59 protein-coding genes and 2 pseudogenes (2 of these 61 cut by a window edge) are annotated in these 57,671 nt (G+C 41.5%); 45 read left to right on the top strand and 16 right to left on the bottom strand.

What is annotated here, in order from left to right:
- Positions 1-208 carry the 3' portion of an alpha-glucan family phosphorylase gene (gene glgP, locus PI95_RS01670; protein WP_039748619.1) on the top strand. It extends 2,366 nt beyond the left edge of the window, so 208 of the gene's 2,574 nt are visible here — the last part of the coding sequence; the start codon falls outside the window, past its left edge; its stop codon occupies positions 206-208.
- Positions 209-291: 83 nt separating this feature from the next.
- Here the strand turns inward: glgP and PI95_RS01665 are convergent, their stop codons facing one another.
- A complete protein-coding gene (locus PI95_RS01665) occupies positions 292-1,092 on the bottom strand; it encodes a DUF429 domain-containing protein (protein WP_039748620.1) in 801 nt (266 codons plus the stop codon).
- A gap of 107 nt (positions 1,093-1,199) precedes the next feature.
- On the opposite strand from PI95_RS01665, the gene PI95_RS01660 reads away from it, so the two are divergent.
- From PI95_RS01660 to PI95_RS01640, 4 genes and pseudogenes are all read left to right on the top strand, one after another.
- Complete coding sequence (locus tag PI95_RS01660) at positions 1,200-1,508, top strand: type II toxin-antitoxin system HigB family toxin (protein WP_039748622.1); 309 nt, start codon at positions 1,200-1,202, stop codon at positions 1,506-1,508.
- Positions 1,483-1,896 carry a helix-turn-helix domain-containing protein gene (locus tag PI95_RS01655; protein ID WP_039748623.1) on the top strand — a complete coding sequence of 138 codons (414 nt, stop codon included), beginning with the start codon at positions 1,483-1,485 and terminating at the stop codon, positions 1,894-1,896. The genes PI95_RS01660 and PI95_RS01655 overlap by 26 nt, the downstream gene beginning before the upstream one ends.
- A 178-nt stretch (positions 1,897-2,074) precedes the next feature.
- A pseudogene (locus PI95_RS01645) lies at positions 2,075-2,197 on the top strand (FGGY-family carbohydrate kinase); the annotation flags it as partial.
- A 145-nt stretch (positions 2,198-2,342) separates the two neighbouring features.
- A complete protein-coding gene (locus tag PI95_RS01640) occupies positions 2,343-2,852 on the top strand; it encodes a hypothetical protein (RefSeq protein ID WP_039748624.1) in 510 nt (169 codons plus the stop codon).
- A gap of 97 nt (positions 2,853-2,949) precedes the next feature.
- Here PI95_RS01640 and pip read toward each other — a convergent pair whose 3' ends face one another.
- Both pip and PI95_RS01630 read right to left on the bottom strand, forming a co-directional pair.
- Complete coding sequence (pip, locus tag PI95_RS01635; RefSeq protein WP_039748625.1) at positions 2,950-3,897, bottom strand: prolyl aminopeptidase; 948 nt, start codon at positions 3,895-3,897, stop codon at positions 2,950-2,952.
- A gap of 119 nt (positions 3,898-4,016) precedes the next feature.
- The gene (locus tag PI95_RS01630) at positions 4,017-5,579 is read right to left on the bottom strand and encodes a B12-binding domain-containing radical SAM protein (protein ID WP_039748626.1); all 1,563 of its coding nucleotides are present in this window, start codon (positions 5,577-5,579) and stop codon (positions 4,017-4,019) included.
- A gap of 345 nt (positions 5,580-5,924) precedes the next feature.
- Here PI95_RS01630 and trpS point away from each other — a divergent pair, with 345 nt between their 5' ends.
- Together trpS and PI95_RS01620 are read left to right on the top strand one after the other, a co-directional pair.
- Complete coding sequence (trpS, locus tag PI95_RS01625; RefSeq protein ID WP_039749052.1) at positions 5,925-6,932, top strand: tryptophan--tRNA ligase; 1,008 nt, start codon at positions 5,925-5,927, stop codon at positions 6,930-6,932.
- A gap of 63 nt (positions 6,933-6,995) precedes the next feature.
- Positions 6,996-7,922, top strand: coding sequence for a methylenetetrahydrofolate reductase (locus tag PI95_RS01620; protein WP_039748628.1), 927 nt, complete (start codon positions 6,996-6,998; stop codon positions 7,920-7,922).
- 119 nt (positions 7,923-8,041) lie between these two features.
- Here the strand turns inward: PI95_RS01620 and PI95_RS01615 are convergent, their stop codons facing one another.
- The gene (locus PI95_RS01615) at positions 8,042-8,773 is read right to left on the bottom strand and encodes a Uma2 family endonuclease (RefSeq protein WP_039748629.1); all 732 of its coding nucleotides are present in this window, start codon (positions 8,771-8,773) and stop codon (positions 8,042-8,044) included.
- Positions 8,774-8,894: 121 nt separating this feature from the next.
- Between PI95_RS01615 and PI95_RS01610 the strand changes: the two genes are divergently transcribed.
- The 4 genes from PI95_RS01610 to PI95_RS01595 are packed head-to-tail and all read left to right on the top strand — an operon-like array spanning position 8,895 to position 10,617.
- Positions 8,895-9,659 carry a Uma2 family endonuclease gene (locus PI95_RS01610; RefSeq protein ID WP_039748631.1) on the top strand — a complete coding sequence of 255 codons (765 nt, stop codon included), beginning with the start codon at positions 8,895-8,897 and terminating at the stop codon, positions 9,657-9,659.
- A 30-nt stretch (positions 9,660-9,689) separates the two neighbouring features.
- Complete coding sequence (locus tag PI95_RS01605) at positions 9,690-9,887, top strand: hypothetical protein (protein WP_039748632.1); 198 nt, start codon at positions 9,690-9,692, stop codon at positions 9,885-9,887.
- 24 nt (positions 9,888-9,911) lie between these two features.
- The gene (locus PI95_RS01600; RefSeq protein ID WP_039748635.1) at positions 9,912-10,211 is read left to right on the top strand and encodes a type II toxin-antitoxin system HigB family toxin; all 300 of its coding nucleotides are present in this window, start codon (positions 9,912-9,914) and stop codon (positions 10,209-10,211) included.
- The gene (locus PI95_RS01595; RefSeq protein ID WP_039748637.1) at positions 10,195-10,617 is read left to right on the top strand and encodes a helix-turn-helix domain-containing protein; all 423 of its coding nucleotides are present in this window, start codon (positions 10,195-10,197) and stop codon (positions 10,615-10,617) included. The genes PI95_RS01600 and PI95_RS01595 overlap by 17 nt, the downstream gene beginning before the upstream one ends.
- Here PI95_RS01595 and PI95_RS01590 read toward each other — a convergent pair.
- Positions 10,601-11,947 (bottom strand): serine/threonine protein kinase, encoded by a 1,347-nt coding sequence (locus PI95_RS01590; RefSeq protein ID WP_039748639.1) that lies wholly within the window; start codon positions 11,945-11,947, stop codon positions 10,601-10,603. The genes PI95_RS01595 and PI95_RS01590 overlap by 17 nt on opposite strands.
- Positions 11,948-12,021: 74 nt before the next feature.
- A complete protein-coding gene (locus tag PI95_RS01585; RefSeq protein ID WP_039748642.1) occupies positions 12,022-13,041 on the bottom strand; it encodes a protein kinase domain-containing protein in 1,020 nt (339 codons plus the stop codon).
- Between the two features lie 180 nt (positions 13,042-13,221).
- Here PI95_RS01585 and PI95_RS01580 point away from each other — a divergent pair, with 180 nt between their 5' ends.
- From PI95_RS01580 to PI95_RS01565, 4 genes are all read left to right on the top strand, one after another.
- Positions 13,222-13,476 carry a FitA-like ribbon-helix-helix domain-containing protein gene (locus PI95_RS01580; RefSeq protein WP_039748645.1) on the top strand — a complete coding sequence of 85 codons (255 nt, stop codon included), beginning with the start codon at positions 13,222-13,224 and terminating at the stop codon, positions 13,474-13,476.
- Positions 13,473-13,895 (top strand): PIN domain-containing protein, encoded by a 423-nt coding sequence (locus PI95_RS01575; RefSeq protein ID WP_039748647.1) that lies wholly within the window; start codon positions 13,473-13,475, stop codon positions 13,893-13,895. The genes PI95_RS01580 and PI95_RS01575 overlap by 4 nt, the downstream gene beginning before the upstream one ends.
- A 106-nt stretch (positions 13,896-14,001) precedes the next feature.
- Positions 14,002-14,460, top strand: a complete 459-nt coding sequence (locus PI95_RS01570) for a DUF29 domain-containing protein (RefSeq protein ID WP_052325281.1) — start codon at positions 14,002-14,004, stop codon at positions 14,458-14,460.
- Between the two features lie 124 nt (positions 14,461-14,584).
- A complete protein-coding gene (locus PI95_RS01565; RefSeq protein ID WP_039748652.1) occupies positions 14,585-15,343 on the top strand; it encodes a Uma2 family endonuclease in 759 nt (252 codons plus the stop codon).
- A 35-nt stretch (positions 15,344-15,378) separates the two neighbouring features.
- Here the strand turns inward: PI95_RS01565 and PI95_RS01560 are convergent, their stop codons facing one another.
- The 4 genes from PI95_RS01560 to PI95_RS01545 form a co-directional block, all read right to left on the bottom strand.
- Entirely contained in the window at positions 15,379-16,236 is an 858-nt protein-coding gene (locus tag PI95_RS01560; protein ID WP_039748654.1) for an oxygenase MpaB family protein, read from the bottom strand.
- Between the two features lie 20 nt (positions 16,237-16,256).
- Positions 16,257-17,387 carry a CO2 hydration protein gene (locus PI95_RS01555; protein WP_039749053.1) on the bottom strand — a complete coding sequence of 377 codons (1,131 nt, stop codon included), beginning with the start codon at positions 17,385-17,387 and terminating at the stop codon, positions 16,257-16,259.
- A gap of 182 nt (positions 17,388-17,569) precedes the next feature.
- Positions 17,570-19,066, bottom strand: coding sequence for an NADH-quinone oxidoreductase subunit M (locus PI95_RS01550; protein ID WP_039748656.1), 1,497 nt, complete (start codon positions 19,064-19,066; stop codon positions 17,570-17,572).
- 109 nt (positions 19,067-19,175) lie between these two features.
- On the bottom strand, positions 19,176-21,032 hold the full coding sequence (locus PI95_RS01545) for an NAD(P)H-quinone oxidoreductase subunit F (RefSeq protein ID WP_039748658.1): 1,857 nt from the start codon (positions 21,030-21,032) through the stop codon (positions 19,176-19,178).
- 598 nt (positions 21,033-21,630) lie between these two features.
- Between PI95_RS01545 and PI95_RS01540 the strand changes: the two genes are divergently transcribed.
- The 11 genes and pseudogenes from PI95_RS01540 to PI95_RS01495 all read left to right on the top strand — a co-directional run bounded on the left by PI95_RS01540 (position 21,631) and on the right by PI95_RS01495 (position 32,968).
- On the top strand, positions 21,631-21,939 hold the full coding sequence (locus tag PI95_RS01540; RefSeq protein ID WP_015209255.1) for a carbon dioxide-concentrating mechanism protein CcmK: 309 nt from the start codon (positions 21,631-21,633) through the stop codon (positions 21,937-21,939).
- A gap of 211 nt (positions 21,940-22,150) precedes the next feature.
- On the top strand, positions 22,151-22,495 hold the full coding sequence (locus PI95_RS01535; protein ID WP_039748664.1) for a carbon dioxide-concentrating mechanism protein CcmK: 345 nt from the start codon (positions 22,151-22,153) through the stop codon (positions 22,493-22,495).
- 8 nt (positions 22,496-22,503) lie between these two features.
- The gene (gene ccmL / locus PI95_RS01530; RefSeq protein ID WP_039748667.1) at positions 22,504-22,806 is read left to right on the top strand and encodes a beta-carboxysome shell vertex protein CcmL; all 303 of its coding nucleotides are present in this window, start codon (positions 22,504-22,506) and stop codon (positions 22,804-22,806) included.
- A gap of 100 nt (positions 22,807-22,906) precedes the next feature.
- The gene (gene ccmM, locus PI95_RS01525; protein WP_039748670.1) at positions 22,907-24,892 is read left to right on the top strand and encodes a beta-carboxysome scaffolding protein CcmM; all 1,986 of its coding nucleotides are present in this window, start codon (positions 22,907-22,909) and stop codon (positions 24,890-24,892) included.
- A 252-nt stretch (positions 24,893-25,144) separates the two neighbouring features.
- Positions 25,145-25,849: a beta-carboxysome scaffolding protein CcmN gene (ccmN, locus tag PI95_RS01520; protein ID WP_039748673.1), complete on the top strand. Its 705-nt coding sequence runs from the start codon at positions 25,145-25,147 to the stop codon at positions 25,847-25,849.
- 45 nt (positions 25,850-25,894) lie between these two features.
- Complete coding sequence (gene ccmO, locus PI95_RS01515) at positions 25,895-26,662, top strand: beta-carboxysome assembly protein CcmO (RefSeq protein ID WP_039748675.1); 768 nt, start codon at positions 25,895-25,897, stop codon at positions 26,660-26,662.
- A 600-nt stretch (positions 26,663-27,262) separates the two neighbouring features.
- Entirely contained in the window at positions 27,263-28,201 is a 939-nt protein-coding gene (locus PI95_RS01510; protein WP_039749054.1) for a LysR family transcriptional regulator, read from the top strand.
- A gap of 176 nt (positions 28,202-28,377) precedes the next feature.
- On the top strand, positions 28,378-30,009 hold the full coding sequence (locus PI95_RS01505) for a mucoidy inhibitor MuiA family protein (RefSeq protein WP_039748678.1): 1,632 nt from the start codon (positions 28,378-28,380) through the stop codon (positions 30,007-30,009).
- Positions 30,010-30,077: 68 nt separating this feature from the next.
- Positions 30,078-30,902: pseudogene (locus tag PI95_RS37120) on the top strand (CHAT domain-containing protein); the annotation flags it as partial.
- Between the two features lie 168 nt (positions 30,903-31,070).
- Positions 31,071-32,204: a HetZ-related protein 2 gene (locus tag PI95_RS01500; RefSeq protein WP_052325297.1), complete on the top strand. Its 1,134-nt coding sequence runs from the start codon at positions 31,071-31,073 to the stop codon at positions 32,202-32,204.
- Between the two features lie 74 nt (positions 32,205-32,278).
- On the top strand, positions 32,279-32,968 hold the full coding sequence (locus PI95_RS01495) for a Uma2 family endonuclease (protein ID WP_039748679.1): 690 nt from the start codon (positions 32,279-32,281) through the stop codon (positions 32,966-32,968).
- 84 nt (positions 32,969-33,052) lie between these two features.
- Here the strand turns inward: PI95_RS01495 and PI95_RS01490 are convergent, their stop codons facing one another.
- Entirely contained in the window at positions 33,053-33,244 is a 192-nt protein-coding gene (locus PI95_RS01490; RefSeq protein WP_336507015.1) for a hypothetical protein, read from the bottom strand.
- Positions 33,245-33,478: 234 nt separating this feature from the next.
- Between PI95_RS01490 and mnmE the strand changes: the two genes are divergently transcribed.
- The 5 genes from mnmE (at position 33,479) to PI95_RS01465 (ending at position 38,692) form a co-directional block, all read left to right on the top strand.
- Positions 33,479-34,867 carry a tRNA uridine-5-carboxymethylaminomethyl(34) synthesis GTPase MnmE gene (mnmE, locus tag PI95_RS01485; protein ID WP_039748681.1) on the top strand — a complete coding sequence of 463 codons (1,389 nt, stop codon included), beginning with the start codon at positions 33,479-33,481 and terminating at the stop codon, positions 34,865-34,867.
- Between the two features lie 102 nt (positions 34,868-34,969).
- Entirely contained in the window at positions 34,970-35,740 is a 771-nt protein-coding gene (locus PI95_RS01480; protein WP_039748682.1) for an SDR family NAD(P)-dependent oxidoreductase, read from the top strand.
- 369 nt (positions 35,741-36,109) lie between these two features.
- Positions 36,110-37,696 (top strand): alkaline phosphatase D family protein, encoded by a 1,587-nt coding sequence (locus PI95_RS01475; protein WP_039748685.1) that lies wholly within the window; start codon positions 36,110-36,112, stop codon positions 37,694-37,696.
- A 262-nt stretch (positions 37,697-37,958) separates the two neighbouring features.
- Entirely contained in the window at positions 37,959-38,375 is a 417-nt protein-coding gene (locus tag PI95_RS01470) for a XisH family protein (protein ID WP_039748687.1), read from the top strand.
- Complete coding sequence (locus tag PI95_RS01465; RefSeq protein ID WP_039748689.1) at positions 38,363-38,692, top strand: XisI protein; 330 nt, start codon at positions 38,363-38,365, stop codon at positions 38,690-38,692. The genes PI95_RS01470 and PI95_RS01465 overlap by 13 nt, the downstream gene beginning before the upstream one ends.
- Positions 38,693-38,709: 17 nt before the next feature.
- Here PI95_RS01465 and PI95_RS01460 read toward each other — a convergent pair whose 3' ends face one another.
- Positions 38,710-38,973, bottom strand: coding sequence for an AbrB/MazE/SpoVT family DNA-binding domain-containing protein (locus tag PI95_RS01460; RefSeq protein ID WP_039748694.1), 264 nt, complete (start codon positions 38,971-38,973; stop codon positions 38,710-38,712).
- Between the two features lie 109 nt (positions 38,974-39,082).
- Between PI95_RS01460 and PI95_RS01455 the strand changes: the two genes are divergently transcribed.
- Positions 39,083-40,393 (top strand): glycosyltransferase, encoded by a 1,311-nt coding sequence (locus PI95_RS01455; protein ID WP_039748695.1) that lies wholly within the window; start codon positions 39,083-39,085, stop codon positions 40,391-40,393.
- A gap of 151 nt (positions 40,394-40,544) precedes the next feature.
- Here the strand turns inward: PI95_RS01455 and PI95_RS01450 are convergent, their stop codons facing one another.
- Positions 40,545-41,927 (bottom strand): lysophospholipid acyltransferase family protein, encoded by a 1,383-nt coding sequence (locus PI95_RS01450; protein WP_039748696.1) that lies wholly within the window; start codon positions 41,925-41,927, stop codon positions 40,545-40,547.
- 67 nt (positions 41,928-41,994) lie between these two features.
- On the opposite strand from PI95_RS01450, the gene PI95_RS35500 reads away from it, so the two are divergent.
- The gene (locus PI95_RS35500) at positions 41,995-42,261 is read left to right on the top strand and encodes a hypothetical protein (protein ID WP_236116885.1); all 267 of its coding nucleotides are present in this window, start codon (positions 41,995-41,997) and stop codon (positions 42,259-42,261) included.
- An 84-nt stretch (positions 42,262-42,345) separates the two neighbouring features.
- On the top strand, positions 42,346-42,627 hold the full coding sequence (locus PI95_RS01440) for a DUF6679 family protein (RefSeq protein WP_039748697.1): 282 nt from the start codon (positions 42,346-42,348) through the stop codon (positions 42,625-42,627).
- Between the two features lie 70 nt (positions 42,628-42,697).
- Here the strand turns inward: PI95_RS01440 and PI95_RS01435 are convergent, their stop codons facing one another.
- Complete coding sequence (locus tag PI95_RS01435) at positions 42,698-44,230, bottom strand: SagB/ThcOx family dehydrogenase (protein ID WP_039748700.1); 1,533 nt, start codon at positions 44,228-44,230, stop codon at positions 42,698-42,700.
- A 637-nt stretch (positions 44,231-44,867) separates the two neighbouring features.
- On the opposite strand from PI95_RS01435, the gene PI95_RS01430 reads away from it, so the two are divergent.
- From PI95_RS01430 to PI95_RS01410, 5 genes are all read left to right on the top strand, one after another.
- Positions 44,868-45,572 carry a TauD/TfdA family dioxygenase gene (locus PI95_RS01430; RefSeq protein WP_163518503.1) on the top strand — a complete coding sequence of 235 codons (705 nt, stop codon included), beginning with the start codon at positions 44,868-44,870 and terminating at the stop codon, positions 45,570-45,572.
- 169 nt (positions 45,573-45,741) lie between these two features.
- Entirely contained in the window at positions 45,742-46,800 is a 1,059-nt protein-coding gene (locus PI95_RS01425; RefSeq protein WP_039748711.1) for a methyltransferase, read from the top strand.
- A 237-nt stretch (positions 46,801-47,037) separates the two neighbouring features.
- Positions 47,038-48,207: an MFS transporter gene (locus PI95_RS01420; protein ID WP_039748716.1), complete on the top strand. Its 1,170-nt coding sequence runs from the start codon at positions 47,038-47,040 to the stop codon at positions 48,205-48,207.
- A gap of 113 nt (positions 48,208-48,320) precedes the next feature.
- Positions 48,321-49,349: a glycoside hydrolase family protein gene (locus tag PI95_RS01415; protein WP_039748717.1), complete on the top strand. Its 1,029-nt coding sequence runs from the start codon at positions 48,321-48,323 to the stop codon at positions 49,347-49,349.
- A 15-nt stretch (positions 49,350-49,364) separates the two neighbouring features.
- Complete coding sequence (locus tag PI95_RS01410; protein ID WP_052325282.1) at positions 49,365-50,534, top strand: family 43 glycosylhydrolase; 1,170 nt, start codon at positions 49,365-49,367, stop codon at positions 50,532-50,534.
- 100 nt (positions 50,535-50,634) lie between these two features.
- Here the strand turns inward: PI95_RS01410 and PI95_RS01405 are convergent, their stop codons facing one another.
- Positions 50,635-51,552: a DUF4349 domain-containing protein gene (locus PI95_RS01405; RefSeq protein WP_039748722.1), complete on the bottom strand. Its 918-nt coding sequence runs from the start codon at positions 51,550-51,552 to the stop codon at positions 50,635-50,637.
- 307 nt (positions 51,553-51,859) lie between these two features.
- Between PI95_RS01405 and PI95_RS01400 the strand changes: the two genes are divergently transcribed.
- On the top strand, positions 51,860-52,726 hold the full coding sequence (locus PI95_RS01400; protein ID WP_039748723.1) for an aldo/keto reductase: 867 nt from the start codon (positions 51,860-51,862) through the stop codon (positions 52,724-52,726).
- 209 nt (positions 52,727-52,935) lie between these two features.
- Positions 52,936-53,427, top strand: coding sequence for a hypothetical protein (locus PI95_RS01395; RefSeq protein WP_039748724.1), 492 nt, complete (start codon positions 52,936-52,938; stop codon positions 53,425-53,427).
- A 233-nt stretch (positions 53,428-53,660) separates the two neighbouring features.
- Here PI95_RS01395 and gntT read toward each other — a convergent pair whose 3' ends face one another.
- Positions 53,661-55,016: a guanitoxin biosynthesis MATE family efflux transporter GntT gene (gntT, locus tag PI95_RS01390; protein WP_039748725.1), complete on the bottom strand. Its 1,356-nt coding sequence runs from the start codon at positions 55,014-55,016 to the stop codon at positions 53,661-53,663.
- Positions 55,017-55,337: 321 nt separating this feature from the next.
- Here gntT and ilvC point away from each other — a divergent pair, with 321 nt between their 5' ends.
- The 4 genes from ilvC to PI95_RS01370 all read left to right on the top strand — a co-directional run.
- Positions 55,338-56,333, top strand: coding sequence for a ketol-acid reductoisomerase (gene ilvC, locus PI95_RS01385; protein ID WP_039749062.1), 996 nt, complete (start codon positions 55,338-55,340; stop codon positions 56,331-56,333).
- 168 nt (positions 56,334-56,501) lie between these two features.
- Entirely contained in the window at positions 56,502-56,807 is a 306-nt protein-coding gene (locus tag PI95_RS01380; protein WP_039748731.1) for a type II toxin-antitoxin system Phd/YefM family antitoxin, read from the top strand.
- Entirely contained in the window at positions 56,779-57,096 is a 318-nt protein-coding gene (locus PI95_RS01375) for a Txe/YoeB family addiction module toxin (RefSeq protein ID WP_039748733.1), read from the top strand. Before PI95_RS01380 ends, PI95_RS01375 begins: the two co-directional genes overlap by 29 nt.
- Before the next feature lie 7 nt (positions 57,097-57,103).
- Positions 57,104-57,671, top strand: the 5' portion of a protein-coding gene (locus PI95_RS01370; protein WP_039748736.1) for an EndoU domain-containing protein. Its footprint extends 245 nt past the window's final position; the window shows 568 of its 813 coding nt (coding positions 1-568); it begins with the start codon at positions 57,104-57,106; its stop codon lies off the right edge, out of view.

Here is a 57,671-nt window from a genome sequence, read left to right as displayed (position 1 = left end):
AGGTACAATCGATGCCGATGGTGAGATTGTTGATGCTGTTCCAGTGGTGATGGATTACGAAGGTAATGATACGCAAGACTTGGGTATTTACACTGGGAATATCATCTACACTGCCTCTGGTTTACAAGGCTTATCCTTGCGCGTGTTGCCAAAACACAAGTACCTTGCTACTCCGTATGAGCCAAGATTGATTCTTTGGGCACAGTAAGAGAGGGAGTAGGGAGTAGGGAGTAGGGAGTAGGGAGTAGGGAGTAGGGAGTAGGGAGTAGGGAATTTTCTTACATTCCCCACTCACCACTCACCACTCCCCACTCCCCATTTCTGGGGGATGACAATGTAACCGGTAGTGCGATCGCCTAATACTAGGTTGCGTTGTTCTCCCCAATACCACCAGTGTGCAGCTACATAAGCGCAGATGAGGCTATCTAATTTATCTTCTACTGCTTTGAGTGCTGCACCTGTGGTGGGGATTTCTAGAGGAAAGGAACCGCAGAGGCGCAGAGAAGAGGACACTTCCGTGCGGGGGTGGAGGAGTGAGGAACGTGTCCGTCGCAGAGGAGGATCAAGAGAGGGTAGGATATGAAGGATGTAATTGTGGAGTTTGAGAAGTTCTAAACGGCGATCGCTTAATCGTCCTTTTTTGTATTTGAGGATGCGTTGTAAGTTGAAGAGATGGACGATTGCGGGATGGGGAAAGACTTCTATTTGATATCTACCGAGTTTTTGCGGTTCGATGGTTGGTGCGTGTGTGAAACCACGCGATTCTAGTTGTAAACCGAAGTTGATGGTGCGATCGGCAAAGGGTAAATTTAGGTTTGCTGGGTAGCATCCAGCGTGATATTTGCCAAAGTGTTTGTGACTGAGTTTATCTGGTAAGCGACTCCCGGTAGCGTTGGGGATGAGGGTAGGTGCGTCTACGGCAATAATTGCGCTTTCGTCTGGTTGTACGTGAGTATCAATCCAGGTGAGGATGTCTGCAATCAAATTTTGGCGATCTAAGTCGAGTAGTTCAAGTTGATTATCTGTCCATTGTAAGCAGCATAGTCCGCTTGGTTGCGATTTCCAGCCGAAATCAATACCGATAAATTTCATTATCTACCTAATTTCCAGATTATAATTTAGAGATGAATTGATAAGTTAATCAAGAAGCTATCCAGAGGGCAATTTAGTTGTTTAAGAGGATTTGAAAAAATAATTGAATGCGTGTTATTAGCAAAAGGACACTGAGACAATTTTGGGAGAAACATCCTAATGCCCAACCTGGACTTTTACTATGGTATCAGCGCATCGGTGATTTAGAGTTTCAAAACTTGAATGACTTACGTCAAGTCTTTCCCTCAGCAGATTTAGTTAGCAACTTCATCGTTTTTAATATTAGTGGTAATAATTATCGACTCATTACATACATAGATTATGAATTCCAAATAACATTTGTACGCGCTGTACTGACACATGCCGAATATGACAAGGAGAACTGGAAAAATGACAAGTGGTTTGAAAACTCCTAGTAGTTATTATATCGAGCTAATTACCACCTTTGCGCCGCGTCCGATTACGAATGAGGCTGAGTTAATCGCTACCCAAAATCGAATTAATTCTATCTTAGATAAGGGAAACCTTACACAAGATGATAAAGATTATCTGAAGGTGCTTGGAACTCTGGTTTATGATTATGAAGAAAAACACGAACCAATGCCGATTTTGAAGGGAGTTGCACTACTCAAAGCCTTGTTAGAAGAATCTAATCTTCAACCAAAAGATTTAATTTTTATATGCAAAAGTGAATCTAATATTTTAGATATACTGAATGGCAAAGCTAAACTCACTCTTCATCAAATCAAAGAATTAGCTGCTTTTTTCCAGATATCACCTACATACTTTGTAGAGGAAAATTAAAGCAAGGGTGGAATGCGATCGCGCTTATTTAGCTTGGATATCAGTCAGAAATTTACGAGCGCACTGAATTAATTATTGACGCTTACTTCTCAGCTACAAAGCTGCATTGGCTGTTAGACCATACACCAGATTTTGACATCAACAATGTTTGAGCAGGCATAATTGATACTTGAATCCTATGAAAGCTGTATTAGAAGCGATCGCTTATCAAGTAAAAGAAGTAGTAATTGCAATTAATGCATCTTCTAATGCTGTTATAGAAGAGTTAGCTGTAGATGGTGGGATGAGCGAAAACAATTTTTTCAGTGCTAAATTAATTAGCGATTCTAGAGAGTGATATGATGAAGTAACTTACGCAATTTATGGCTTACTTAGGATCTAAATGAATTTGATAGGCTCTACAATTCAAGGAAGGTAATAGAAGCAACTAACACGCGGATGAAGCGATGCTTGACTTAAGCAAAATCCAATCGATAGCGAAGTCTTATTCTCCTCAAGAACTCTTTGCTGCTTTGGTTTGGCAGCGTCAATTTAATCAGTTCGATGGTCAAGAGGTAATTACTGACCTTTCTGGACGCACGGATTTATGGGCAAGCTTTCTGTTCACAAAACCAATCTTTGCACCAGATGAAAATGGTTTAAGCTTTGGTGGTATGATCGATACCCTCTTGGCAATGGCAAACTATCGTCCCATGCCTGAGACTAGCATCATCCATTTTGTTGCTTATCCTGGGGATGCGTTATACATCCTTACCGAGAACCAAGATACAAAGGTATCTCAGCTTTTAGACTTAGGTAAAAAGTGGCGTGCTGATTCAGTAGAAATAATTGATGGTACGAATGAGGACTACAGTTTTCGGCTGAAGCGCCGACTGAGAACTCGATATTCGGGGGCGTTATGGGATAATGATGTTGAACACCGTGATGCAGTCATTGTTTGTTATTGGTGGGATTGAATACAGAATTGGTGTTAAGTAGGTCAGCCCAAATATTTATACATTGCGACAATCCCAAATTATTGCGTTTAATTTTGCACAACCACTTACCCTGCGTCTACAAATTAGCAAATCTATCTGTTGCCTCAATTAAAGCACTCTTAATTCCAGCTTCACTCATCGAATGTCCCGCATCAGGAACAACAATAAATTCAGCTTCCTGCCAAGCAAGATGTAATTCCCAAGCTGATATCATCGGACAAACTACATCATATCTTCCTTGCACAATTACCGCAGGAATGTTGCGAATGCGGTCAACATTTACAAGTAATTGATTTTCGCTTTCCAAAAATCCCTTATTTATGAAATAATGACATTCAATTCTGGCAAATGCATCGGCAAATTCACTTTCACCAAATATTTGCATTAGCTGTTGATCTAAAAATAGTCTACTTGTGCTAGCTTCCCAAATTGACCAAGCACGCGCTGCTTCTAACCTGATTTGTAAGTCGGGACTTGTCAAGCGTTTGTAATAAGCTGTAAGCATATCGTCACGTTCAGCCAAAGGAATCGGTTTTAAATATTCCTCCCAAGCATCAGGAAAAATGTAGCTAGCACCTTCTTGATAAAACCAGCGCAATTCTTTTTGACGCAGCATAAAAATACCGCGTAAAATTAAACCTTTGCAACGTTCCGGATAAGTTTGACTGTAAGCTAATGACAGGGTACTCCCCCAACTACCACCAAAAACAACCCACTTTTCTATTCCTAAATGTTCTCGAAGTTTTTCAATATCATCTACTAAATCCCAAGTTGTATTTTCTCGCAATTCTGCATGAGGTGTGCTTTGACCGCAACCGCGTTGGTCAAACATTATCAAACGCCATTTTTCAGGATGAAAATATTGTCGATAAAAAGCTGGACATCCACCACCGGGTCCACCATGTAGTAAAACTATTGGCTTTCCTTGCGGGTTTCCTGATTCTTCAAAATGAATTGCGTGCAAGTCGGAAACTTGTAGTTTACCTTGTTTATAAGGTTTTATAGGTGGGTAAAGTTCGCGCATTTTGATATTATAAGTAGATAGGCATTGTTATGAGCGGTAAACCGCTCACTACAATAAAATTAAGAATTTAAAATGGTGCGTTAACTCAGTGTAACGCACCCTATAAAAAGATTTCAAATTTAACTTACAGTCATTAACTGATTATTTGTTTGTTGCTTTGCTTGTTTTATGGCTGCGAGTTTTTCTTGAAGTTGCGATCTTACTTGATAGCGGTAGCTGAAGAAATGTTCGCCAACGCCACATGTGGTTAAATAATCGTATACTAAACGAGGTTTATTAAGAGCGATCGCCAAGAATTGCCACCAAAATCTAAATCTGGTTGAACGTACTATACCTTGTCGCCAACAAATTGCTGCAAATAAACGAATTTCATGCCAAGTAATCGGACGGTTGGTTTTACCCCGCCATCCATTCATCATCATAAAGTGGTAGAATGTACGCTTCAAATAAGGCATTGGTTCATAGATATTCCAAAAGGCATCTATGTATTCTTCAGTAATTTCCTCCACCGCACGAGTTGGAACAAAGTTCATCACCGCACCTTGGTGAATCGTTCCCAAATCATCCAGCAGTCGTTGTTCCTGCTTTAGACGAGTCCACATGGCAGTATTTTGCAATGCTTGCAATAAGCTCAACATGCCTTGGGGAATACCCGTTTCTTCGATAAAATCCTGAATTCGCTTACCTGCTTGCGGACGTTCATTATCAAAGCCCATAATAAACCCAGACATAATCTGCAATCCTGCCCGTGTAATTTTATGGCAAGATTCAATTAAGTCTTGGCGTGTATTCTGGACTTTGTGAATTCCTAAAAGGCTATCTGTATCTGGTGTTTCAATGCCCATGAAAATCATTGTAAAACCAGCTTTCACCATCAATTCAATTAATTCGTCATCCTCTGCCAAATTAAGTGAAGCTTCTGTCAGCAAAATGAAGGGATAATTGCGTTCTTCCATCCAAGGAATGAGCGCTTGTAAAAATATTTTCGCATTGCGTTTGTTGCCAATAAAATTATCATCCACAACAAATACATATCGACGCCATCCCAAATCGTAAAGAACTTGCAATTCCTTAAGCATTTGCTCTGGTGTCTTTGTGCGGGGTTTGCGTCCATACAAATTGATGATGTCGCAAAACTCACATTGAAACGGACATCCGCGAGAAAATTGTACCGTAATTGCTAAGTAAGCATCCAAATCTAATAAATCATACCGCGCAATCGGAGTTTGGGTGACATCCGGTTTTTCTGTAGCCCGGAAAATGCCTTTTTCTTCTCCTCGTGCCAAAGCTTCTAAAAACATGGGGATGGTGCATTCTCCCTCATCTAAAATGAGATAATGCGCTCCCGCTTCTAAGGGAAACTCAGGTACTGATGTTGCAAAAGGACCACCGACTGCAACCTTTTTACCTAACGTTACCCCTTTTTGAATTAATTCTCGAAAATCCTCTTTTTGGATAATCATTGCAGAGATGATTACAATATCGCACCAAGCCCAATCTTCATCTGTCTCATGGCGGATATTGCGATCGCACAATCTAATTTCCCAGTCAGTTGGCAACATTGCCGCTACTGTAATTAAACCCAACGGCGGATTTGTGGAGCGTAAACCTGCCAGATCAAGCGTTTCCTGGTAAGACCAAAAGGAATTAGGCATTATGGGCCAGAGTAGTAAAGCTTTCATGAGCAAATACCCCGGAATTAAAATTGATTTATTACCACATTACTGCTACTTTCTCTAACTAAAGCTTACGTTTTATCGATTTTTGTAACCGTAAATACATATTTTGGGAGATGGGGGAGGGGGGGAGTGGGGGAGTGGGGGAGTGGGGGAGTGGGGAATCAACTACCAACCACTAACAACTAACAACTAACCACTAACAACTAACAACTAACCACTAACAACTAACAACTAACAAACTTCAGAAAATGTCAAAATGAAATGAGTTTTGCGATCGCCTTCGGCGGGCGCTTTGCGCCATCGCACATTTACTATAGTGCTTTCTTTGAGGTAAATAAGTTTAAATTTATGGGCAAGCAGCGCGTTCTGTCGGGAGTTCAACCAACTGGCAATTATCATCTCGGTAACTACTTGGGAGCGATTCGCAACTGGGTAGAAGGACAGAGCGAGTATGAAAATTATCTCTTTGTGGCTGATTTACATGCGATAACTGTACCGCATAATCCAGCGACACTGGCAGCTGATACTTACACCCTCGTGGCTCTTTATCTAGCTTGTGGTCTGGATTTAGAATATTCGACAATCTTTGTTCAATCTCACGTCTCGGCTCACAGTGAGCTTGCTTGGCTGCTAAATTGCATCACACCGATGAACTGGTTGGAAGATATGATCCAGTTTAAGGAAAAAGCTGTCAAACAAGGCGAAAATGTCAATGTCGGTTTGCTGGACTATCCGGTGCTAATGGCAGCAGATATTTTGCTTTACCAAGCTGATAAAGTGCCGGTGGGTGAAGACCAAAAGCAACACTTGGAATTGACGCGGGATATTGCCAATCGATTTAATCATCAATTTGCCAAGCCCGATCAGCCTGTGTTAAAATTACCAGACCCTTTAATCCGCAAAGAGGGCGCAAGGGTAATGAGTTTGACGGATGGAACTAAGAAAATGTCGAAATCCGATCCGTCAGATTTGAGTAGAATCAATTTGCTAGATCCACCAGATTTAATCACCAAAAAGATTAAGAAGTGTAAAACCGATTTGGTTCGCGGTCTAACTTTTGACGATCCAGAGCGTCCGGAATGTCACAATTTATTAACGCTGTATATGCTGCTTTCTGGTAAAACAAAGGAAGAAGTGACCGCTGAGTGTCAAGATATGGGTTGGGGACAATTTAAGCCATTATTGACAGAAACGACGATTAATGCTTTAAAGCCGATTCAAGATAAATATCAAGCGGTGATGGATGACAAAGGCTATCTAGAGTCAGTTTTGCGCTCTGGACGAGAAAAAGCTGGGGCGATCGCACTTTCTACGCTTACACAAGTAAAAGTCGCTTTGGGTTATTCTCTACCTTGATGAGGTTTCGCTTTTTTCTGCGCTGTGGTATAGGTGTACTTAGAGTACATTCATACCATAGTTATGCTTGATACGTCAAAAGCAGCATTAACTTGCTTTCGCCAAGCAGCAAAAGCAGGTGATTTCTTGATAACAGCCGAGGTTACTCCTCCAAAGGGGGGTAATCCAGCGCACATGGTCAGTATGGCGGCGACTCTTAAGGGGAGGGTTCATGCCGTCAATATTACTGATGGTAGCAGAGCAGTTCTGCGGATGTCTTCGTTAGTAGCTTCGGCGATTTTGTTACAAAATGGCATAGAGCCGATTTGTCAGTTAGCTTGTCGCGATCGCAATCGCATTAGTTTGCAAGCTGACTTAATGGGCGCTCATGCTTTGGGGATATATAACATTTTAGCTTTGACTGGCGACCCGGTGAAAGCAGGCGATCACACCGATGCTAAAGGTGTATTTGATTTAGAAGCAGTCCGCTTGCTGCAAGTCATCCAAAAGCTAAATCACGGCTTTGATTGCAACGAGAAACCCTTGACTGACGGATCTACAGATTTATTTGCTGGTGCAGCAGTCGATCCGCAATGTGCGAGTTGGTCGGGTTTGCAAAGTCGATTTGAGCGCAAGTTGCAAGCAGGAGCGCAATTTTTTCAAAGTCAGTTAATTACCGATTTTGAGCGGCTAGAAAAGTTCATGGACAAAATCGCCGCAGGCTGTGACAAACCGATTTTAGCAGGGATTTTCTTGTTAAAGTCGGCGAAAAATGCCCAATTTATTAATAGGTGCGTTCCGGGTGTGAATATTCCCGACCATATTATTGATAGATTAGCGCAAGCAAAAGACCCGCTGGAAGAAGGGGTGAAAATTGCTGCCGAACAAGTGCAAATTGCGCGTCAATTGTGTCAAGGTGTGCATATGATGGCGGTGAAGCGTGAAGACTTGATTGTGCCAATTTTGGATATGGCTGGAGTGGCGCCAGTTAAACAGTTGGTGACTGTTTAAACGGGTCTTCCTTCTTTTTGACCGAAGCAGCTGGTTTAAACCAGCTGCTTTTGTGTTTAGGGGTGCGGGGAAGACGATCAATTTATGTTAATTTTGGATATTTTTTGAATTGGAAGTCGCTAAATACTATTTGGATCAATACCTAATTCTTGCAGTTTTGCCGCCAAGCGATCGCTGCGTTGTTTCTCTTGTTCAGCGCGTTGTTTCTCTTGTTCAGCGCGTTGCTTTTCTTGTTCAGCGCGTTGCGTCTCCTGTTGTGCTACCTCTTCTGGGGTTGGAACTAGTTCTCCTTCATTCGTAAAAAAACGTAACTTGTCTTGATAAATCCCCAAATATAACTCTAACTGTTGGCTCCACAACCAGCCTTGAGCATTAAGTTCCAATGGTTGATACTTACCAGCCACCAAGACAAACCCAGCAAATTCTAAATTATTCGTGTCAAACCAGAAGTATTCTGGTGTGCGAAAGGTGTTTTGGTAAATCTCTTTTTTCAAGCCTTTGTCTGTTGCTGCTGTAGAATTTGATAGCAGTTCGACAATTACGTTGGGATAGTTGCCTCCTTCTTGCCAGACAACCCAACTTTTACGGGCTTTGCGTTCAGTCCCCAACACGACAAAAAAATCTGGACCTCGAAAATCTTCTGACTTGCGCTGGCGGGGGCTGTAGTAAATTGTAATATTACCGGATGCATAAAAATCATTACGACTGCGCCACAACCACTCAAGGCATTGGATTAACAGCGTCATTTGTAGCCGATGTAAATCACTTTCCAAAGGCGGTTCGTCACTATATAAATCCCCTGGGGGAAATATAACATCTTCTGGGGTTGCTAAATCTTGGGCGACAGACATGGCTACAAGTGACAAGAGTGCTATAAGTTTAGCGTTTTCTGTGAGGAGCGATCGCATTCTTTATTTCTTCCCTTTCATTGCTAAACTAAAAAACAACCCTTACTCCTGCAAAGGTAGTCTTATGACCTCTGCAACTGACCCATCCACTGCGCTCACTCCTTTCCCCGACCATACGCAGCTACCAGAGTCTAATGGCACGTTTGTGAAAAATTGGCAAGAGCATCCCCAAAGCATTTTACTGACTGACTCGATTACACCCGTCCTCAAACAATTACATCCTGAAGGTCAATATTGTATAGGTCAGGACTTAGGTATTTACTGGCGTTTGACAGACCCCCCAGAAAAAGGCGCAGAAGCACCTGATTGGTTTTATGTCGGAAATGTACCGCCCTTGCTCGATGGACTAACGCGGAGGTCTTATGTACTGTGGCGAGAGCATATTGCCCCATCAATTGCATTAGAATTTGTCTCTGGGGATGGTAGCGAAGAACGAGACAAAACCCCTTGGACGGGTAAATTCTGGATTTATGAGCAAGTAATTCATCCGGCTTTTTACGGCATTTATGAAGTGAAGAAAGCCAGTGTAGAAGTTTATAAATTAATTGGTGGACAATATCAGTTATTAACAGCAAATGAACGGGGACATTATCCTATTGCTCCCTTGGGAGTTGAGTTAGGTATTTGGCAGGGAGAATATCAAAATGCAGAATTACCCTGGTTGCGTTGGTGGGATTTGCAAGGTAATTTGTTGTTAAGTGGCGAGGAAAGAGCTGAACAGGAAAGCCAAAGAGCTGAACAGGAATCCCAACGGGCTGAACAGGAAAGACAAAGAGCCGATCGCCTAACTGCCCAATTGCGATCGCTCGGTATTGAACCAGAAACCTAATATTTTTGGCTATTAAGGGACTTATTAGTCGTGAATTTTTCTCCTAAAGCAATTCGATTTATTGTTGAAGCGCTGGAATATAGGATTGAAGCTTATCAAAAGCAATTAGAAACAGAGAATTTGAATGATGATGAGGTTTCAGATATCACTAATGACATGATGTTTTTGGAATCGTTGTCGCAAGAGTTAAAGAAGGCACTCCCTACAATTGCGCCACCCGTTTTTTAATAGTTTTTATCAGAGTAAATTTAAATGCACGTTATTAGTCGCAGAATTCTCCGGGAATTTTGTGAAGCACACGCAGATGTCTGTGATGCACTTTATGATTGGTATAGGGTGGCAACTAAAGCTGAATGGAAAAATCTGCTTGAAGTTCAGGCTATTTATCCAAAAGCAGAAGCCGTTGGCAACTTCACCGTGTTTAATATCAAAGGAAACAACTACCGTTTGATTGTTGATATTGTTTACGAAACTCAAAGAATCTATATTAAATATGTCCTAACTCACGCTGAATATGATAAGGATAAATGGAAAAATGACCCGTACTTTTAATCCGGAATCTTATGGTAAATTGCTAGCCGAGTATCAGCCAAAAATAATTACCACGGAGGAAGAAAACGAACAAGCGATCGCACTCGCATTAACCTTAGAACATCGTTCTAATCGTACACCAGAAGAAGAGATGCTGTTGCAACTATTGGTGACATTAATTGAGCAGTTTGAAGAAACCCATTACCCAATCCTCCAAGGTACACCCCATTCGATGTTAGTGCATCTGATGGACGCACGCGATACTACAACCGAAGCATTAGCTGAGGTAATTGGTTCATTGGAAATTGCCTTGCAAATTGTTAATGGCGATCGCACCATTAATAAAACTCAGGCAGAAGCGCTGGCGGATTACTTCCATGTAGATGTCAGTTTATTTACTTATGATAAAGCTATGAACCTGGATTAAAAATCCTATGTCCTAACGATCCCAAACCCAAGCCTAGACTACAAGTGCCAGCCAAAATTAGAAAAGTATGAACCTTGCTAAAAGATTTTTGTAATTCATCTCCACCCATAGCCCCAGCCCAAATCACAGCCACAGCCCCAGCCACAGCCCCAGCCCCAGCCACAGCCACAACCCAAACCCAAGTCACAGCCACAACCCAAACCCCAGCCACAGCCACAACCGAAGCCACAACCACAGCCCCAGCCCCAGCCCCAGCCCAAGCCACAGCCCAAGCCACAGCCACAGCCCAAGCCACAGCCACAGCCCAAGCTATGTACGGAGCGTTAGACGCGCCTAACAAGTAGCCTATCAATAGGTAGCTTAATAATACACCAACTAACCCGACCCAGGGAATAATTCTAGGTAATTTAGTATCTGATTTACCTGGAATTGCCTCTGACTCTGGCTTGGCTTTGGGGTGAACAACTTCTCTTTTATAACCTGGCTCAACTAAAGGTGGAGGCACTGGTTTTGGTGCTTCTAACATTGCCAACCATGCCTGCATTGACTGAGGACGGTCTTTTGCCTCTAGCGCCATACCCTTGAGAATTGCCTGATTTAAACGGTCACTGATGCCTGTAATAATTGATTTGGGTGGAGTCAGAAAAACATTATCAAGCTTGCGAGTCAAAGAAGTTGTGGGGTTTTGACCTGTCAGCGCATAATAAAGTGTAGCAGCCAGACAGTAAACATCGACCGTTGGCTCCCGACTGCCCCTAGTTATCTGCTCATAAGGCGCAAACCCATGATTACCCGCATTACCTGTTGAACTCAAAGTTGCAGGTAAAAGTTCTTTAGCGATACCAAAGTCAATCAGAACCGCTTTGCCATTACTTCGCAGCATAATGTTTCCGGGGTGAGCATCTCGGTGTACTAGCTGTGCTTCATGCACTACCATCAAGGCTTCCCCAATCTGGCGAATACAAGGCACAATCTCTGCTTCAGGTAACGCCCCTCTGCGTCTAACTGCCTCAAACAAATTTTCTCCCTCAACAAAGTCCATTACTAGACAGTGAATACTACCTTCCTGAAACTTGTCAATCACCCCTACAATGTGAGGATGAGGGTCTTGAGATAGACGTGTTAATGTCTGCCCTTCTCGCTGAAATCGATCTATGTATTTGTGATACTCCGGGTCATGGCTAAGATATTCATTGGGTGTCTTGATGACAACTTGCCGACCTAGCTTAACATCCAATGCTTTGTAAGTAATCCCAAATCCTCCCTGTCCCAGGACTTCCTTAATTACATATTTGCCACCTTGCAATTTTTGTCCTGCTGTCCAAGGCATGAATACCTCTAAATCAAAGAAAATACTTAAAAAATTACTTTAATGCCAGCATCCTAATGAAAGTTTAGCTAATTCTACGGTGTTTTGGTAGATGACGGACTGGGAGACAGTGACGGTGGGGGAGGAGGCGGAGGTGGTTTTAAAATAGGAATCAAAGCAGCAATACCTGAGAGTAAGGCTCCAATAGCTGCGATCGCTGTCCAATTGATTTTTTTCTCTTGATTTGAGTTGGTGTTAGGAACTACAGTAGATTCAGGCTGGGGAGTTTCTCCAGTTAACCCCAGAGAATCGAGCCATTCCCGCATCGATTTTGATCGCTCCTTCGGATTTAGCTTCATACCAGTTAAAATTGCGCGGTTTGTGCGATCGCTAACCAGATTATTCAAGTCTTTCGGTTCCACTAAACCAGCGTTGTCAATCTTACGTTTCAACGCACTGACAGGTGTTTTTCCAGTTAAAAGCACATATAAAGTAGCTGCCAAAGAATAAATATCGCTATAAGCCCCACTCGGTATACTTTGAGCGTAAAGCTCAGGGGGTGTAAATCCCTCAGAAGTTTCCTTCGTTCGGTTTGTCGTTAAAATATGGTCAAAATCCAGAGCTAAACCAAAGTCGATCAGCACCGCTTCAGCTTGTCCATTTCGCACCCGCAAAAAGATATTTACTGGATGCACATCCCGATGAATCAACCGATTCTCATGCACAACTATCAAAGCTTCCCCGATTTGCTGAATGTAGCGTAGTGCTTCTTGTTCTGAAAGGATTTGTTGACGACGGTCAGCCAAACTTACCCCATCGACATATTCCATTACCAGACACCAATGCTCTCCTTCCTTAAAGGGTTCTGCAACCTGTACAATATGCTTATGCTTACATCGAGTAAGTTTTACCGCCTCTTGCCAAAACATCGTCTCTAAACGTTCGCGTTCCTGCTGGGTAAGGGATCTGAGCAGGTCATCATTTAAGATTTTAACGACTAGGCGATCGCCATTCCTATTTCTTACCAAATAGGTAATGCCAAAGCGTCCCCGTCCCAACTCTCTTTCAATAGTGTATTTTCCACCTTGCAAGCGATCGCCTGTTACCCAAACCACGTTTGCAACTCCCAAAATACATAAATAAATTAATTCTCACACAACAGAGGCTTCACAACTTGAACCTAGCTTTGCGGAAAAACTGCGATGTTTCACGATAAGCCTTCGGTTGGTGTCTACGCTTGCTAAACTAATTTAAAATCTCGAATAGAAGCAGCGAAAAGATAGAATGTAAAAACTATGGCTCAAATCTTAGTTGAAAATTTAGACCCTATCATCTTGCAAAAGCTAGAAACTCTTGCCAAACAGCACGGTAGGTCTTTGCAAGAAGAATTAAAATATATCCTACAACAAGCGGCTGAAAAAGCGACACATTACCACAGTGGCGGCGATATGGAAAAAGTTAGAGAAGCAGTAGCACGCGCTCAACTAAGGTATGCAGGAAAAACTTTCAGTGACAGTACTGAACTCATCCGCGAGGACAGAGAACGGTGAGTCAGTATGTTTTAGATGCTAGCATTGCCATAAAATGGTTTGTACCTGAAGTGTACTCTGATGCAGCTAGGCGTTTACTGGCAAGTAACCATACTTTTTTAGCTCCAGATTTTTTTTACCCAGAAGTCGGAAATGTCTTGTGGAAACGAGTGCGTCGCAAAGAAGATACTGCTGACAATGCAAGACAAACCTTAGCTGATTTAAATGCATTTCCTATAGAAGTGTATTTATCTCAACCCTTGATGCCACTAGCTTTAGATATTGCCCTTGAGACAGATCGAGCAGTGTATGACTGTTTATACTTAGCACTTGCCATTACGCAACGATGCCAGATGGTGACAGCAGATGAAAAATTTTACAATGCGCTCTCGACCAGTACTTACGTAAATAATCTTCTATGGGTGGAGAATATAAGATAAGCGATCGCCTGACCCACACCCGAAAATTGACAAAATAAACTCTCAAATAAACTTTAGGCTTTCACACTTTTTTGTTACCCTATTTCTAGCAACACAGGCAATTAAAATGCCTAACCTCTACGAAACAGACTTCTATGGCTGGACGCAAGAACAAGCTAAGTTACTGCGCCAAAAAGAGTGGGGCAAAATTGACTTACCAAATTTGCTTGAGGAAATAGAATCATTGGGGAAACAACAACGCCAGGAATTGAGAAATCGCCTGAGCGTGTTATTAGGGCATTTACTTAAATGGCAGTATCAGCCAGAACGCCGTAGTCGTAGTTGGTTAGCAAGTATTCGTTTGCAGCGACGTGAAATTATCAAATTATTAGTAGATAATCCTAGTCTCAAATCTTACCTGCCAGATGCTTTACAGTCAGCTTATGAAAACGGTAAGGATTTGGCAATGGGAGAAACTAATTTACCCTTGAAAACCTTTCCGTCAGAATGTACTTATAGCTTTGAGCAAATTGTGAATAATGAGTTTTATCCAGGTGAACCAAGTTTCGAGATTGAAGAATTATAACTCGATTTTGACTTGACTGATAGAAGTGCGATGCCTGCGGCGGACGCATTGCGATCGCTCTTTTCCTCCCTCTATTGCTAAACTAAAAAACAAACCTCACGAAGAACGCGAGGGTAGTAGCCCTATGACTGCAATTAATCTAGCCACTGACCTCACTCCTTTCCCCGACCATACGCAGCTACCAGAGTCTAATGGTACTTTCGTGAAAAACTGGCAAGAGCATCCCCAAAGCATTTTACTGACTGACTCAATTACACCCATCCTCAAGCAATTACATCCTGATGGTCAATATTGTATTGGTCAAGACTTAGGCATTTACTGGCGTTTAACCGACCCCCCAGAGCGCGGTGCAGAGGCTCCTGATTGGTTTTATGTAGGAAATGTACCACCTTTGCTGGATGGGATAACGCGCCGCTCTTATGTGTTCTGGCGAGAATTTATCGCCCCATTGATTGTGTTAGAATTTGTCTCTGGTAATGGGAATGAAGAAAGAGACAAAACCCCTTGGACGGGCAAATTTTGGATTTATGAGCAGGTGATTCGTCCTCCTTTCTATGCTATTTACGAAGTCAAAAAAGCTAGTGTAGAAGTATATGAATTCATTGGCGGACAGTATCAGTTATTAGCAGCAAATGAACGAGGACATTATCCTATTGCTCCTTTACGAGTTGAGCTAGGCATTTGGCAAGGAGAATATCAAAATGTAGAATTACCTTGGCTGCGCTGGTGGGATTTGCAAGGTAATTTGTTGTTAAGTGGTGATGAAAGAGCCGAAAACGAACGTCAAAGAGCCGAACAAGAATGTCAAAGAGCCGAACAAGAACGCCAAAGAGCCGATCGCTTGGCTGCACAGTTGCGTAGACGCGAAGCGGCTTGTCGTTAGACATCGCTTGGCATTGAACCGGATGCTTAATTTTTTTAATTCTTCGGGTTTTCTGATGGTCCTAAATTAGCTATCTCATAGCCAGTGGGATAGCTACGGGTGGGAGAGTCAATAAAGAAGTTAGGCTGATTCCGGGGTGGGAAGAAACGCAATACTTTACCCCGAAGTTTCAAGCTATTTGCAAGACTCAAACGCAACCATTGAGGGGAATGTTCAAAACCAAAGGCTGAGAGCATTGTATTATCAAGTAAAGCGTAGATTACAGGTTTGAGTGGCGATCGCATCCAAGACGGATACCAACTCAAAAATAAATCGCGCGTTGATTCACCAACTCGGCGATTAGCATCGGAATAACGAAAGTGTTCGCGTTCGTAGTCTAGGTTATAGCGTTCAAATTGATCGTAAGTTTCGGGGATATTTTGAATATGCATTCTTAACCCTACTTCTCGCCAAAAATAAAACGCAGCTAATTTTTCTTTTTCGCACATCAAACGCCAACCAAAACGGGCATTCCAGCGGATTGGTTCATAAATAAAAGTCGAAAGAACATAGAGAAAATCGGCATTGTCAATTTTAAAGCGTGAGTGGATAGCATTCATGCGTTGGATTGCTTCCTGACCGCGATCGCTTTCATAACCCCACTTGCTAATTTCGACAACAATGATTGAGGTATCATCGTAGCGTTTTTGAGGACGCTTGTTAAATTCTCCAGTTTTATCCAGTAATTTAGAAATATTGGGAACGCAATAAGTTCGCATTAAAGCAACTTCGAGCGATCGCGTCATGTCCCAAGGAAACTCGTAGCCAATCATCAAATGATAAATCTGACAATGGTCTTGTAGTGGATCGAGTTTTTCAATTGCCAGGAGATTGTCGTAGCGATTGATATACACTTTGTCCTCTTCAAAAATATTTACTCATTAACATCCAACAACCGCGAATTTTCTAGCCTATCCATCCACTTTGCTAAATACACTTGATTAGCATTTTGCTCATCTGGATTTTGGCTATCCAAAGGATGAGGCATTAATCCTAAAATCGTTGCTGTGGTAACACAAAACATCGATTTTTGGAAACTCATGCAAATTTGTACCCGCAAATCATCTTCACCTCTGCGACTGCGACGATAAACTTCGTGCAAATATTCTGGCAGAAAGTGGCGCATATCCTGCATTAACAAGGTAGGAGGAATACCCGCACCACCAATCGGCAAAGGATCGGCATACAAAGCACCATATTGAAATCTTGCTTGATCTGCCGGAATTTGATAAGCTTGGGCATTATATGAAACTGTCCCGTGAAAAGGCGTTCCTCGAAAGAAAACAGCCTCGACATAAGGAATTGCCGTATCTGCAAGAAAGGTTAAACCAACGCTTTGGGGAATAATTTCATAAACTTTATCCCGCACTTTAACAGCATAGGTAATTGGCTTACTTGCATTTGCTACCAACTCCCCTTTAATATGATCTACAACTTGGAGAATTGATTTGATTTTGCCTTGGTCGTAGAGGTCTGATAAACTGAGAAACATATCAGCCATGACTCGCCAAAATTGACCCAAACCAGTATAGTAAGAACTTACGCGCAACTGTTCTGTTAAGAAATCAGGAAATAGTTGGTTAACTGCGCTAATAAAGGGGTTATTTTTAAATTTGGCATCAATAACAACTTTGGCTCTTTCTTCAAATTCTGCTGAATTTAAATATTCATCTAACCCACCCCCACCATGCCAAAGCATAGCTTTCATGCAATATTCAGCATATTCAAAGTTGATTCTGTCATGCGACCAATGACGTAGTAATTTCTTTAGAGTAATTTCACCATTAAAGTATTTAAAAAAGGGAAAAAATACTAAGTATTGATTTTCGGCAATGTAAATGAGATTTTTGGAGTAAGCATCTAAAACTACGCCATAACTTTTGAGAATGCCAACTACTTCTAATACGTTTTCGGGATTGTCAGGAAGTAATGCTTCTCCTTTTTGGAGAAGTTGAATATAGTTAGAAAGAGGATGGTTGGCAAGCTTCTTTGTAATAGTTACCATTGCTGTTTCTCCTGGGGATTTCAAATACAGATTGTTGGTTGATAGTTGATAGTTGATAGTTGATAGTTGATAGTTGATAGTTGTTGGTTGGAGCGTTGTTAGTTGGAGCGTTGTTGGTTGTTGGTTAAATTTCCGACTAACCACTAACCACTATCAACTAACCACTAACAATTATCCATTTCTCAATTACCTTTGATTTTGTCTGGAGATATTGCGACTACGTTTTGGGCATTAACCATTGCGGTGATGGTTGGTTCAGTCCAGTGTATTAACCAAGCAGGTTGAATACCCAAAATCACAATTAAGATTGCTAATACCACAGATGGAAGGCGATCGCTCCAATATACGCGAGGCAAATTCATCACTTGCACAGATAAGCGTCCAAAAAAGGCGCGGTTTAGCAAATGTAAGAAGTATACTGCGGTTAAGCCTGTACCAATCATTGACAGCAGGGTTTGCACCGGAAAAACCGGGAAACTGCCACGAAAGATAATGAATTCGGAAATAAACCCGACCATTCCCGGTATACCTGCGCTAGCCATTACGCCCAAAACCATCAAGCTACCAATTACAGGCATTCCTCGTTCTGGGTTGAGGAGTCCTTTAAGTACGTCTAAATCGCGGCTTCCGGCTTTTTTATACACAATGCCCACCAGCAAAAACAGCAGTGCAGAAATCAAGCCGTGGCTGACCATTTGCATAACTGTTCCCAATACGCTTAAAGGTGTAGCGGCAGCAGCAGCTAATAGGACATAGCCCATGTGACCAATAGAACTGTATGCTACCATTTTTTTCATATCTTTTTGGGCGATCGCGCACGATGCACCATAAAGCACGCTCACCACTGCCCAAATCGCCAACCAAGGAGCCAAATAACTCCAAGCTTCTGGTAACAAGTTCATCCCAAACCGCAGTAAGCCGTAAGTTCCCAACTTCAACAACACACCCGCTAACAATACAGATATCGGTGTGGAAGCTTCGACGTGAGCATCTGGCAACCAAGTATGAAAAGGAACTAGAGGAATTTTAATCCCAAAACCTACCAAAATCCCGGCTAGCAATAAAATTTGTGTTCCCAACGGTAAAGCTTTGGAATTCAAGCTTGCCAAAGCAAAGCTAGGTGCATGACTCAACCAAACCAAACCCAGGAAACTTGCTAAAATCAAAATTCCCGATAAAGCTGTATAAATTAAGAATTTTGTCGCTGCATAACCCCGTCGTTGTCCACCCCAAATCGCAATTAGCAAATACAGGGGAATCAATTCTAATTCGTAAAACAGGAAAAATAGCAATAAATCCTGTGCTAAAAATGCTCCAGTCACCCCAGCATTTAACAGCAGTAGCAAACTGTAATAAAACCGAGGACGATGCAAAGATTCATCGCTGCTGTAAATGGCTATACAAGTCAAAAGTCCATTTAACAGCAACAGAGGCATAGACAAACCGTCTATTCCCAGGTTATAGTTCAAGCCTAAAACATCTACCCAAGGGATGAACTCTGCAAACTGTTGCGTCACTTGTCCGGGATTAAACTGAATAGCTAGTACAATTGTCCACAAAAAAGCGATCGCACTAAAAACCAAAGTTATCCCACGGGAAATTTTCCCATTCATGGCTATGGGCAAAAACCCAATTAAAGCCGCACCGAATAACGGCAGCAAAATTAAAGCACTGAGCATAGACACAAACCAGTTAAGGGGAAGGGGGTAATGGGTAATGGGTAATGGGTAATGGGTAATAAAAATAATTACCAATTACCTATTACCTATTACCAATGACTGTTAACTTTTAAAACGGCAATTTGTCTAATAGACCTAATGACCAGCTGATGAAAAACCCTAGCACGCTGACGACCGCAAGGATAGTTAACATATATCCTTGCGATTGACCGGAAATGCTGTATTTTAAGGTTTGTCCGCTAAAAATTGTGGCAATGCCGACTAGGTTAACTAAACCATCAACTATGTAGCGATCGCTCCAAGCAGAAATCCTTGAAAGTAGCGCTACTGCACCGACTACTGTCAATCGGTAAACTCGGTCAATATAAAAGTCATAACCTAATAAATCTTGCACCAATCTCCAAGCGAGTACTGTTGATCTTGACCAACCTTTGTGCAGATAAATCGTACATCCTGTACCTACCCCTATTAAGGTAGATGAAACTAATAGCAACACTACATACCAGTTGACACTTTCCCAAGTTGGTAGCAGATACCATTGCTGTAGCATCACGGGCACTAACAGTGTGACTATGGTCAAGGATACCATTGGAAATGCCATTGTCCAACCGACTTCTGGGGTGCGACGGGTCTTTTGTTGCGCTTCACCCCAAAACACCAATCGAAAGACTCGTGTCAAATTTAATGCTGTTAAGCCGTTAACTAATAACAATACACCAATCACCCAAGGGTTAATTGCTACAAAGCCATCAGCCCATGACAGCATTGCCCAAAAACTACCTAATGGCAGTAGCGATACCAATCCGGCAGAACCGACGACGTAAGCTGTAGTGGTTGCCGGCATCCGCGACCACAAACCACCCATTTCTGTCAAGTCTTGGCTCTGGGTGGTGAATATGACCGAACCCGAACTCATGAATAATAGTGCTTTAGCGATCGCATGAGTCAACAGCAACATTAACGCGACACCTCCTTGCTGCAAACCTACCGCCAAAAATACTAATCCCATGTAGGCACTAGTAGAATGGGATAATGCCCGCTTAATATCTGTTTGGGCAAGGGACACTAAGCTTGCGCCTATTGCTGTAACTGTACCCATAATTATCAAAGCGTTTAAAGCAATTGGCGAAAGCGCTAAAATCGGCTGAAGTTTAAATAGTAGATACGCACCACCCGCTACTACCAATGAGTTCCGCATTACTGAAGCTGGGTTGGGACCTTCCATCGCTTCGTCTAACCACAGATGCAAGGGAAATTGAGCGCATTTACCAGCTGGTCCTGCTATCAATGCTAAACCGAGTAAAGTTGATGTCAGGGGATTTAAGTTTGCCGTTTGCGCCCATTCATATAAATCGGAAAAGTTCAAACTCCCGGCTAAGGTGGAAAGCGTCACTACTCCCATCAACAGCAATAAATCTCCTACCCGTTTGGTGAGAAACGCATCTCGCGCTGCTGTCACTACCAAAGGTTGAGCATACCAAAATCCTACCAGCAAGTAAGTGCAAAGGGTTAAGACTTCTAACAATGCATAGCTGATAAACAACGAGTCACTGATGGCTAAACCACTCAACGCTGCTTCAAAAAATCCCATCATGGCAAAGAAACGAGCGATCGCCCAATCCTTTTCCATGTAACCTAAGGCATAAATCTGTGCTAACAGACTTAATCCCGTGATTAAAACTGATGTCCCAATACTTATTGGTGAAATGTCCAAGGCAAAGGATAAGTCAAAATCTGCTGCTTTTAACCAGGCGATCGTAAAAGTTTCCGGTTCTCTATTCCAGATATCTATAAATACAAATAGACTGTGGATAAAAGCCAATACAGTCGTCAATATGTTTAAATATGCTGCTGGTCTTGGTCCTGTACGCCGAATTATTCCCATTGCCCACGGCAAAGTTAAAATCGCGCCTACTAAGCCATAAATAGGCAAGCACCAACTTGTTGAGAAGAGAATCTGATTCATTTAAATTTCCTTTGACGAATTATTATTCATTATTTTTTACATTCAAAATATTTCATGTAAATCTAATATTTTTATTTCCTTGTACTTTACATTTACCTAAATAAAAATCTATTATTTAATAATCTAAATCTGGAACTACATCATTTTAATTTATTTCTATATTCCTAGATTTTAATTTTATATCGCCTCTTTATATTATATATTAAATAATTTTATCTATTTTTATCGCCGGACTTAAATATACAACAAAATTGGACAAAACACAGCCGTAGCAAAAGCTCAAACAATGCAAGTCATTCTTAAGCACAAGGAATAGCAGTCTTTATGAACTGATATTGAACAAATGTAATTAAAAAATTATAAAACATAAGTGGTTGCTCTAGCAATCTGTGTAATTTAATTGCTGAGATCGCCACATAAATTTATATTAAGAATTTTAAAACTATCTTATCATAAACTATTATAGTAATTTATATTGCCAGAAACGCAAAGCTTTTCTATGCTTAATAACGGAAATGCTTTTACAGCTCAAACTGAGCATTCCCGTAAATATTTTCCACAAGACAAGTAATTGCATTAATTTTTGAGGAGTTCTGCGATGCCAATTGCAGTTGGGATGATTGAAACAAAAGGCTTTCCGGCAGTAGTAGAAGCTGCGGACGCGATGGTTAAAGCCGCTCGTGTCACCTTGGTAGGCTATGAGAAAATCGGTAGCGCTCGCGTCACCGTAATTGTGAGAGGAGATGTGTCTGAAGTACAAGCTTCGGTTGCAGCTGGGGTTGAAGCAGCCAGAAGAGTAAATGGCGGTGAAGTGTTATCAACTCACATCATTGCTCGTCCCCACGAGAACCTAGAATATGTATTGCCGATTCGATACACCGAGGCTGTAGAACAGTTTCGCACTTAAAAGCTAGAAGGCAGCGATTGCTCAAGGCAGAAGTCGGAAAGCAGAAGGCAGAAATGCTTATAAAAACTACTTTTTTGTCTGTTTATGACTGTCTAATTATTTTTGTAGTGCTGCACTAGTTAAACAGGCATCACGCATCTATTGACGAGTTGTCAGCAAGCGTAGCTGTTTGTGTTCATCGAAGTGAAACTTAATTAAGGATTAAAAAAGCATGTCAATCGCAGTAGGAATGGTAGAAACGCTAGGTTTTCCAGCAGTAGTGGAAGCTGCTGACGCAATGGTGAAAGCCGCCCGCGTCACCCTAGTAGGTTATGAGAAAATCGGTAGTGGTCGCGTTACCGTGATTGTCCGGGGAGATGTATCAGAAGTGCAAGCTTCGGTAGGAGCTGGAGTTGAATCAGTCAAGCGAGTTAATGGGGGACAAGTTCTGTCTACTCACATCATTGCTCGTCCACACGAGAACCTGGAATATGTCCTACCAATTCGTTATACAGAAGACGTAGAGCAATTCCGGGAGAATGTTAACGCCATTCGTCCCTTCGGCAGAAGACCGTAACGAGTACAATGCAACTTGCCAAAGTTCGCGGCACAGTAGTTAGTACACAAAAAGACCCAAGTCTTAGAGGTGTCAAACTACTGTTGTTGCAGTTAATAAATGAAGAAGGGCAAATTTTGCCAGAATATGAGGTGGCAGCTGATAGTGTCGGTGCTGGATTCGATGAGTGGGTGCTTATCAGTCGTGGCAGTGCGGCACGTCAAGTTTTGGGGAACGAACAGCGTCCGGTAGATGCAGCGGTAGTGGCGATAATTGATACAGTTTACGTTGAAGATCGCCTTGTTTACGGCAAAAAAGACCAATATCGGTAGTTAAGGTAACGCAAGTGAGGAGTTAGGAGTTAAGAGTTAGAAATTACAACTGATAACTCATAACTCATAACTCATAACTTAAATAGAGGAGGAATCTAGAATGGCAGTCCGCAGCACAGCGGCTCCCCCAACCCCGTGGTCAAGAAATTTGGCAGAGCCAAATATAGATGCAACAGCGTATATCCATCCATTTTCTAACGTTATTGGGGACGTGCGGATTGGTGCAAATGTAATTGTCGCTCCCGGAACTTCAATTAGAGCTGATGAAGGTACGCCTTTCAATATCAGTGAGAACACCAATCTTCAAGATGGTGTTGTGATTCACGGGTTAGAGCAAGGCAGAGTAATTGGTGATGATGACAATCAATACTCGGTATGGATTGGCAAGAATGCTTCCATTACCCACATGGCTTTAATTCACGGACCTGCATACGTAGGGGACGATTGCTTTATTGGTTTTCGTTCCACGGTGTTTAACGCCAGGGTAGGAAATGGTTGCATCGTTATGATGCACGCTTTGATTCAAGATGTAGAAATTCCACCGGGAAAATATGTCCCTTCGGGAGCGATAATTACTAACCAGCAACAAGCCGATCGCTTACCAGATGTGCAAGTTCAGGATAGGGAATTTTCTCATCATGTGGTAGGTATAAATCAAGCACTGAGATCGGGTTATCTCTGTGCTGCGGATAACAAATGTATTAAAAACATTCGGAATGAAATGACTAGTTCATATAAAACCAACGGCAGTAATGGCTACAGCGGCAACGGGTCTGTATCTTCTAACTTGAGTTCTGAAACGGTGCAACAAGTGCGGCATCTGTTAGAACAAGGGTATCAAATTGGGACAGAACACGTAGATCAAAGGCGGTTCCGTACTGGTTCGTGGGCTAGCTGTAGTCCGATCGCAACTAATTCTACCAGTGAAGCGATCGCTGCCTTAGAAAGCTGTCTAGCCGAACACAGTGGTGAGTTTGTTCGCCTATTTGGTATTGACCCCAAAGGCAAGCGCCGCGTATTAGAAACTATTATCCAAAGACCAGATGGTGTTGTTCAAAATGGTACAACACCTAAATTAGGTGTAAAAAGTGCTAGTTATTCTGGTGGTAATAGCTACAGTGGCAGTTCTACATTAAGTGGTGAAGCGATCGAGCAAGTACGCCAACTTTTAGCTGGTGGTTACAAAATTGGCATGGAACACGTAGATAAAAGACGGTTCCGTACCGGTTCTTGGCAAAGTTGCACTCCCATTGCTTCGAGTAATGAAAAAGAAGTAATTTCCGCTTTGGAAGCTTGTGTAGCTTCACACACCGGCGAGTACGTCCGGTTAGTGGGAATTGAACCAAAAGCCAGGAAGCGGGTTTTGGAAAGCATCATCCAAAGACCGGATGGTAATGTAGCTGAAGGTAGCAGTAATAAGTTTGTCGCAAGTAGCTCTTCGGAGAGCAGGACTTCGACTAACGCAAGCACTCGGTTAAGTCCAGAGGTGATAGACCAACTGCGGCAACTAATCAATCAAGGTAGCAAAATCAGCGCAGAACACGTAGACAAGCGCCGCTTCCGTACAGGTTCTTGGGCTAGCTGCGGTCAAATTCAGGGTAATTCTGAAAGAGAAGCGATCGCCGCTTTGGAAGGATACCTTAGAGAATACCAAGGGGAATATGTGCGCTTAATTGGTATTGAACCAAAAGCGAAAAAACGAGTTTTAGAAAGCATTATCCAAAGACCGGATGACAGTGTAGCACAGTCTAGCCGTAGCGATAACCAGGTCGTAGCAAGTAGCTCAAGTAGCACTTCTAAAACGTCAAATACAGCGACCAGCACCCGGTTAAGCTCAGAAGTGGTAGACCAACTGCGGCAGTTGAGAAATCAAGGTAGCAAAATCAGCGTCGAACACGTAGACCAGCGCCGATTCCGCACCGGTTCTTGGACAAGCGGTGGTCAAATTCAGGGTAATTCTGAAAGAGAAGCGATCGCCGCTTTAGAAGGATACCTTAGAGAATACGAAGGGGAATATGTACGCTTAATTGGCATTAACCCCAAAGACAAGCGTCGGGTATTAGAAACAATAATTCAACGCCCGTAAGGAGTGAGGAGTTATGAGTTATGAGTTATAAATTATCAGTTATGAGTTATGAGTTATGAGTTATGAGTTTCGATTATTAACTTGTAACTTGTAACTTGTAACTGTACTGACGTTCCGGTGGAACGTCTCTACAACTTCTAACTCTGTACAGACGTTCCGGTGGAACGTCTCTACAACTCCTAACTTATAGTACAGACGTTCCGGTGGAACGTCTCTACGGTGACTCCTAACTTTTCAAAGGTTACAACTGTTATGTCTGTGCCGCCACTGCGCCTTGATACCAACTTTGATTCTCATATTAGTGGCGAGGTGATTGTTCATCCGAGTGCGGTAATCGCACCAGGGGTCATACTCCAAGCGGCTACAAACAGCAAAATCGTCATCGGTCCTGGTGTCTGTATTGGCATGGGATCAATTCTTCAAGTCAGTACAGGAATAATAGAAATAGAAGCAGGAGTAAGCCTCGGAGCCGGTTTTTTAATGGTTGGTGCAGGTAGAATAGGAGTAAATACTTGCATTGGTTCAGCAACAACAGTTTTTAACTGTTCGGTGGAGCCAGGACAAGTAGTTGCACCCGGTTCAGTTTTGGGAGACACCACTGTGCGTGCTGCCTTACCTTCGCCAACTGAGATTGACACAAAAGAATTAGAACCATCCACAACTAAACCTGCTTCTGCTAATGTAGAGTCTCAAAATGGGACTGGGAAAGATAAAAATAATTCCCAAAGTCAGATTCCTTCGCCGATAAATTCGGGGAAAATAGAGTCAAATTCTCAAGAGCATCCCATCACTGAGGAATCAGCACTTACCAATCAGGACTCAGAAACCTCTTCCACTGACCCGAACATTTTCGGTACACAAATTTATGGGCAAGGGAGTATACAAAGGCTGTTGATCACATTGTTTCCACATAGGCAATCATTAAGTGAACCGAAGTCTGACGATCGCTCTGAGTAAGTGTTAATTGTAAGTTGTCAGAATACGCGATTATCTAGAAATCATATGGAAACATATAATCAACGTGCTAGCACCAGCCAATCCCGTCGAGATAATTTTCAAGACACCGCGTTGGGTTTAGTATCAACCCTCAGCTTTCCAGCGATAGTGGGAACGGCAGATATGATGCTCAAATCGGCTGGAGTGTACTTAGTTGGGTATGAAAAAATCGGTGGCGGTCACTGTACTGCGATCGTTCGAGGTAACATCGCTGATGTACGTCTTGCCGTAGAAGCAGGTGTGCAAACCGCTGAACAATTTGGTCAGCTAGTTTCTAGCTTAGTAATTGCTCGACCTTTCCCCAACTTAGATATAGTGCTTCCCATCGCTAGCCGTCTGAGTCAATTTACCGGAGACGGCTACAGCCGCTTGAGTAATACAGCAATTGGTTTGGTGGAAACGCGGGGATTTCCGGCATTGGTGGGAGCTGCTGATGCCATGTTGAAAGCCGCTGATGTTCAGTTGGCAGCATATGAAAAAATCGGTGGGGGTTTGTGTACAGCGATTATTCGCGGCACTGTAGCAAATGTTGCCGTGGCAGTGGAAGCTGGGATGTTCGAGGCAGAACGGATTGGTGAGTTAAACGCTGTGATGGTGATTCCTCGACCACTGGATGAATTAGAGCAAACCTTGCCAGTAGCAAGTTGCTGGATAGAAGAACGTCAACCTTTAAGGTTGCCAGTGAATATCAAGGAAAAAGAACAAGTTGCCGAAGTAGAAATGGTAGGCTTGCCGGATTTAGCTAAACTGCCTGTAAAAATTGTGGAAGAGTAGTTATTAGTTAGGAGTTAGGAGAACGGAGTAGGAGTTAGGAGTTAGTGGATAGTGGAATTTGGATAGTGGAATTTGGATAGTGAAAGTGGTTAGTGGAAGTGGTTAGTAGGAGCGTGGTTAGTAGGAGCGTGGATAACTGTTGAGTGTTGACTGTTAACCGTCAACCAACAACTAACAACCAACAACTAACAACCAACAACTAACAAACAACAACTAACAAACAACAACTAACAACTAACAACTAACAAACAACAACTAACAACTAACAACTAACAATTAACAACTAATAATAAATGCCTCAAGTTAAAAAAAACGTTGTACACACCTATGGTGATGATGTTAATAGAACATAAGTTACTACCCCTCGAAACATACCTTTAAGGTGTGCAACGTTGGCTGAAAGGCATCTTACGCTTTGCTTGTTGTTCTGATAATAACTTGGAACTTACATAAAGAAAATACAAATATTCTAATCGCAATAATAGATAATCATCTATATACTATCGTTGATAACTTTTTGGTGGGCGACACTCTATCATTTATGAGTGTTACGTGATACTAAATTTATATCGACAAATTGCTATTACAGGAGAATTACCCTTGAACCAAGCGACGCTGCACCAGTTAAAGGTGTTTGAGGCGGCGGCACGGCATGGTAGCTTTACTCGCGCCGCAGAAGAACTTTTTCTCACTCAACCGACTGTCTCAATGCAAATCAAACAACTGACAAAATCGGTGGGTTTGCCATTATTTGAGCAAGTAGGTAAGCGCTTATTTCTAACAGAAGCGGGAAGAGAATTATTTGCAACTTGCCGCCAAATTTTTGAGACAATAGCCCAATTTGAAATGAAAGTTGCAAATTTAAAAGGGCTAAAACAAGGACAATTACGTTTAGCAGCAATTACAACAGCAAAATATTTTGTACCGCGTTTGTTGGGTCCATTTTGCCAACTTTATCCTGGCATAGAGATATCTTTGCAAGTAACTAATCACGAACGTATTTTAGAAAGGATGATTAACAATTTGGACGACTTGTATATTATAAGTCAAGTGCCAGAACATCTTGATGTGAATTGCCAGCCCTTTTTAGATAATCCTTTAGTAGTTCTTGCACCAGCAAATCATCCGCTAGCTAAGGAAAAAAATATTCCTATAGAACGTCTTGCGAATGAACCTTTTATTATGCGAGAACCAGGTTCGGGAACGCGACGTGCTGTGCAAAGTCTTTTTGATGAACATGACATAAAGGTGAAAGTCAAGCTGGAATTGGGAAGTAATGAGGCAATTAAGCAAGCGATCGCCGGTGGTTTAGGTATTTCCGTTTTATCTCGCCATACCTTAATGCCAAACACAGCAGAATTAACTATTTTGGATGTAGAACACTTCCCCATTAAGCGAACTTGGTACATGGTCTATCCGAATGGCAAACAGCTATCTATCGTTGCTCGTACTTACTTTGAGTATCTATTAGACGCAGCGAATAAGATGGTACAAAACAGCATTTCTCCGGTTTATAGCAGTGTTGAGGGAGGTAATTAACTTATAAAATATGGGGGTATTGTAGTTTTGGGTGTAAGAGGACTTAAAACCCTTACACCTAACTTCATTTTCCACACTTGTCAATTCCATTGACCAAATTGCCAAATAACTTGACGGTTAGACTGTTAATCATTAAAAATTAACCTGCACAAACATTAACTTGGGGAAAACTGACTGTGGTTAACCCGGAAACGAACTATGAAACGAAAATAGTAGACACCCAGATTAAAGCTGTGACGGTGTACGCTGACAAAGCTTTAGTGTCACGACGCGGTATAGTGTCTTTAACAGGACAAGAACGCTCATTAGTAATTACCGCATTACCGATGATAGAAACTGAGTCTGTCAGGGTTAGCGGGAATGGTTCAGTAGCGGTGCGGTTGTTGGGAGTGAGTAGCGATCGCATTTTCACTACCGAACCCGTGGCTGAACGAGTAGCACAATATCATCGGCAAATTCAGCAAATAGAAGCCGAAAAGCGTAACCTCCAAGCGCAAGTGGATGCTTTCGCCTTACAATCTAGTTTTATCGCCGGTTTGCGCGAAAAGACAGAAGATCCATTCGCACAGAGTTTGGCACGGAAAAATCTCAGCTTGAGCGAAACATTGGATTTCCTCAACTTTTTGGGTAGCCAATATAGCGAATATGCGATCGCTTCTGGGGAATGCAAAAGCCAACAACAAGAATTAGACAAGCAGCTACAAGTACTTTACGCTTCTTTACAAAAAATCCAAACACCATTACCTAAAGAAAGTGTTAGCTTGATTGTGGCAATAGAGCCTGTCGGTGCAGGAGAATTTGAGCTAGAGGTTTCCTACCTAGTTAATAGCGCTAGTTGGAATCCACTTTATGACTTGCGGGTTAGCAGTACCAGCGATACTGTGCATCTTGGCTACTTAGCAGAAATCACCCAAAACACTGGCGAAGATTGGATAAACGTTGATATCACTTGTTCTACCGCCAAACCCGGACTAGGTACACTACCGCCTAAACTGCAACCGTGGTATATAGACGTACCACATCCTGCCGCGCAATTAATGACGACACGACGAGTACGACAAAGACCGATGTCCATACCTGCGGCTCCGATGGCGATCGCGGGTGCGGCTGAAGATAGTTACAATGAATCCGACGAGACAGAAGAAACTTTAATTGCTGCGGAAACTGTTGTTGCTGAAGTATCAAAACAAGGAAGCGTAGTTACCTTTAAATTAAGCGTTGGCGGTAACATTCCCAGTGATGGTTCACCTCATAAAACAACAATATTCAATGACGATTATCCTTGTAATTTTGATTATATAGCAATGCCGCGCTTGGTAAGCTTTGCTTATTTGCAAGCTAATGTGAAAAATAGCGTTAACGGTGCAACTTTGCTACCAGGTAAAGCGAATATTTTCCGCGACAATATTTTTGTGGGAACAACACAATTAGATAATATTGTAGCAGGGCAAGAATTCAAACTTAACTTAGGAATTGAAGAAAATTTGAAAATTGTGCGGGAGTTAGTTGAGCGTCAGGTAGACAAAAAATTAATTGGCAATCAGCGGCGGATTACTTATAGTTATCGCTTGATAATTACTAACTTACTTAACTCAGAAGTTAATTTAAAATTAACCGAACAATTGCCAGTTAGTCGCAACGAGCAAATTAAAGTGCGTCTGATTCGCAGTAACCCACAAATTCAACTTGGAGAAATGGGAATTTTGGAATGGTTGTTAACTCTTGCACCCGAAGAGCGAAGAGAGGTGTATTATCAGTTTACGGTTGAACATCCACCTGAGCTAACAGTTGTGGGGTTGGATATTTAGTGATATGAATGGTGAGGGCGCCTTTGAAGCTATATTAGTAACCAATTACACTTGTGCAACGCTTCTGGATGAATAGCGATCGCCCGATTAAAATTTTGTTTTTAGCATCAGATCCCAGTGATGCTTCTCGGTTGCGTTTGGGGCAAGAGTTGCGAGATATTCAACAAAGGCTGCAACTAGCTAAATACCGAGAGAAATTCTCGTTAGAGCAACGGTGGAGCGTGCGTCCTGGAGATATCAGTGATGCAATACTGGATGTAGAACCTCATATTGTACATTTTTCCGGTCATGGCACAAATACTGGGGAGCTTTATTTTGAGAATGGATCGGGAAAAATTCAGCCTGTGACACCTGATGCTTTGGCTGCATTGTTTGAACTTGTAAATGAACAAGTTTATTGTGTAGTCTTGAATGCTTGTTATTCAGAAACTCAGGCAAAAGCAATTTCTCAGCATATAGATTTCGTTATTGGTATGAACCAAGCAATTGGTGATAAAGCAGCAAGTGAATTTGCTGTTGGGTTTTATAAAGCGCTTGGTGCAAACCGTTCAATTGAAAAAGCATTCAAGTTTGGCTGTGCGGAAATTCAAATACATAATATTCCAGAGCATTTAACCCCTGTTCTTTACGAAAAAACAAAGCCTATAAAAAATAACCTAGAGCCAGCTAAATATATACTTGTATTAAGCGCCACTATTGATGAAGTTAACAAACCATTAGCAGAAGCTATTATTGCCCATTTGCGTCAAATTTCCGGAGATGCATCCTTGACACTACAGAAAATTGAAGCAGGCAGTGTAAAGCTAGTTTTAGAAGGTTCTCAAGAGGGGCTTGAGAAAATTTTGGCTCTGTATAGAGAAGGCAAGCTGACTGAAATATTAGGTATTCCTGTCGAGAATGTGCAAGTTGTAGCTTCTCAGGAAGAGAGAATCCCCACTGCACAGCCCAGAGCGCATACCACAAAATCGGCGGAAGTAGAAGCCATCTATGGACTTTATGCGGCTTCTGGGAAACGGCGGATCGTAACTCTAGAACAGGGTTTCGAGGAGCGCAATCTCGCTATGGCTTCAGAGTCAGAAAAACTGACGCTATATTGGCGCCAACGTTTGGCAGCAGAGTGTCCAGAACAAAGCGAAGCAAACAGGGAAAGTATTATTCTCTGGCTTTTGGGAAGTAACTCAAAACGGTTTGACTTGCTTAATCCTAAGGAACTGGATATCGCCAAGCAAGCGATGGAATATCGCTATCGGATTTTATGCCAGCGCTACTTGGGTATAGCGCGAGAACGTGGTTATCGCAACTTGATAACTCGGCTGGGGAGTTTAGTGACATTACGTAATAAAATCCAGACTTGGATTTCTCTGAGTCGCGATCGCCAACGCAGTGTCGTGGATGTATTGCAAGAAGTACTTCAAGAATTACTGCAAAGCGATAACTACATGCAGCAGCAAATGGCTGACATCGCCGAGTTTACAACCGATGCCAGACTACAGAATTCTTTGCTGTTTGCCAGCATGGAAGAATATTGCTTGCGACCAGTACGCAATCAACCGTTATTGGCTTACCGTTTCGTAAATTACTTGCGACGTACCCAGCGTGGTGGTTTAACCCAAGTGCCTGGTAGCGATTTAATTAAACTAGTTTCTGAAGAAATTCTCACAGACGACAACAACAACCGCGTTAACTTAGCCGATAATCAGGCGATCGCCGAATATCTTGAAGCACAACAACTAGAAGAACAGCAAGTACTGCGTCACTCAGTACTGCAAGAATTTGAAACTTATCTACAAGAAAATCTCGGACAAGACGCAGTAGAGTGGTTGCGACTGTATCTGCAAGGCAAATCCCAAGATGAAATCGCCAAAAAACTAAATAAGCCAATTAAAGAAGTTTATCGACTGCGGGAGAAAATTAGCTACCATGCCGTGCGTGTCTTTGCCGTCAAAGGCAAACCGGAGCTAGTAGATAACTGGCTAGAAATTTCTCTAGACGAACACAACTTAGGATTAACACCGCAGCAATGGCAGCAATTACATCAACAAATAACTCCTATCGAGCGGCAGGTATTGTCTCTTAGAAAAGCAGGCAAATCCATCGAAGAAATCGCTCAACAGTTAAAACTCAAAACCCATCAGGTAATGGGCGAATGGAGTAAAATCTATCTCGCGGCTCAAAGTCTCAGAGTTAAAGAGTAAAATTACACTCCTTCCCTAACAGCAATTCCGCCTCACAACTACGCTAAACTTATACCAGTTAGACACTAGCTACTATGTCTGTCGCCAAAGATTTAGAAACGCCAGAAAATGTTATATTTCCACCAGGGGATTTATATAGTCAAGAACCGCCTTTGGAATCTGACTTACATCGCCAGCAAATGATGCTGCTAATCCAGTCTATTGACTGGTTGTGGCAAAACCGCAACGATTTCTATGCATCGGGTAATCTCACCGTTTACTATAGTTCACGCCAGCCCAAATCAGAAGACTTCAAAGGACCAGATTTTTTTGTCGTGCTGGGAAGCTACCGCGCTGCACGCAAAAGTTGGGTTGTCTGGCAAGAAGATGGCAAATATCCCAATGTGATTGTAGAGCTTCTTTCCGATTTAACAGCGGCGACTGATAAAAATTTAAAAAAACAAATTTATCAAGATATTTTTCGCACACCAGATTACTTTTGGTTCGATCCAAATAATTTAGAATTTGCGGGATTTATTTTGGAAGGTGGTGAATATCAACCATTGCAACCCAACCCCCTAGGCTGGTTGTGGAGTAAACAGCTTGGGTTATATTTGGGAGTGCATGAAGAAAAGTTACGCTTTTTCACTTCTGAAGGACAACTGGTTACAACACCAGAAGAACAAGTGCAGTCAGAACGTCAGCAGAAAGAATTGGCTCAACAAAAAGTTGAACGCTTGGCGGCAAAGCTGCGAGAATTAAATATCGATCCAGACTCTATTTAGCAAAGGCAATATCCTGGCTATTCGTACAGACGTTCCAACGGAACGTCTCTACACTACAGACGTTCCAACGGAACGTCTCTACTTTTAAATATCTTCAGGTAAAATCCATTTAGGCGGTTCCATGAGTTTTTTCATTCTCGCTGCTTCCGCTATTTCATGCATTTTGTCTAACGAAGTTTCTTGAATGAACTTTGACGTTGATTCTACATGAGATTTTTCTGAGTCAACTTGATTGTTGTCGCTGGTTTGGGGATTATTTACTTTACCCTCTTCCACGCTGACCTCCTTTACTATAGATTTTGAGAACGCTAATCTAGAGTAATTCCTACTTATAAGCAGAAATACTGGTATTTTTCTGTATTCTTCAAAATAAATATTAACGTTATGGCTGTGCTGTGAGACATTCAATGTAACATTTCTAAAATTTCAAATCTAAAATTCTCACTGCACTTGTACAGCAACGTTTCTAAAATCGAAAATAGATAAAGTATCTGGGTTGAAAAAGCGCTCATGTCGGAATTTGCTACAATTGGCACGATCGCGGCGATCGCTACTGCTGTTGTTCCGCAACAGGGTAGTGTGGGAATTGTGCGCTTATCTGGTAATAAAGCTTTGCAAATCGCCGAAACTCTTTTTCATGCACCTGGTAATCAAGTTTGGGAATCTCACCGCATTCTCTACGGTTACATTCGCCATCCGCTTTCCGCAGCACTGGTGGATGAAGCACTTTTGTTGATTATGAAAGCACCCCGCTCTTACACTCGTGAAGATGTGGTAGAATTTCATTGCCACGGAGGAATTATCGCCGTGCAGCAAGTGTTGCAACTGTGTTTGGAAAGTGGCGCAAGACTGGCTCAACCGGGAGAATTTACCCTCCGCGCTTTTTTGAATGGGCGACTAGATTTAACTCAAGCTGAGAGTATTGCTGATTTGGTGGGTGCAAAATCTCCTCAAGCAGCACAAGCAGCATTAGCTGGTTTGCAGGGGAAATTAGCTCATCCGATCCGTCAGTTACGCGCTAACTGCTTGGATATTTTAGCGGAAATCGAAGCTCGCATCGACTTTGAGGAAGACTTACCTCCGCTGGATGATAAAGCGATCATATCAGAAATTGAGAGAATTACCGCAGAAATAATTAAGTTATTAGCAACATCAGAAAAAGGCGAACTGTTACGCACAGGTTTAAAAGTGGCGATTGTCGGGCGTCCGAACGTGGGAAAATCGAGTTTGTTGAATGCATGGAGCCAAAGCGATCGCGCTATTGTTACCGACTTGCCCGGAACCACCCGCGATGTAGTTGAATCGCAGCTAGTTGTTGGTGGAATACCCGTGCAAGTGCTGGATACGGCTGGTATTCGCGATACCGTTGACCAAGTAGAGAAGATTGGCGTCGAGCGATCGCGTCGTGCTGCAAGTGCGGCTGATTTAGTATTACTTACCATCGACGCTTCCGCCGGTTGGACTCAAAGCGATGCGGAAATTTACTTGCAAGTGCAACACCGTCCGTTAATTTTGGTTCTCAATAAAATCGACCTCGTAGAGACGCATTATATTGCATCTATTCAATATCCGACAAATATTAGCCAAGTTGTTCAAACCGCAGCCGCTAATAATCAAGGAATTGATGCTTTAGAAAAAGCTATTTTAGAAATAGTTAAAACTGGAAAAGTTCAAGCTGCTGATATGGATTTAGCAATTAATCAAAGACAAGCAGCCGCGTTAACACAAGCTAAAATATCATTAGAACAAGTGCAAGCAACAATTGCCCAACAATTACCATTCGATTTTTGGACAATTGACTTACGAAGTGCAATTTATGCATTAGGGCAAATCACAGGTGAGGAAGTTACAGAATCAGTTCTCGACCGGATTTTTCATAAGTTTTGCATTGGTAAGTAGTGACGACTTTAGTCGTCCTCCGAGTATAATAAGAGGACTAAAGTCCTCACTACGGTATAATAAGAGGACTAAAGTCCTCACTACGAATACTATTTTAATTGAATGGCTTTTATTAATCAAATTAGCAATGCCAACGTATTAATTGTAGGAGCCAGCCAAGGTATTGGTCTAGGTTTTGTACAAAAATTATTACAAGATGACAAAATAGCCAAAATTTATGCAACTTATCGCCAACAAGAATTAGCTGATGAATTAATCACTCTCGAAAGCGAAAACTCTGAAAAACTAACTTGTTTACAGATAGATATTACCGACGAATCGCAAATTATCGAAGCCGTTCAAAAGATACGCGCACAAGTCAATAAACTCCACTTTGTTATCAATTGTGTCGGGTTACTGCATGATGAAACATTGCAACCAGAAAAAAGCTTAAGACAAATAAATGCAGATAATCTGCTGCGTTACTTCCAAGTTAATAGTATTGCATCTGTGCTACTTGCTAAACATTTATTACCGCTATTTCGTCATCAAGAACGCAGCATTTTTGCGAGTATATCTGCTAAAGTTGGTAGTATTGGCGATAACCAACTTGGTGGATGGTATGGCTACCGAGCATCCAAAGCTGCACTCAATATGTTTATGCGAACAGTAGCGATTGAGTATGGTAGAAACAGCCCGAAAACTATAGTAGTGACATTGCACCCAGGTACAACTGATACCCGTCTTTCTCGTCCATTTCAAGGTAATGTACCAGCAGAAAAATTATTCTCAGTCGAGCGAACTGTTAGTCAATTACTAGCAGTTATCGAACAGCTTCAACAAGAAGATAGCGGGCAGTTTTTTTCCTGGGATGGTAGCCGATTACCTTGGTAAAAATAGGAAATAAAGTAGTTATTATTTAATGATTAAGATTTAAATAAATTTAATTAAGGTTAATTTCAGATAAAAATAAGGTTAAGAAAAGGTTAGTTATTTATCAACGAAAAACTGTTACCATGAGCAGTAAGCGATTCTATTGATGTCAATATGAATTGCTCGTATTCTTGACAAATTAACGCACCGTTAGTATTGTTCTAGGTGTTACTAAAGATAATCATTTTTTTGATTGGATTGCTATTTAAATCAGCAATCTGGGAATTTAACGTGTCTACCCTTTGGAATTTCCATAGGGCAGTTTCGTGGTTCGTTGTGGTTCGGTTTATGAAAGTCCGTGTAGGATTTTAACTACGGTTCTGAAATTTTATGAAATCCAATCCACTCAAGCTAAACCGGCGCCAGTTTTTGCTAAATTCAGCTATGACCAGCGGTGGAATAATTGCTACAAATTTTTTAGCAAAATCAGGTTTCGCTCAAGCACCTGGTATCATCACATCAGACAAAGAGCGTCCTAGCATACCTTATGGAGTAGCTAGTGGTGACATTGACGGTAATAGAGCTGTCATTTGGAGTCGTAGCGATCGCCCAGCGCAAATGATTGTAGAATATTCTCTAGATGAATCTTTCCGTAGCGTGCAGCGTATTAAAGGTGCAAACGCCTTAGAAATCAGCGACTACACGGCACGAGTTTATCTGAGAAATCTGCCATCACAGCAGCAGATATTCTATCGAGTTATTTTTCAAGATTTAGCTGATAAAAGAAAGTATAGCGTCCCCGTTGCTGGTACTTTCCGAACTGCCCCTGCATATCGTCGAGATATATTGTTTGCTTGGTCGGGGGATACTGCCGGTCAGGGATGGGGTATTAATCCTGATTTTGGGGGAATGAAAATTTACGAAAGTATCCGCAAACTCAACCCAGACTTTTTCATCCATTCCGGCGACAATATTTATGCTGATGGTCCGATTCAAGCAGAAGTAAAGCTTGATGACGGTAGCATCTGGAAAAACATTACCACAGAGGAAAAATCAAAAGTTGCCGAAACCTTAAAAGAATATCGCGGTAACTACATTTACAACTTATTAGATGAAAATGTTCGTCGCTTCAATGCCCAAGTTCCCCAACTCGTACAATGGGACGACCACGAGGTAACAAACAACTGGTATCCTGGCGAGATACTAGACGATAATCGCTACACAGTCAAGGACGTTTCCTTACTAGCAGAGCGGGGAAATCAAGCGTTTTTGGAATACGTACCGATTAGATTGGATAACAACGATCCTACTAGAATTTACCGCTCTTTTAAGCATGGTCAATTACTAGAAATTTTCATGTTGGATGAGCGCAGTTACCGGGGACCAAACACAACTAATCGTCAGACAGAACAAAGTCAAGAAACGGCATTTTTAGGTAATACGCAGGTGCGTTGGTTGAAAAACCAATTGCGAAAATCAACAGCAACGTGGAAAGTTATTGCCAGCGATATGCCTATTGGATTGGTAGTCCCAGATGGTTCGACTAACTTTGAAAACCTCGCTAACGGAGATGGTCCCGCATTGGGACGAGAACTAGAAATTGCCGATTTACTACAATTCATCAACCGCAACAATATTAAGAATGTTGTTTGGTTAACTGCTGACGTACATTACGCAGCAGCTCATTATTACGACCCCAACAAAGCACAATTTCAAGACTTTAAACCCTTCTGGGAATTTGTTGCAGGTCCTCTCAACTCTGGCACATTTGGACCTAATAAACTCGATAATACCTTTGGTCCTGAGGTAAAGTTTCTCGCTATACCTCCAGATTTGAAAGCAAATCGACCTCCAAGTGAGGGTTTTCAATTCTTTGGCACAGTCAAAATTGATAGCAATACAGAAGTGATGACAGTCGCATTGCTTAACTTAGAAGGGGAAACTCTGTACAGTCTAGATTTGCCGCCAGAAAAATAAACTGCATCTTATGCAGTGCGATCGATTATAGATAGACGATAAAGTGCGAAGAATTTCTATGTTATTCGCGCTTTATTTGCAGGTATCAAATAATTTCAAAAAGACGATCGCGGGTAGTTTTTTCTGGGATGGTAGGCGATCGCCTTAGTATGTTAAATAAATTAAAAATATACAAATCAGATCAAATAAAATCTTTCTTATGACAGATTTACTCAAACTTTTGCCAACAAAACTCGCCATAGAGTATATTTATAATTAAACTATGTCAGCTAGAGACATTTTTCACAATGCTGTTCGCGTTGCTTTAGAGAAGGATGGGTGGATAATTACCCACGATCCTCTATCAATTAAAGTTGATGAAATTGACTTTTATATAGACTTAGGAGCAGAAAGGATCTTAGCTGCTCAAAAAGCTGGTCAACAAATTGCAGTTGAGATTAAATCTTTCTTAAGCGCATCGGAAGTTAGTGATTTTTATGTAGCTCTTGGTCAGACGCTCACCTACCGTTCAGCATTACGGAAAAAGTACCCCAACCGAATATTGTACTTGGCAATTTCTGAGGATATTTATCAAGATTTTTTTGTTAGACCTTTTATTCAAGAAGTAATAGTTGAATATCAACTTAAGCTTCTTATTTTTTCTCCAATTAAAGAAGAGGTTTTGCTATGGAAGGAATAAACTACCGTGAATTAGTGCAGTCAATACTTAAAAATCATTCAATTCACCACTCAAATGACGATACAGAAATACAGCTAATTTTTGATACAACGCACGACCATTATCAAATGCTTCATTTGGGATGGGAAGAACTGAGACGCGTTTACGGTTGCATCATTCATATTGATATTAAAGATGGCAAGATTTGGATTCAGCGCGATGGAACTGAGGTAGGGGTGGCTAATGAGTTAGTGGCTGCTGGAGTTCCTAAACAAGATATTGTTTTGGGTTTTCAGGCTCCATATAAGCGGAAGTTTACTGAGTTTGCTATTGGATAAAAAAGTCTATATTAGTATCAACCGCGACCATGCCATGATTCCTCTATACCTTGGCGTATCGCATTATCCATATCCTCAATACTTTGCGATTTACCTTGATATTTTAAGCAACCAGCTACATCATCCAATGTGGTTTCTGGAAAAGGTTTTTTAGGTTTGAGAAGAATACCATCACCCATATCAATAGCGATGAGTTCTTGACCAACTTCCCAATGATGCGCTTCCCGCAAAGACTTGGGAATAATAACTTGTCCTTCACTAGATAATTTTGTGATTTCCATGAGTTCATAAAGCTAAAAAAGTAAGAATGATGCCAGAATTGTATCATTGACATCGATAACTCAGTGTTTCATGCTGAGATTTATGAAATAAATTTTTAATTCATAAATTATGACTCGTTTTCTCATTGGTACAATTGCTGCTGCTGGACACGTCAATCCGGCTTTACCGATCGCCCGCAAACTTGTAGAATGCGGACACGAAGTATGGTGGTATACCGGGAAAGGATTTAAAGATAAGATAGAAGCAACTGGCGCACATCATATCCCGATTCGCACAGGCATAGATTTAACTGACATCAATAGTATTCCCCAATCTTGGTTGAAGCAAAAAGATGCGTTGAAGGGAGTAGCCCAGTTTAAGTTTTACCTGAAGCACGGCTTTATTGATTCGGCAGTCACACAACTCGAAGACTTAACGGAAATTCTGCGCGAATATCCAGCAGATGTTTTACTGTGTGATGTCTTCTTCTTGGGTATGTCTTGGCTGCATGAAAAAACTAACTTACCTTGGGCAGCATTTGGGTTGTCAGCATTACCATTTACTAGTTGCGATACAGCACCCTTTGGACTGGGAATAAAACCGAATTATTCAGTTTTAGGGCGATCGCGAAATTCATTTCTCAATTGGCTATCGCAAAATATCATCATGCGTGATGTGACGGTTCATCTTGACCGCGTTCGAGTCACCGTTGGGCTACCACCTAAGTCACAGGATTTTTTCACTGCTGCGTTATCCCCGTTTCTCTATTTACAAGGTACTACACCATCCTTTGAATATCCTCGCAGTGATTTGCCGCCTCAAGTCCATTTCATTGGAACATTTTTACCTCCCGCACCAACAGACTTTACCCCTCCTGCATGGTGGGATGACCTTAAATGTGGCAAACCGATTATTCATGTTACACAAGGTACAGTCGCAACCGAAGCAACAGATTTAATTTTCCCAACAATTCAAGCACTTGCAAATGAAGATGTTTTAGTGGTTGCTACAACAGGAGGACAACCAGTAGAAAATCTGCAACTCAATTTAATTCCACCAAATATCAGGCTAGAAAAGTTTATTCCCCACGCTTATCTGCTGCCTTATACAGATGTCATGGTAACAAACGGTGGATTCAACGGTGTGCAGATTGCTTTGGCAAATGGTGTACCAATGGTTACTGCTGGTCAGACTGAAGAAAAGCCAGAAATTTGCGCTAGAGTGCAATGGGCTGGCGTAGGAATTGACCTCAAAACAAGTACACCTACATCTAAGCAGATTCGAGATGCTGTCATGAAAATTATTAATTCATCGCAATATCGGCAAAGGGCAGAAAGCTTTAAAGCTGAGATTAATAATTATGATGCTTCCACACTTGCTATAAAACTACTGGAGCAATTAGCATCCACTAAAGAACCTGTTTTCAGAGCTAATAAGTAGTATCTGTTATTGCGATATATTTAAACAACAATCACTTTTTCCTTTCAATTTATTAGTGATTTTACGAAATTATATTATGTTTGGCGTTGGAACACATATTGTAGAGACGTTCGGTTCGTAACGTCTCTACGACTATTAATAAACGCGGACATTAAATCATCTTCTCTAACGCTGTTTGCAAATCTCGCTTCAAATCATCAACTGCTTGTCTGGCACCAACGCGATTTTTCTGATAATTTGAAAAACGTTCTGTAACTGAAATTGGCTCACCGATTGTTACCCGCGTTTTTCGCCAACCTAAGCGAGGTCTTGCCGGATTTTTATCTCCTTTAATGCGGGAAATTAAATCAAACAAAATTAACGATGTTTCCGCAAATCTTTCAAAAGTAGGCTTTTCTTTGACATAATTTTCTGTAACCGCGACAAAACTCTCGGCTAAACGCATGTGTAACATCCGCAGAGATGCTTCTTCGGCAATCCAATCTGCCAAGCCGCGATGCAAAGGCGATAAACTATTAAAATCTGGTAAATCTCCTCGGTAAATATCTTCCCAGCCGGCGGACTCGATGCGGCGACAGCGTTCAATTACTGTTCCTTCACTTTCCAAATTAAAATATTGTTCGGCTGCTTGCAAGCCTTTATTTAATATTGCCTGTAACCGAGTATCAATATCTTGGTTAGAGTTCGTAGATGGTGGTTGATGATAAAAGCGATCGCTAAATTTTTCCATCTGCGAAAGCACATGTTCACCAAGTCGCAAAATTCGCTCTGAAAATAGCTTTTCTCTCTCAATTGATTCACCAATAGGCTGTACCGATAAACCGCTATCAGCTTCTAACTTACTTAAAAGTGAATTCAGTTTTTTCCAACTTGGATTGATGTAAAAATATTGAATAGCGATCGGCACAATTAAAACTGACTCAGACCGATTAGCTTTCGCCAAATCTTCTGCACACCAAAAGCCTAACTGAGGAACTCCAGGTTCTAAAGCACTGACAATTTCACTATGTCCGTTAGTGCCTCCTTCTGGCGCTACACTAATAGGCAACTTGCCATTAGCAAACAAATCCCGCGCTGTTCGCAGACCAACTCTATCGAGTCGCTTACCTCGATAAATCGATAACCCTCCCAAGCCAGACAACATCCAACCCAGCCATTCTCCAGCCCATAAAGTCATTCCCCGGTCATAGAGAAAATAAGAATGAGCCGGGTATTGTAATGAAATATTCTCTTGACGCGCTACCCTCGGTACAGCCTTGGAAAGTAAATACATCATCGAGAGCGGATCGTCAACTTCAGCGTGACGAAACGCCATTAAAAAGCGAATTTTACCGTTTTGAAATTCTTGGTAGAGATTGACTAACTTCTCTACATTCACAGTTTCAATTTGCGCGATACCCGCAGGCAGCCACGGTCGAAGCCGAAAGCGCCGCAACACTGGCAAAAGCGCTTTTACTGCATAGTATACAAGCAAATTAAAGCGCTGCGGAATAAATTCTAGACGTGGTTGAGCGCGTTCAATCGGATGTGGCAAGGTGAATCTCCAGGTTGTATTCCTTCAATATGGGGAATCTCTAACTTAGCGAAAAATCAGAAGGAAAATGGGCATAGGGCATGGGACAAGGAGACAAGGAGACAAGGAGACAAGGAGACAAGGGGACAAGGGGACAAGGAGACAAGGGGGACAAGGGGGACAAGGGGGACAATTACCAATGCCCATTACCCATTACCAATTACCCATTACCAATTACCCATTACCAATTACCCATTACCAATTACCCATTACCAATTACCAATTACCAATTACCAATGCCCACTTAATAACATCTATCGGTAGAAATATTTTGTTAAAAAGCTTTTCAAAATAAAAATAATGTAGTAAAAATAAGACTTAAGCTAGATTGACAGTCTTTATTCAGCGTAGTAGTGTCTTTTATCCCAAGAATTATTGTATGGAGAATAAACTTCGAGAACTTATTGGTCAGCCGAATGTTTGGCTTTTTGTCAAAAGCAGTAACGGCTGGTTAAAAAACGTGGAAATTTTAGATGTAAGTCAAGAAACTGTAACATTTCGTTATGAGAATGAATCTGACAAAGAAAGAAGGCTTTGGGAAAAGACTACTCGGATTAAAAATGTCACGGAAATTGAAGTTCGTCTGTTAGCAATACCTAAGAGTGATGGGGAAGTGCAAGAAATGAAAAATAGACTTTCCCAGATTTTTGAGAAGGAATAAATTATTGATACTCAGAAGCGATCGCCGCGCTTTATGTGAAAATTTTCATGCGATCGCCTCACTTAATGTTTTACCTCGGTCTTCCCAAAGTTGTGATGTAAACAACTGCCTCATCAGCGGGAATACCTAAGACTTCATTTACATGGTCGTCGAAGAAGCCACCGATACCGCTGACGCCCAAATTGAGGCGAATAGCGGCTAAATTCAGCCTTTGCCCCAAATGACCGGCATCCATATGTAAATAACGGTAAACGCGATCGCCATATTGAACCACGGCGTTTTTCAAATCTGCCGTATGGAAAAGCACCGCAGCCGCATCTCGTCCTAATTCTTGTCCCAAGCAGAGATAGTGTAATTCTCGCTGGAAGTTTTTAAAGCGAATTTGTCTTAATTCTTGCGCTAGTGGTGCGTAATAATAACAGCCTGCGTCAAGTCCTTTCACTCCAGAAACAGCAATAAATGTTTCGATGAGATTCAAATCAAAGTAGTCTGGTTGTGGATCTAAACCTTGGTCGATGTAACTTTTCGGCTGGTAAGTAAAATTGAGTAAAGCTTTCAGTTCATCAAAAGTTAAATTGCTACCGCTGTAAGCGCGGGTAGAACGTCGCTTCAGGATGTTGACTTCCAGTTCGTCTAGCTTGTTTCCCCAGTCGATGGGTGTGGTAGCGGTGGAAATTTTTTGACAAAAAGGAAAGTTGTATTTATCTTCTAAAGATTTTTCTTGTTTCACCTCTGGTAAGTTGAGCTTGCCAGTGGTGCCTGGTAAGATTTTTGTGGAGGTATGGAAATATCTCAACAGTTCGCCATCGGGTATTTGCGGATAATCAATTTCAGTGGAAGATGGTAAAGCGGTTCGTCCTAAAGGCAGATTTTGTTTGACATCCAATAAGTCAGCCAAAGGCAGAACAGCTACTGCCCCTTCTTGTTGGGAATCGATATAAAGTAGTTCGTTCACCGCATCATCGACAAAACCGCCGATTAAATGAGGGCGATAATCTGTAATTGCACCAGCTAACTCAATATTGCCTAAAAGATGTCCGGAATCGAGAAAAATCCGGCGATAAGCGCGATCTTCATAGCGCCATTGCGAACGATAGAAAACCGCAGTGATGACAATCGCCAATTGGGTATTTTCTAATGTCGGATGCCACAAACAAGCTGATTGCAAAGCTTGCCAAACATCACTTTCCCAATAATGCATCAGCGAATGATTGCGACACTGATAATTGTATAATCCAGGTGGTAACAACGGCGTACCGCGAGAAACTACATACACCTCAGCCGGATACAATCCACCTGCACTCGGCGCGGATCTCAGATAAACTGTGCTTCCCATCGAAGGCATTTTCGCCGTCAGCCCATAACTACAAAATAGCAACCGCGAAAGTCTTTGCCACCATTGAGCATCTGGGTTATCGGCAAATACCTCTGGTTTTTCATGGATGTAGGGTTTGAGATCGAAGTCAGAGCCAATTTTGTAGTCTTTAAAAGGCACAGGCTGCTTTGCCCAGTCAATGCTGTGACTTTTCGAGGCAAGTGTTTGCGGATCGTATTTAGTGCGATCGTGGTAGTGCTGGGCAATTGATTGGCGTAGTTCTGGCATACGAGCTTTAATATCCTTCTACTACCTATCTTGGCACTTGGGAGCCTATAAGTTTCGTCTTTATTAGTACAAATGCTGAGTGGGAAAGTGAATGCTTAAGGCATGTTTTCAAACCCCAGTGGTAAAAAAGCGCTAATCGCTTTGTTATCAATGCTGAAGTTGTGGTTATGAAAACATCACCTTTTATAAGTAAAGCGATTAGCTGTGAAAAATAACGCTGAAGATGTGCTAATGAATGCAGAAGCTGTGGTTATGAAAACACCACCTGTCATAAGTAACGCTAATTTTTTTGTGATGAATGCAGAAGCTGTAGTTATTTATAAGCTTCAGCTCCTCGACTTCAAGTGAAGATACACAAGCGCGATTTAGAGTGTCGGGCAAAAGCAAAGCAACACGCTAGGAACTCTAAGAAATAAATTATCCAATCTTGTGGGATGGGCATCTTGCCCGTCCTTTAGTATTAGCGGGCAAGATGCCCGCACCACAAAAAAATTTGGAATATTTATTTGGAAGTCTTATATAGCACAGAACGAGTGCGATCGCCTCTAGAAATCGGAGTGTGTATTTAATTAAGAATGCCGGTATAATGCTCTTCACCAGCCAAACAGGGATTTTTAGCATACGGAAGTTATTGCTCATGGTTATAAATTCTTTTTCAGCCACTGACAACATCATGAGTGATGTCGCCATTGGTAACTTTCAACGTGTTATTCAAGAGCAGGGCTATCTATATCTTGAGGAATTACCCGATAATTTCGATCACCTCGCATTCGCAGAAAAATTTGGCTCTCTGATTCCACACAAATACAACAACGAATATATATTCTCAATTAAAGTCGAGCCGAAGCTGGGAGAGCGATATCCGGCTTTCACGACAAATGAGGTTGAACCTCACACCGAAAGCTATGAGTATGACCACCCGCTACATTATCAATCTCTGTGGTGCGTCACTCCGGCAAAATGTGGGGGTGGACATACACTTTTAGCCGATGGTTACGCTTTTGTCAACTCGCTTAGTGATGAAGAGCGCGAATACATTACAAAAAACAAGTTTGATTTTATTACTCCTTGGGGCAGCATCGTCAAACATCCGCTTTACGATGTTGAATCGTATTCTCAACCGATAGTTAGGTTTAACTTCAGCAACCTTAAACGTGAGGACGATGCATATTTGGACGACATCGCAAAGCGTTTTTTACGGTTCTTCGATGATGAAAAAATCTCGATTAAGTGGTCGAAGAACGCTTTTTTAATTTGGGATAACTTTCGGATGCTGCACTCACGAACGCAATATCAGGATCGCGATCGCGAACTGAAGCGAGTTTACATGAATGATAAGTAGCACTCTCTCAAACTGCCTTTTTTCTTTTAGGACTTACGCTTTTAAGATTAAAAAACGAACCGCAGAGAACGCTGAGAACGCAGAGGAGTAAGAGGAGCGAGAGAGTTTTTGCGCTCATTCGTGTCCTTTTTTAAGTAAGGTCAAACTGACAGAACATAAATCTAAATAAATGACAACCACACCAGTTAGCACGTCTTCAATCGAAGCTAAGAAAAAGCTTTTTGATATGGTTTTGGCTTTTGTAAAAAGCCAATGTATTTATACTGCTGCTCGTTTAGGGATATTTAACCTGCTTCAAGATGAGGGAGAGCAAAGTCTGGAAAGTATAGCCGAAAAGACAAATACTAAACCTGAAAGGCTTTATTTTGTCCTTCGTGCTTTAGCTCATTTAGATGTGTTAAAGCAAAAGCCAGGGAGAGTTTTTGCTTCTACTGAACTCTCAGATTTGCTTGTAACTAACAAAGGTCCTTCAATGGGTCATTTTGCCATGCACATCATCGAACCCGCTCAGTGGGATGCTTGGAAAGTGCTGGAAGATGCTTTGCATACTGGTGAAGTGCCATTTGAAAGAGCAAACGGTAAGGGTGTTTATCAGTTTTGCCAAGACAACGAATGGAGTGGTGATGTTTTCATCAATGCCATGAGTTTCTTGACAAATCACGCCGTTGATGCGTTGATGGATGTTTATGATTTTAGCCGCTTTGAGACGGTAATGGACGTTGGCGGCGGACAGGGTGGACTAATTGCGCGAATTGTCAAGCGGTTTGGCTGTAAAGGAATATTATTTGAAGTGCCTTATGTAGCCGAAACAGCCGCAGCTTATTTGCAACAGCAAGGAGTTGACAAAGATGCGGTGCAAATCATCACCGGGGATGTGTTTGTAGAAATTCCCAAAGGTGCGGATGCGATCGTCATGAAGTATTTTATCTCGGCGTGGAATGACGAAGACGCGATGAAAATACTGCACAACTGCAAGCAAGCGCTACCACCGCACGGAAAAATAATTCTTTTGCAAGCTTTTGTCCCCGATTTAGATGAGCCGAAAGTTGCTCCCGACGGTGTAATGCCGGGAGTATTTGCCGTACAAGTTAATGTAGCAGTACCGGGGGGCGGATGGCGCACGCGGCAACATTTTCAAGAGTTGTTTGAGAAGTCTGGTTTTGTGTTAGAAAAAGTGGTTGACACGCAAACTAACCTTTCAGCAATGGAATTTGGTAGGAAGTCTTAATTAAGGAAGGAATGAGCGCAACTGGCACATAATCTTACTCGTAGTAGGCACTTTAGTGCCTAAAATAAGCGCTCTTTGCGCTTACTACGAGTTTATATTTATGTTTTTTGTGTGACAGTTGCGTAAGTTCTAAAGAGAAAGAAGAAGATAGGTATTCTTTTAGCACAAAAAAGTAAGACGCGCTTTTACTACAACAATATTAAGGGATAGAAGGTAATGCGGCGAGTTATCTGCATCATGGTTCTGTTTTATTTAATTCAAACTTACGGAAGTCTTCCAGGACTTTTCGGACTTCCGCTTACCATCTATCTCAAAGAAAACCTTCAACTTTCACCCGCACAGTTGGCAAGTTTTAGCAGTTTAGTTTTTACTCCTTGGATGATTAGACCACTTTACGGAATTATTGGTGATGCGATTCCGATATTTGGCTATCAGTTCAAAAGCTATTTCTTTATTTGTTATACGCTAGCGCTGGGAATCTTTTTAGGATTAGCTGGCTTGAAATCTTACACGATTAATTTGCTGGCGATCGCTATAATTTTAGTCAATCTCTCCATAGCCTTTAGCGACGTACTTACAGATAAAATTATGGTCGTTCAAGGCAGGATTTTTAACAATACTGCTGGTTTACAAGCAGCTCAATGGACTGCTCTTGGTTTTGGGAAAGCGCTGCTGTATTATATTAGCGGCTGGCTGGCTCAAAATTCTACTTTAGCGATCGCTTTTGGCATTAATGCAATTGTGCCGTTGATTGGTTTAATCGGAACTTTCGTCTTACTTGGAGATGAAAAAAAGCAGAAAGAAAAAGTTTTAGTCAAAACTAGTCTAAAATCCCTTTGGTCAGCAGTTAAGTCACGGCAGTTTCTAGCTGTTGTTGGCTTTATTGCTTGCCTTGAATTTACTCTCGTGCCGCCGCTGGTCAATTACATCATATATTACTATCAAGATGCTTTAAACTTTGACAAACAATCTTTAGGTATTTTGGGTACATACGAAGCTATTGCCAATGCTTTAGGTGCAATTGTTTTTGGTATCTTTTCCTTAAAGATTTCCCGACAGTTCCTGCTAAATATGGCGATTGGATTAACTATTATTTCCACACTCGGTTTGTTGTTTATATCTAATATCCAAACCGCTAGCTTGGTGAGTATCTTTTTTGGCTTTTTCGCCATGATAGCCATGCTGGGTGTATTAGAAATCGCCGCGAGAGCTTGTCCTGTTGGTGCCGAAGGTTCAGCTTACGCATTGCTAATGTCTGTATATATCTTTGCTAAACAACCAGGTCCAATTTTAGGCGGTTACTTATATAATTTGGGAGTTGCACCTTCAATTCTTGTTATTATTAGTGCAGCATTTACAGCACTATGCTGGTTTCTAATTCCTCTACTTAAATTAGAGCAAGAGTAACTGAACGCCAACAGCATAACTTACATTCCTCTGCGTCCCTTAGCGCTAACCTCAGCTATCTATTGCGTTTCAATTTCACCCCTCAATTCACCACAATTTAAATACAAAAATCTATGACTTGGTATCCTCGTAACAAATATTGCTGGGATTTCTGGTTTGCTTGGGAAGGGCAAACACTACACGTTTTCTACCTGCAAGCCTCACAACTAATGTGTGCCTATAATGCCGAAAGAAGACACGGTTTAGCATCAGTTGGTCATGCTGTCCTCACTGATTTTGGTTGGAAAGAAATTGATTCAGACAAACCAGTGTTAGAAAAAAGAGAGGGAGATTTCTGGGATAATTTGGCGATTTGGACGGGAAGCATTATTCAAGAAGATAATCTTTACTATCTGTTCTATACAGCGCGACGTAGAGAAGATTTGTTGGTGGAAACACCTCACGAACGCCGTTTACCCCAAAACATTGGTGTTGCCACTTCAAAAGATTTAAGAAATTGGACAAGAACACCTGCCACTTTAAAAAAACCTGTTATTCCCAATCCGGGAATAAAGAGTGAATTTGATGGCAGTAACTGGCGCGATCCTCATGTGATTAAAGATGATATTGACGGAAAATATTATGCTTTTATCTGTGCGCGTCCTAGAGAGTCGGCTGCGGATGTAGGGGGTGTTATAGCATTTGCGACTTCATCCAATTTGTCGGATTGGCAAGATGAACCCTATAAAATTTTGTATCAGAGCGATCAATTTTATTTGATGGAAGTGCCGCAAGTTTTTTGGCGCAAAACGAATGATGGTAAATACTGGCGCTTTTACCTTTTGTTCGGTCCTCATTGGAGTCCTTTCTTTATAAGTAAAGTGCCAATCGGCGTAACTTACTACGTTTGTTCTCAGCCGATAGAAGATAGGAGCAAGGTTAGTTACGATCGCATTCCTTGGGAAAATGAACCGGCAAATATACTTTGCAAAAATTTCTATGTTGGCAAGTTTGTCAACCCAGAAACCGAAACTTACCCGGCGTTCTTTGGTTTCCGAAAACAAGATGAAGGGGGACACTTTGTCGGCGGAATATCCGATCCGCAGTGGGCGACTTTTGCTGATGATGGCACTATTAGTTTATCCGACTTTAAACCCAATTAATAAATTCGTATTCAAATGAAATTAAATAGGTTACAACAAAGAATTGTCAGTATTCTTGAGCCTTTACCTATGGAAAACAAGCATTTGGCTCCAACAGGTATAATTGAGCCTCTGCAAATTAGGATAGGCGAAACTGTCACAGGTTGGTTGCGATCGCTTCGTCGAGGTCAACCGATGCTTTGGGACCCTTGGATACTCAAAGATGGTGATATTTATCGTATGTATTACTTACAAGCGCTAGAAAGAGTAGACCCTTGGTGGAAAAATAGTAACATCGGCGCTGCGGTTTCTACTGATATGAACCACTGGGAAGATTTAGGAATTATTTTAGAACCAGAACCAGCTAATTATTGGGAATCAGGAAGAGTATGTGCTGGTTGTACCTATAAAGAAGATAATATCTATTATTTATTTTATTCAGCAGGTGGCAAAGAACCACCACACCTGAGGAATGAAGCAATAGGTTTAGCAACATCAACTGATGGCGTACACTTTTCACGTTATAGCGATCGCCCTTTGTTAGCTCCAGAAACTGACGATCCTTGGTACGGACGCAGTAGCTGGACAGAGCATTTACACTGGCGCGATCCTTATATTTTTAAAGATGAGCAAACTAATAGTTATTATATGTTCATTTGTGCCGGCTCTAGAGTAACGGGTAATTTTCAAGGATGTGTTGGTTTAGCAGTAGCAGACAAAATTACTGGACCTTACAAATTACTACCACCTGCTGTAGAAGCACCTGTAGATGCTGTTGATTGGCCCTATTACCATTTAGAACGTCCTCAAGTCATTTATAAAAACGGTAAATATAATTTATTCTTTTCTTGCTTTAAGCAGTTTTTCAATCCAGATTGGCTGAAAAATTTAAAGCATAAAAGAGTAACGAATTCTTCACTCTATTGGTATATTTCTGATAGTCTTGCCGGACCTTATCACCCAGTAGACGATGATGATTTTATCGTTAAAGGAAGCGAAAAAACTGGAATGTATGGAACTAATTTTCTGAAAATATCAGATAATCCCGAAGAATTTATAGCCTATGGCTGGTATCACAGACTTCACGCTTTACAAGTTTCCCAAGCATTTCGAGTTAACTGGAAAAACACCAGCTTAGACGAAAGCAGTTATCAACACCATGACATTCTGGAAATTTTGCTGACTTCAGGTAAAACTGCTAGGTGAATCAGTAGAGACGTTCCACTGGAACGTCTCTACGAGGTTGCGGTGTTTTTATTACTATTAATTCAACCGACATTATATCGGATAAAAGCGAAAATTTATCCTAATCAGAATTAGTATCTGGTGTTCGTGTCAAACGTGGTGACTGTCCTCTCCGCCAACGATTAAACCCATAACCAACCGCAGCCAAAGCCAAGAAATAAGGACTGTAAACCATCAACCAAATACCCAACTTCAACAAGCCAACAGTAAAATCACCAAAAGAATTAGTAGATTTATTCCAACTTTCTTGAAGTTGTGAACTTAAAGCGCGTTGTGTTCCGTTGCTAGAAACTGCGGCTTCTAATTTCAAAGTAATAGTTGAGTAAGTAACTTGATTAGTTAAGTTTTTTAATTGAGCAGCAATTTGTTCTATAGATTGTCGCACCTGACTAAGTTCTTGAGCAACACTTAGCACATCCCTAACCGAACCAGCACGATCCATAATTTTCTGTAAATTCGCTTCTGTTTTCCGCAAATTAGTTAATCTCGCTTGAATATCCACTAAGCGATCGCCTACATCTTCAGCGCTAATATTGCGACTTTGTACGGTTCCCAATTTCGCTAATTCATCTAAAGTAGGTTGCAGCAAGTTTTGCGGTACTCGCAACTGTATTGATGCAGTGTGACGAGCGTTTGTTTTTGTCGGTTGTTGTTCTTGTAAACTAATTAAATCCCCTTGCTGTTTATTGATGATTTGGGAAACAGTATTAACACTTTTATCTACAGAATCAACAATCAAACTCATTGCCGCTTTTTTGATTAATTGCGGACGAGAACGAGGTACTTGTGCAACCTCAGCAGTTTGAGATGTTGCAGTATCACCTGCGAGTGATGCTGCGGATTGACTTGCTGTTGTCTGATTATTCAGTGCAGCTTCAGGTAGGTTAGGTGCAGAAGCACAACTTGTAAAAATTACCCCTCCCATCAGCAAAGTCAAAAATAAAGTCGGTTTTCGTGTAGCATCAGTCAAGCTGTTCATAACCTACCCTCGGATAGTTGAAGTTAAAGCTAGTATGGCTGACTCGAAGATAGGTTTCTGGCTTTGTTGCAGTTTATGTAACGGAGGTAGGAATGAGCGCAAAAACTCTCTCAAACTCTCCTAAACTCTGTGTTCTCTGTGTCCTCTGCGGTTCGTTTTTCCATAATTTTGCGCTCATTCCTGAGAGGATAAATTTGTAGTTGGGGTTAAAGCGCTGAAGCGCTTACTACGAAGAGATAAGCCTAACGACGGATGAATTAGCGAAAACGCTATGACTAGCTGGTACATAAGTAAATGAACCAGAAACATGGAAACGAAACAGCTAGGAAAATCGGGTGTATATGTAAGCGCGATCGCTTTGGGTGGTATGCCAATGTCGTTAAGTTCGCGACCTCCCGAATCCGAATCTCTCCAAGTCATTCATCGCGCTTTAGATTTAGGCGTTACTTTCATTGACACCGCCGATTCTTACTGCAAAGATGAATCAGATAAGCACCACAACGAGAAACTAATTCACAAAGCTTTGCAAACATACAATGGTGATGCCAGCAATGTAGTTGTCGCTACCAAAGGCGGTTTGATGCGTCCCAATGGAAACTGGACGCGCAACGGCAATCCAGAACATTTACGCAAAACGATCAAAGAAAGCTTTCAAGCTTTAGGCGGTAATAAACCCATCGATGTTTGGCAATACCACTCGCCAGACCCGGATTATACCATAGAAGAAGCTCTAACACCTGCGAAAGAAGCAGTAAAAGAAGGTTTGATTCGCTTTGTGGGAGTTTCTAACTTTTCTGTCGAACAAATCAAGCAAGCGCAAGATGTCGTAGAAATTGTCTCAGTGCAAAATCAATATAGCCCTTGGTATCGACAGCCAGAGAAAGACGGGGTGTTGAAATATTGCGAACAGCAACAATTAACCTTTTTACCTTGGAGTCCCTTCGGTGGTAGCCGACGCCATAGTGACTTGCAAGATATTAAAGCGATCGCCCAACTAGCCTCATATAAAGGCGTATCAGTGTATTGTATAGTACTGGCATGGCTGCGTTCCAAATCGCCCTGCATCCTTCCCATACCCGGTGCGAGCAAAGTTTCCAGCATCGAAGACTCAGTACGTGCTGCTGATGTGAAACTCTCAGATGACGAAGTGCAAAGAATTGACCGGGAAACTTAATTGTCTGGTAGTTAGTTGATGGACATTTTTTGCAAACGCATCTAAATCAGCACTTACGCACGGACTAGGATTTTACGTCATTATTCGCACTCGTGTTATTTCTCGGCACGAGTGCCTAAGTCCTATATAATACGCATAATTTTCATATATCAACCGACTATGAATAACTTTGTTTTGAAAGTAGTGGAATACAGTTTCAAAGAGATACGATGAAAAAATTTGTTATTGAACTAGTGGAACACAGTTTCATAATTCAACGATGGGACGAAATCGAAGCCCTGATCGTAAATGCGTTCAACGAGTCAAGCTTTAATGACGGATATACGGTAGAGAGTCTACTGAGAGAAATATTAGATGCGGATACCAAGCAATTTATAGAAGGGCTAAAGCATGTGATTGCTTTAAGTGAAGAAAATAAAATCTTAGGCTCTTGTTTTTGTGTGCCAACCAGTAAAATGGATAACGAAACAGGTGCGGATGTTGGTTGGTTTTTTACATCCTCCGAACTATCTCAATTGAAAAAATTAAAAGTTGCGGATGCAATCATGACCAAGGTACATGAAGAAATGAGGAAGGCAGGATTTCAACAAGTTATTACAGATATGGGAACACAAGCCGGCGCAAAGTTTTTTAGTAAGAGGTTTGGATATATCCACTCGCCAATAGCAGAGCAATCCAATCGTTGGATCAAAGAACTATAACTCGAATCCAACGAGCGGGAATCTCTGATTACTACTTTAGGACTTACGCAACAATACCTTGAAAACCTGATTCTAGAGTAGCGAGAATTCATGTAGCCGAAGGCTTCCCGCAGGATATTCTCGCTACTCTTGTTATGTTTTACGCTCATTCCTGTATTGGCTTAGGAACGAGTCACACATGTGTTTGCCCTGCTTGTGCTAACAAGATGACTTGGAAAAAGTGTTAACATATCCTAATTTTTCAAATTGAGAATTGCTGCGGGCGAATTACTTTCAAACGTCTTTGGTAACTGAATTCCAAGTACCACCATTCTTGTTGCCATAAACGCTGAAACAGCCAACCATAAAAGATGGTTACTGTGAGCCGACCACGCCCAAACAGCCACAGGTGTAAATCCTAACAAAATTGCTGTGAAAGCGGCGTAACGCAGGAATTGTCCTTTTCCTAATCCCGCAAAATACCCTTCCAGAATCCAAGCAATTGAAAAACAAATCAAAATGGGAACTAACCAAGGAACATAGTTTTTAATTGGGTCTATGACTTCGGCATGATTGGTTAACAACCCAAACACAGTTTCAGGTAACAGAATGCACAATGCTGAAGCGGCAACCGCCACTAGCAAGCTAGTGAAGATCGCAATCTGCAATAAAGGCAATAACTGATTTTTGGTGGATTGACCTTGAAAATTTCCGGTTAAGGTTTCCGTAGTAAATCCTATCCCCTCAATGAAGAACGCTATCAGAAATATTACCTGTTGCAGCAAGGTATTTTCAGCTAAGACATCTGTCCCCAAAGTAGCACTCAGATTAATAAAAATTGTCCAAATTGACATATAGACTAAAGAATTAATCAATAGGTCTTTATTGAGGATAAAAGTATTTTTAAAAGCTGACCAGTCCCAAAATTGCCGGACTGCTGTTCGCAACTCTTGCCACTGGATTGACCGACTCGCCAACACCACACCTACTAATAACATCAAATACTCGCTAAAGGCTTGAGATATTCCAGCTCCCATACTTCCTAAATCCCACTGCACAATCGAAAAGTAGTTCAGCACAACATTAACGACGTTGCCAACAACAGTCAACAACAACACTTTGCCACTTTGTTCTTGTCCTAGAAACCAGCCTATGAAAACGAAATTGAGCAAAACTGCGGGTGTTCCCCAAATCCGGGCGTTAAAATAAGCTAGTCCGATAGACTCAACCTCAATAGAGCCATTCAATAGGCTAAACCCCAGCGCTCCTATAGGATACTGCAATATCAAGATGAGAACGCTCAGTACTAAAGCGATGAACCCATTCCGCAGTCCTGCTAGTAACATTGCCTCTCGGTCGTTACGTCCGACAGCTTGAGATGTTACTGCGTTAGTTGAAATCCTTAAAAAGAGCAAGTTCTCGTAGATGTAGCTGAATAGAACTGTAGCCAAACTAACTCCTGCTAAATAACGGATTTCGGTGAGATGACCTAAGAATGCAATACCGATCAAACCCGCCAAAGGCTCTGTAAGATTGGAAAGAACATTGATAACCGCCAATCTGGAAAAACGACGTAAGAGGTCATAATTCGGTTTTTCATAGTCAAACATATAGCAGCAGTCCGCCTAAAGCTGTGTGTCGATATGCTTATTATCTCTACATATAAACACGCCATACGGAAAATTCTGGCGGTTGAATCGTCGCTATTGAACATTATTCTCCCCTGGAATGAAACTGGACAAAATTGGACAGCCTTGTTTTAAAGATCCGCAGCACCCCACGAGTTACTCAGATGAAGGCTGTCCAATTTTGTCTGACTTTGTGAAACCCCATCTCCTCCTAAATCGAAACGCTTGTCTGTAGTTACACAATTTAAGGTAAAATCAGAAGCCTGCCAATTAATGACGCTCTTGCTGACAGGAGATGCTTCTATGACCCGGATGTATTACGACGAAGATGCCAATTTAGACCTTTTAGCACAGAAAACCATTGCCATCATTGGCTATGGTTCCCAAGGTCACGCCCACGCGCTTAATCTTAAAGATAGCGGGATGAATGTAATTGTGGGGTTATATCCGGGCAGTAAGTCAGTCTCCAAAGCCGAAGCTGCTGGCTTAACTGTGAAAAATGTCGCAGATGCAGCGAATGCTGCTGACTTCATCATGATTTTGTTACCTGATGAAGTGCAAAAAACGATTTATAAAAATGAAATTGAGCCAAATCTGCAAGAAGGAAATGTGTTAGCTTTTGCCCACGGCTTTAATATTCACTTTGGGCAAGTTGTACCCCCAGCAAACGTCGATGTAGTGATGGTAGCACCCAAAGGACCTGGGCATTTGGTGCGACGGACTTACGAACAAGGACAAGGTGTACCGGCGCTGTTTGCAGTGTATCAGGATGCCAGCGGTCAGGCACGCGATCGCGCAATGGCATATGCTAGAGGTATCGGTGGAACCCGTGCCGGCGTTTTAGAAACAACTTTCCGCGAAGAAACCGAAACCGATTTATTCGGCGAACAAGCTGTATTGTGCGGTGGTTTGAGTGCTTTAATCAAAGCCGGATTTGAAACTTTAGTAGAAGCCGGTTATCAACCAGAATTAGCTTACTTTGAATGTCTGCACGAAGTCAAATTAATTGTAGACTTAGTTGTAGAAGGTGGCTTGGCGAAAATGCGCGATAGCATTTCTAACACCGCTGAATATGGTGATTATACTCGTGGACCGCGAATTGTCACTGACCAAACTAAAGCAGAAATGAAGAAGATTCTCAGTGAAATTCAATCAGGGCAATTTGCACGAGAATTTGTCTTAGAAAATCAATCTGGCAAACCAGGATTTACTGCCATGCGTCGTCAAGAAGCCGAACACAAAATTGAGGATGTCGGCAAAGATTTACGCGCTATGTTTAGCTGGTTGAAAAAAGCGTAATTTTATTTGAGATTTTCGATTAAACTCGTTCCCAGGTTATACCTGGGAATTTGTTTGCACAATTTCATACCGTCAATCAGCAACGCCTTGAATTTAATTCTTGGTAAATTTTCCCTAAATAATTAAGACTGTTTTATAATATATGTACATATTTGTGTACATAAACTGATGTTTTCTTACAAAATCACATCTCCAACCGATGCGAGAAATGACTTTTTTAAGTTGTTAGACCTGGTAGTAGAAAATCATCAGGTGTATATTATCAACCGTCGCGATGCGGAAAATGTAGCTTTGATTGCTGAGTCAGATTTGGTAAGTTTGGTTGAGACAGTTTATTTACTGCGATCGCCTGAAAATGCGCGTCGGTTACTTGATGCAATAGAAGAGTCGAAAACAGGAAAGATCCAATCTCAAACTATTGCAGAACTTCAGCAGGAGTTGGGGATTGACCAAGAAGAAGAAAAAGAAAGCTGAATCTGAGGAAATTAAGCCAGTTATAATTAATCGAAGTCCTGGTTTTAGTTCTAGATTCAAAGAAGATTTATCTTGGTGGTTCAAACAAGATTTTGCGAAAGCATCGAAAATTTTGGATTTAGTTACGGCAGTCATGCAAGACCCATTTGAAGGGATTGGTAAACCGGAAGCATTGAAGTATATGGACGCAAATATTTGGTCACGGCGAATTGATTTAGAGCATCGGCTAGTATATAGAGTGGGAAACACTCAAATTGATTTTTTAGCTTGTCGCTATCACTACGAATAATGCATTTATGTTACGTTTAGTGAGTTTATTCACTTTGCTGGTGATAACTTCTTCCTTGGGGTTGCAGAACTTTGTTCAAGCACAATCACAGCAAGATACAAAACTAATACCATTTTTTGATAATCTAAATAACCCGGTTCCGGTTGGTTTTCCCAAAGGACAACAACTAGATATTTCTCCACCTCCACCTAAACTTAATGCTTTTGATAATGAAGTATTGAAAGTATGCGGTTCGATTGGTAGTAACGTCAGTCCCAATCAATTTAAAAATCTTTTATCTGCAAACCCACAAGTATTAGAGAAAATTCAGCAAGCCACAAGCGGAGAACTTCGCGCAGGAAGACGTAGAAGGTCAGATTTTCTGCAAGATTTAACTAATATTTGGTTTAAAAATAAAGGCTTTGAGCATATTTTTTGTGGCGAAATATATAACGAAAATGATATCGGAGGATTGCACTTTTACGGCAGATATTTACAATTGCAAAATCAAGGAATTGCCGGAAGGTTGCCGAATAATTCTCAAAGAGAAGAAGTTGTTCCCGGTGTAATTTATACGATGGGTGTGGAAATTAAAC

Origin of the sequence: Hassallia byssoidea VB512170, assembly GCF_000817785.2 — a bacterium.
Classification (GTDB): domain Bacteria; phylum Cyanobacteriota; class Cyanobacteriia; order Cyanobacteriales; family Nostocaceae; genus Hassallia; species Hassallia carrinoi.
This window is presented reverse-complemented; position numbering and strand designations above follow the sequence as displayed.

Coding starts and splice junctions, on each gene's coding strand:
- PI95_RS01665 (WP_039748620.1), bottom strand. CDS start 1,092: ATGAAATTTATCGGTATTGATTTCGGCTGGAAATCGCAACCAAGCGGA.
- PI95_RS01660 (WP_039748622.1), top strand. CDS start 1,200: ATGCGTGTTATTAGCAAAAGGACACTGAGACAATTTTGGGAGAAACAT.
- PI95_RS01655 (WP_039748623.1), top strand. CDS start 1,483: ATGACAAGTGGTTTGAAAACTCCTAGTAGTTATTATATCGAGCTAATT.
- PI95_RS01640 (WP_039748624.1), top strand. CDS start 2,343: ATGCTTGACTTAAGCAAAATCCAATCGATAGCGAAGTCTTATTCTCCT.
- pip (WP_039748625.1), bottom strand. CDS start 3,897: ATGCGCGAACTTTACCCACCTATAAAACCTTATAAACAAGGTAAACTA.
- PI95_RS01630 (WP_039748626.1), bottom strand. CDS start 5,579: ATGAAAGCTTTACTACTCTGGCCCATAATGCCTAATTCCTTTTGGTCT.
- trpS (WP_039749052.1), top strand. CDS start 5,925: ATGGGCAAGCAGCGCGTTCTGTCGGGAGTTCAACCAACTGGCAATTAT.
- PI95_RS01620 (WP_039748628.1), top strand. CDS start 6,996: ATGCTTGATACGTCAAAAGCAGCATTAACTTGCTTTCGCCAAGCAGCA.
- PI95_RS01615 (WP_039748629.1), bottom strand. CDS start 8,773: ATGTCTGTCGCCCAAGATTTAGCAACCCCAGAAGATGTTATATTTCCC.
- PI95_RS01610 (WP_039748631.1), top strand. CDS start 8,895: ATGACCTCTGCAACTGACCCATCCACTGCGCTCACTCCTTTCCCCGAC.
- PI95_RS01600 (WP_039748635.1), top strand. CDS start 9,912: ATGCACGTTATTAGTCGCAGAATTCTCCGGGAATTTTGTGAAGCACAC.
- PI95_RS01595 (WP_039748637.1), top strand. CDS start 10,195: ATGACCCGTACTTTTAATCCGGAATCTTATGGTAAATTGCTAGCCGAG.
- PI95_RS01590 (WP_039748639.1), bottom strand. CDS start 11,947: ATGCCTTGGACAGCAGGACAAAAATTGCAAGGTGGCAAATATGTAATT.
- PI95_RS01580 (WP_039748645.1), top strand. CDS start 13,222: ATGGCTCAAATCTTAGTTGAAAATTTAGACCCTATCATCTTGCAAAAG.
- PI95_RS01570 (WP_052325281.1), top strand. CDS start 14,002: ATGCCTAACCTCTACGAAACAGACTTCTATGGCTGGACGCAAGAACAA.
- PI95_RS01565 (WP_039748652.1), top strand. CDS start 14,585: ATGACTGCAATTAATCTAGCCACTGACCTCACTCCTTTCCCCGACCAT.
- PI95_RS01555 (WP_039749053.1), bottom strand. CDS start 17,387: ATGGTAACTATTACAAAGAAGCTTGCCAACCATCCTCTTTCTAACTAT.
- PI95_RS01550 (WP_039748656.1), bottom strand. CDS start 19,066: ATGCTCAGTGCTTTAATTTTGCTGCCGTTATTCGGTGCGGCTTTAATT.
- PI95_RS01545 (WP_039748658.1), bottom strand. CDS start 21,032: ATGAATCAGATTCTCTTCTCAACAAGTTGGTGCTTGCCTATTTATGGC.
- PI95_RS01540 (WP_015209255.1), top strand. CDS start 21,631: ATGCCAATTGCAGTTGGGATGATTGAAACAAAAGGCTTTCCGGCAGTA.
- PI95_RS01535 (WP_039748664.1), top strand. CDS start 22,151: ATGTCAATCGCAGTAGGAATGGTAGAAACGCTAGGTTTTCCAGCAGTA.
- ccmL (WP_039748667.1), top strand. CDS start 22,504: ATGCAACTTGCCAAAGTTCGCGGCACAGTAGTTAGTACACAAAAAGAC.
- ccmM (WP_039748670.1), top strand. CDS start 22,907: ATGGCAGTCCGCAGCACAGCGGCTCCCCCAACCCCGTGGTCAAGAAAT.
- ccmN (WP_039748673.1), top strand. CDS start 25,145: ATGTCTGTGCCGCCACTGCGCCTTGATACCAACTTTGATTCTCATATT.
- ccmO (WP_039748675.1), top strand. CDS start 25,895: ATGGAAACATATAATCAACGTGCTAGCACCAGCCAATCCCGTCGAGAT.
- PI95_RS01500 (WP_052325297.1), top strand. CDS start 31,071: ATGGCTTCAGAGTCAGAAAAACTGACGCTATATTGGCGCCAACGTTTG.
- PI95_RS01495 (WP_039748679.1), top strand. CDS start 32,279: ATGTCTGTCGCCAAAGATTTAGAAACGCCAGAAAATGTTATATTTCCA.
- mnmE (WP_039748681.1), top strand. CDS start 33,479: ATGTCGGAATTTGCTACAATTGGCACGATCGCGGCGATCGCTACTGCT.
- PI95_RS01480 (WP_039748682.1), top strand. CDS start 34,970: ATGGCTTTTATTAATCAAATTAGCAATGCCAACGTATTAATTGTAGGA.
- PI95_RS01475 (WP_039748685.1), top strand. CDS start 36,110: ATGAAATCCAATCCACTCAAGCTAAACCGGCGCCAGTTTTTGCTAAAT.
- PI95_RS01470 (WP_039748687.1), top strand. CDS start 37,959: ATGTCAGCTAGAGACATTTTTCACAATGCTGTTCGCGTTGCTTTAGAG.
- PI95_RS01465 (WP_039748689.1), top strand. CDS start 38,363: ATGGAAGGAATAAACTACCGTGAATTAGTGCAGTCAATACTTAAAAAT.
- PI95_RS01460 (WP_039748694.1), bottom strand. CDS start 38,973: ATGGAAATCACAAAATTATCTAGTGAAGGACAAGTTATTATTCCCAAG.
- PI95_RS01455 (WP_039748695.1), top strand. CDS start 39,083: ATGACTCGTTTTCTCATTGGTACAATTGCTGCTGCTGGACACGTCAAT.
- PI95_RS35500 (WP_236116885.1), top strand. CDS start 41,995: ATGGGCATAGGGCATGGGACAAGGAGACAAGGAGACAAGGAGACAAGG.
- PI95_RS01440 (WP_039748697.1), top strand. CDS start 42,346: ATGGAGAATAAACTTCGAGAACTTATTGGTCAGCCGAATGTTTGGCTT.
- PI95_RS01435 (WP_039748700.1), bottom strand. CDS start 44,230: ATGCCAGAACTACGCCAATCAATTGCCCAGCACTACCACGATCGCACT.
- PI95_RS01430 (WP_163518503.1), top strand. CDS start 44,868: ATGGTTATAAATTCTTTTTCAGCCACTGACAACATCATGAGTGATGTC.
- PI95_RS01425 (WP_039748711.1), top strand. CDS start 45,742: ATGACAACCACACCAGTTAGCACGTCTTCAATCGAAGCTAAGAAAAAG.
- PI95_RS01420 (WP_039748716.1), top strand. CDS start 47,038: ATGGTTCTGTTTTATTTAATTCAAACTTACGGAAGTCTTCCAGGACTT.
- PI95_RS01415 (WP_039748717.1), top strand. CDS start 48,321: ATGACTTGGTATCCTCGTAACAAATATTGCTGGGATTTCTGGTTTGCT.
- PI95_RS01410 (WP_052325282.1), top strand. CDS start 49,365: ATGAAATTAAATAGGTTACAACAAAGAATTGTCAGTATTCTTGAGCCT.
- PI95_RS01405 (WP_039748722.1), bottom strand. CDS start 51,552: ATGAACAGCTTGACTGATGCTACACGAAAACCGACTTTATTTTTGACT.
- PI95_RS01400 (WP_039748723.1), top strand. CDS start 51,860: ATGGAAACGAAACAGCTAGGAAAATCGGGTGTATATGTAAGCGCGATC.
- PI95_RS01395 (WP_039748724.1), top strand. CDS start 52,936: ATGAAAAAATTTGTTATTGAACTAGTGGAACACAGTTTCATAATTCAA.
- gntT (WP_039748725.1), bottom strand. CDS start 55,016: ATGTTTGACTATGAAAAACCGAATTATGACCTCTTACGTCGTTTTTCC.
- ilvC (WP_039749062.1), top strand. CDS start 55,338: ATGACCCGGATGTATTACGACGAAGATGCCAATTTAGACCTTTTAGCA.
- PI95_RS01380 (WP_039748731.1), top strand. CDS start 56,502: ATGTTTTCTTACAAAATCACATCTCCAACCGATGCGAGAAATGACTTT.